The sequence below is a fragment of the Sphingomonas sp. genome, from assembly GCF_030145815.1.
Classification (GTDB): Bacteria; Pseudomonadota; Alphaproteobacteria; order Sphingomonadales; family Sphingomonadaceae; genus Sphingomonas.
Map to the genome: position 1 here is coordinate 113,094 of NZ_JAIXHL010000012.1, position 47,080 is coordinate 160,173.

Sequence of the window (47,080 nt, forward strand, 5' to 3'; positions counted from 1 at the left end):
GTCGCCGCCGAGCGGCATGAAATCCTCGATCAACCGCGCGACATAATGTTTGAAGTGCGGCCGCTCCGGATGGCGCGCGACGAGGGTCTTTTGCCACGGCGTCAGCTTGGCATAGGCATCCTTGAGGAAGCGGTCGGACTTGGCCTGGAGCTTGGCGACTTCGGACTCGATATCCACCTCGCCGCCCGCCGCCGCGTCACGCAATTCGTCGATCCGGGCCTGAAGCTCCGCAATCGGCTTTTCGAATTCAAGAAAACTGGCCATCGCGCGCACCTATGCGCGGTCGCGCTTCGCGTCAACGCGGGGCGTATCGGCGAGCGGGTGGCGTTCGTTGACCAGGGTGACCAGCCGGGCGCTGTCGACATGGGTGTAGATTTCGGTCGTCGCGATGTCGGCATGGCCCAGCATCGTCTGCAATGCGCGCAGATCCGCCCCGCCCTCGAGGAGATGCGTGGCGAAGGCGTGGCGCAGAACGTGCGGGCTGATCCGGTCGGGCGGGATGCCCGCCAGCCCCGCAATCTCGCGGACCATCTGGTACAGGCGGATGCGGCTCAAATGCCCCTTGCCCGAGGGGAACAGCCAGGGCCGCGCCGGATCGACATGCTCGCGCCACGCGGCCACCGCCGCGCGCGCGCGATCGGACAGCGGAACCAGCCGCTCCTTCCCGCCCTTGCCGCGCAGGATCAGATAGGGCTTGTCCGGCTGGACCGCGCCGCGCGGTAGCGACACCAGTTCGCTCGCGCGCAGGCCCGAGCCATAGAGGAGTTCGATCAGCGCGAGCAGGCGCAGGTCGTGCGGGTCGGGGGGAACGCGATCGATCCGAGTCTGGATCGCCGCGAAGATCGCCTCGACATCCGCGTTGGATAGCGTCTTGGGCAGGCCGCGCCCTGTGCCGGGCCGGGGCAGCGCGCTGCCGGGATCGTCGGCGCGGAGCTTTTCGTCGAGGAGGAAGCCATAGAAGCGGCGCAGCGCGGCGGATTTGCGCGCGACGGTGGCGCGGGCGAGGTCGCGCCACTCCTCTGCCAGCCGCTCGATCGCCGCGCGGTCGGCCAGTGCGAGCCCGCCGTCGAGCGCCTGCGACGCCAGCCGCAAATCGGTGCCATAGGCCGCGATGGTGTTGGCCGAAGCCCCCGCCTCAGCCGCCAGCATCTCGAGAAAGCGCTCGATCAGCGCCGGGTCGTCGCCCGGGCGGATCGTCGTCAAAGCCGGGTAATCGCCTCGACGGCGATCATCCGCGCATAGCCGTCGAGCCCGACCTGAGAGAGCGCGCGGGTGATGTGATACAGCGCCTCGGGCGAGATGCCTTCCCATACCCGGCTCTGCATGCCGACCGCAGCGAGCAGGATCACGGTTCCCGGCTGGTTCGCATCCGCCGCCTGCGCGATGGCACGCGTCCAGGCGTTGGCGGCGCCGAATTCGACCCCCGAAGCGCGCATCAGCCGCTCGCCATCGCCAGTCGGGATGCGGCCCATCCCGGCCATCGCGGCGATCAGCATCGCGCCATTGGTCGAGTCGGCGCTGTTCCGATACGCCTCGACATCGCCGACCGCGACCGCGCGGCCGGGTTCGGCGAGGAGCAACATGCCCCAGCCGTCGCTGCCGCGCGGCGCAATCTGCTTCCAGCGCAGCGCGGCGCGGTCGAGGCCGGCACTGAGCATCGATGCGATCAGGCGATCGGCGTCGGCGCTATGTTCGGCCGATGGGGTCAGGCGCGCGGCGGCGCGGGCGGTGAGGATCAACCGGCTATAGGTGGCGCGCGGGCCCTGTGCCTCGTCCCACAGCTGGCGCATCCGCTCGACCCGGTCGGCGGCGGTGGCGGCGGTGAAGGAGGCGCGCAGGTCGCGGGCAACCGCGACTTCGGCGATCGACGGATCTTCCTGCGCCTCGATCTCACCATAGAGGTCGGTCAGCGCCTGACTGGAAAAGATGCCCTGGCTCGCCGCAGCTTCGGCTGCGGCAGCGCGATCGCGCAGGCCCAGCATTGGCGCGGTCGCGCGCCAGTAGCGCAATTGCGGCCCGGCGGTGCCGTAGAGACGCTCGGGAATATCGGTTGCGGACGCCACCGCCAGACCCCAGCGCCACGCGCTGATGCGGTCGACCGGATCCCATTCGATCGTCACCGCGCGGCGGCCCGAAACGCCCATGCCCACCAGCTTTTCGGCAAGCAGCACATCGACCGCATTGCCCATCCGGCGGCGGCTGGCGTCGATCAGCGGTCCTGCCTTGCTGGGATCGCCGTCCAGCCCGGCGCAAATCGCCTCGGCCAGCCGCCAGTTGCGGTCGGGCGCGGCGTCCAGCGCAGGCCTGACCATCGGGCACATGCCACCCGGATCGGCAGTGGCGAGCATCGCCTGCATCGCCACCTGAAACATCTTGGGCGTGTAGTTGGCGATATCGACCGACTGGACCAGCGCGCGGGCGGCGTCCGCCTCACCCATGCGGATCAGCAGCCAGGCTCGCTCGGCCGCGAAATCCGCGCCGTTGAGGCCGCGCGGGGTGTTGACCCGCGACAGCAGCGCGCGGCGCAGCGCGATCGACAGCCAGCGCGATGCGACCGGCGCATCGGTGCGGCGCATCAGCGTCTGGAGGAAACCGCCATCGGCAGTGCCGAATGCAGTGACGGATAGCCCGTCGCTGGCGGGCGAAGATGGGCCGACCTGCGCCAGCGAACGCTTGGCGAAATCGGGAAGTTCGTAGCGCGCGATCGTCGCGTAATCGATCTCGCCCGTCGTTTCGGGCGTAACGCCGCCAGCCGCAGCAGTGGCGTTGCCGATCTCACCCGTTGGCGCGGTCAGCGCATCCGGGCGCGGCGCAGCGGTCGGCCCAGCAGCGGGCGCTCCGGTCGCGGCCGGGGCGGGCGCAGGTGCGGGCGCCGGGGCCGGATCGTCAAACCCCGGGGGCAGCAGCGATTCGGGGCGATCCTGCCCCAGCGCGGGAATTCCCACGCCGGCAGCGACCACCAGAACCGCGGCGAGCGCGGTTTTAGTTCGAGAGATTGTCAAGCGGGACGGCCTTCTCGATGCGCACCGGCTGCTTTTCCGTATCGCGCCCCGCGAGGAAAAACAGCCCTCCGATCAACAGGATAGCGACAATGACGATGATGATGAGCGAACGGGACATCGACCCCCTCAAACCGGTTCTGAACACAGGCGACAGGCCTTTTGCCCGAGCGCGATGCTCGCTGTATAGCCCCCGCGACCATGCTGCAAACCCACCCGGCCAATCCTGAACCGATTACCCGTCCGATCGTGCTGATTGGCCTGATGGGCGTGGGCAAGACCACGGTGGGCCGTCGCCTCGCCCAGCGGCTGAAACTCCCCTTTGTCGACGCGGATGCGGAGATCGAGGCGGCGGCGGGCATGACTGTCGCCGAAATCTTCGAGCGATTCGGCGAACCGCATTTCCGCGATGGCGAACGGCGGGTGATCGCGCGGCTGATCGACGGCGAACCCAAGGTCATCGCGACCGGCGGCGGCGCGTTCCTGAACGACGAGACCCGCGCGCTGATCCTTGACCAGGCGACCGCGATCTGGCTGGACGCCGCCCCCAAGGTCTTGGCCGAACGCGTTGCCAAGCGCGACCATCGCCCGCTGCTGCGCGGAAAGGATCCGTTGAAGGTGCTCACCGAACTGGCCGAAATTCGTAACCCGATCTATGCGCTCGCCCCGATCCATGTGGTGAGCAAGGTCGCGCCGCATGAGGCGACGGTCAGCGCGATCCTGGCGGAGCTGGGCCGTTGAACGTCGTTCCGGTCGCGCTGGGGGCGCGCAGCTATGAGGTACGGATCGCCAGCGGGTTGCTGATGCAGGCGGCGGAGCAGCTGGCGCCGCTGTCGCGCGGGCGGCCGTTTGTGATCGTGACCGACGCCAATGTCGCGCCGCATGCGGCACGGCTGGCAGCGCTGCTCCACAATGGTGGGTTGGCGAGCGACATTATCACGCTGCCGGCGGGCGAGGCGACCAAGAGCTGGGGGCAGCTCGAATCGCTGACCGACGCGCTGCTCGAACGCGGGATCGAGCGCGGCGACCATGTCATCGCGCTGGGTGGCGGGGTGATCGGGGATCTGGTCGGCTTCGCCACCTCAATCCTCAAGCGCGGCTGCAACTTCGTGCAGATCCCGACGACCCTGCTGGCCCAAGTCGACAGCTCGGTCGGCGGCAAGACCGCAATCAACAGCCGCGCCGGCAAGAACCTGATCGGCGCATTCCACCAGCCGTCGCTGGTGCTGATCGACCCGGACCTGCTCGACACCCTCCCGCTGCGCGACCTGCGCGCGGGCTATGCCGAGGTGGTCAAATATGGCCTGATCGACGATTTCGCGTTCTTCGAGTGGTGCGAGGCCAATGGCGCAGCCTTGCTATCGGGCGATCCAGCGGCGCGCGAATATGCCATCGCGCATTCGGTTGCGGCCAAGGCGCGAATCGTGGCTGCGGACGAGCGCGAGACCACGGGCGTGCGCGCGCTGCTCAATCTCGGCCATACCTTTGGCCATGCGCTGGAGGCGGAGACCGGCTTTTCCGACGCGCTGCTGCATGGCGAGGGCGTCGCGGCCGGCATGGCGCTGGCCTTTGCCTATTCGGCGCGGCGCGGCCTGTGCCCGGGGCAGGATGCCGAACGGGTCGCGGCGCATCTGAAGGCGATGGAGATGCCGCACGATCTGGCCAGCGCGGGCATTACCGCGTCAGGCGCGACCCTGGTCGGCCATATGCTGCACGACAAGAAGATGGACGCCGGCACCCTGCCCTTCCTGCTCGCGCGCGGGATCGGGCAAACCTATCTGGACAAGCAGGTCGATCTGGCGGACGTGGCAGCGTTTCTGGACGAACTGCCGCGCTGAAGCTGCTCCGCGCCGGGCACAAAGCTTGGGGTGGAGGGTATGTAGTTCCGGGGGGAATACCCCCCACCCCGGCGTCCCCCCGGAGGGAGACGCAAGCTTCAGGCCTCGAGTTGCCGCATCAGGCTGCGTACTGCGCCGTCAATCTCGCTGTCGGTGCCGCGCAGTTCTTCGATCCGGCGGACCGCGTGGATCACGGTCGAATGGTCGCGATTGCCGAACTTGCGGCCGATTTCCGGCAGCGAGCGCGTGGTCAGGCGCTTGGCGAGGTACATCGCGATCTGGCGCGGGCGGGCGATCGCCACCGCGCGGCGCTGTGACACCAGGTCCAGCTGCTTGACGTCGAAGTGGCTCGACACCGCCTTCTGGATCTCGTCGATCGTCACGCGACGCTGGCTGCCACGCAGCGCTTCGCCGAGCACGCTTTCGGCGAACGCGATCGTCACGATTTCGTTGTTCAGCTGCGCATAAGCGACCAGGCGGTTGAGCGCGCCTTCGAGTTCGCGCACCGACGAGCTGATTCGCCCGGCGAGCAGGTCGAGCACGTCGGACGGCACCGTGGCGCCCGGCATATCCTCCAGCTTGCGGTCGAGAATCGCGCGGCGCAGGCCAAGCTCGGCCGGCTTGATATCGGCGGCAAGACCCGAGCCGAGGCGCGAGGCAAGCCGCGCCTCGATCCCCTCAAGCGCCAGCGGGCTGCGGTCCGCGGCGATGACCAGGCGCTTCCCTTCGCGCATGAATTCATCGACCGTGTGGAAGAACTCTTCCTGGGTCGATTCCTTGCCGGCGATGAACTGCAAATCGTCGATCATGAGCAGATCGACGCCGCGCAGCCGCGCCTTGAACGCATAGGTATCGCGCTCGCGCACCGCCCGGACGAACTCGAACATGAACCGCTCGGCCGGCATGTAGATCGCGGTCGCGTCGGGACAGGCCTCCATGAAAGCATGCCCGATCGCGTGCATCAGGTGGGTCTTGCCCTGGCCGGTGTTGCTGTGGAGGTAGAGCGGGCTGAAGCGCGGCTTGCCCGGCTCGGCCAGCGCCTTGGCGGCGTTGAACGCCAACCGGTTGGACGTGTCGACCACGAACCGGTCAAAGGTAAACCGCGAATCGAGATTGGGACGCTCGCCCGCTCCGGCCAGGGCCGAGGGCGCGGCGGGCGCCGCCGCTGCGACCACAGGGGCCGCAGCAGCAAGCTCACGAGTCGCACGCGCATCGACCGTTTCGATCGACACCGTGCGCACGCCCGGAAGCTGGGCGCGAAATTCCATCATCAGCCGGTCGGCATAGTGATTCTTGACCCAGTTGGTCATGAAGGCCGACGGCAGACCGAGGCGAACCGTCTCCGCGTCCTCGCCCGGGATCAGGACGATCGGCTTCAGCCACTGGTCGAACAGCCGCTGGCCTGCGGAAAGTCGCAGATTGCCCCGCACGCGTGTCCAGGCCTTGGCTTGATCCATATATCCCGTTGCCCCTCGATTGCATCCGCATGTGCCCGACAGGTGCACATGCCACTTCCCCCGAGCGCGCAAGGCTAACCCCGCGCGCATTTCATTCAGGCAAAAGCATCCCGAAGCCGGAATCACATCCGCACTTGGTCGATACCTTCGCTGAGCCCACCGACGCGAACGCCGCGGTGGAAGTCCGTTTTAGGGACGCATTTCTGAGTCGATCAAGAGGGGGGCATGTAAAGAATCTGAAATAAGTAGGGTTGACTCACTCAGAGCCGCGGAAAACCGTTATAAATCATACAAGTGATTGATTTATAAGACTTTAATCAGATCATTACATTCGCGTTACGGTGCGACTCATTGAGATTCCGCGATTCGCCGTGCGAATGCGCAGGCACCGATCCGGGACAAAAGAAAAACCCCGTCGGCACTGGGCCGACAGGGTCATTTTCTTGACGCAGAAGCGCGGATCAGCCGAGTGCGGCGAGACGCTTCGTGAGACGCGAGAACTTGCGCGAAGCGGTGTTCTTGTGAACCACGCCCTTGGCGACGCCGCGTGCCAGCTCCGGCTGCATCGCCTTGAGCGCGGTTTCCGCTGCAGCCTTGTCACCGCTGGTCAGCGCGCTTTCGACCTTCTTGATGAAGGTGCGGATGCGGCCGACGCGGGCGCCGTTGACTTCGGCGCGGCGTTCGTTGCGGCGGATGCGCTTCTTGGCTTGCGGCGTGTTCGCCATGAATCTTCGTTCCTGTTTTCAATGCGAAAAGAGGCGCGGATTTCCATCCCACGCCTCGGGAAAGCGCGCCCCTTAGCGAGGGCGGGCGATTCGGTCAACCTTTTGCGGCGCATTCGATGCGCCGGCGGCACCGCCCTCCGCAGCCTTCCGCCGATGCTTCGCATCGTCGGAGCCTGGGCTGCTCCGCCCGCTCCCCACCCGGCCACCCATCGAAGATACTTTGCAGTGGGTGGCCCGGGTGGGGGAGCGGGCCGGTGCGGGACTCCAGCAAACCCGTTCTACTTCTGGCATTTCGGACACCAGAAGGTCGAGCGCCCGCCCTCCGCATAGCGCGCCACCGTCCCACCGCAATCGCACGGCTCACCCTCGCGGCCATAGACTTTGAACTGCTTCGAGAAATAGCCGAGCTCGCCATCGGGCTGAACATAGTCGCGCAGCGTCGATCCCCCCGCCTCGATCGCCGATTCGAGCACGCCGTGCACCGCCTTCACCAGCCGCTGGAGTTGCGGGCGGGTCAGCGATCCACCGCTGCGCTTGGGCGATATCCGCGATTCGTGCAGCGCCTCGCACACATAGATATTGCCCAAGCCAGCGACGATGCGCTGGTCGAGCAGGAGCAGCTTGATCGACGCGACCCGCCCGGCCAGCACCTGGCGCAGATGATCGGCGGTGAAATGCGGCCCCAGCGGCTCCGGCCCCAGCGCGGCAAAGGGCGGCCAGGCGCCGACATCGACCGTCGGCATCAGATCGACCGAACCGAATCGCCGCGCATCGTTGAGCGCCAGCCGCCGCCCCGCCTCGGTCTCGATCACCAGATGATCGTGCGTCAGCAATTCGGACGGATCGATTCGCCAGCGTCCCGACATGCCCAGGTGAAAGATCATCGTGTCGCCGCGATCGGTGTCGATCAGGCCATATTTGGCGCGCCGTCCGAGCGCCGTGACGGTCGCACCGGTCAGCCGCTGCACCAGATCGACCGGCATTGCGCGGCGCAGATCGGGGCGGCGCAGCTGGACGCGCGCGATGCGCTGGCCGTGCAGTGCCGGGGTCAGGCCCCGGACGGTGGTTTCGACTTCGGGAAGCTCGGGCATTTTGTCCAGCTAAGCGGGCTTTGCCGCGCCCACAAGGGCGGCTAAGGGCTTGGCCATGACCGACACCGTCTCCTTTGGCTATGAAGAGGTTGCCCCCGACGAAAAGACCCGTCGCGTCGGCGGCGTCTTTTCCAGTGTGGCCTCGCGCTATGATCTCATGAACGACGCGATGTCGGGCGGCCTGCACCGCGTGTGGAAGGACGTGTTCGTCCGCCGCGTGAAGCCGCGCGAGGGCGAGGCGATTCTCGACATGGCCGGCGGCACCGGCGACATCGCGTTCCGCATGGCCGAACATGGCGCAGCGGTTACGGTCGCCGACATCAACCCCGACATGCTGGCAGTCGGCATCGAGCGCGCGGCCAAGCGCGGGATCGACGGGCTGGTGTGGAGCGAGGCGAACGCCGAGACGCTGCAATGGCCGGACCGCTTCTTCGACGCCTATACGATCGCGTTCGGCATCCGAAACGTCACCGACATCCCGGCGGCATTGCGGGAGGCGCATCGCGTGCTGCGCCGTGGCGGGCGGTTCTTCGTGCTGGAGTTTTCGACCACCTTGTGGCCCGGATTCGCGGACGTCTACGACGCCTATTCGCACCGGCTGGTGCCGAAGCTCGGCGAACTGCTGGCGGGCGATGCCGAGAGCTATCGCTATCTGGTCGAATCGATCCGGCGCTTCCCGGACATGCCGACGTTCGAGTCGATGATCAAAGACGCTGGCTTCGTGCAGACGCGGGTCGAACCGATGCTGGGCGGACTGGTCGCCATTCATAGCGGCTGGAAGATTTGACCGCTCCTGTCGTTCATCTGTGGCGCCTCCTGAAATGGGGCCGCACGCTGGCGCGTCATGGCGCGCTGCGCGGGATCGAGCGTGATCGCAACACGCCCGCCCCGGTCCGCCGCCTTGCCCGCATCGCGCGGTTCGGTGCGCGCGTGCCGGAAGTACCGGGCTATGCCGATGCACTGCAGGCGATCGGCCCGGCGGCGATCAAGCTGGGCCAGACGCTCGCCACGCGGCCCGACCTGATCGGCGAAGCGGCGGCGCATGACCTGTTGCGCCTGCAGGACGCCCTGCCCCCGGTCCCCTTCTCCGTGATCCGTACGGCGATGGAGAGCAGCTTCGGACGACCGATCGAGGAGCTGTTCCAGTCGGTCGAGGAAACGCCAATCGGCGCCGCGTCGATCGCGCAGGTGCATCGCGCGATCACCACCGATGGTCGGCAGGTCGCGGTCAAGGTGCTGCGCCCGGGCATCGAGGCCGAGTTCGCCCGCGCCATTGATACCTATGAATGGGCGGCGGCACAGGTCGAGGGGATGGGCGGCGAAGCATCGCGCCTGCGCCCGCGCCTGGTGATAGAAACCTTCAAACGCTGGACCGCGCGCGAACTCGACCTGCGGCGCGAGGCAGCGTCGGCGTCCGAACTGTCCGAATCGATGGAGGCGGAGCCCGACTTCACCGTCCCCACCATCGACTGGCAGCGCACCACCGGCAAGGTGATGACGCTGGAATGGATCGACGGCATCAAGCTGTCGGACCGCGACGGCCTGATCGCCGCAGGGCATGACACCGAAAAGCTGGCGCATACCCTGGTCCGCGCGTTCCTGCGTCAGGCGATTTCGGAAGGCTTTTTCCACGCCGACATGCACCAGGGCAATCTGTTCGCTTTGCCCGGCGACCGGATTGCGGCGATCGATTTCGGCATCATGGGCCGAATCGACCGGCGCGCGCGGGTGTGGCTGGCGGAGATCCTCTACGGCCTGATCACCGGCAACTACCGCCGCGTCGCCGAGATTCACTTCGAGGCGGGCTATGTCCCGCCACATCACAATGTCGCCGAGTTCGCGACGGCGCTGCGCGCGGTGGGCGAGCCGATGCGCGGGTTGGCGGTCAAGGACATGAGCGTCGGCATGATGCTCGACAGCCTGTTCAACATCACCCGCGATTTCGACATGCAGACCCAGCCGCATCTGCTGCTGCTGCAAAAGACGATGGTGATGGTCGAGGGCGTGGCGACGCGGCTGCACCCCGACATCAATTTGTGGGACAGCGCCGCGCCGTTCGTGCGCGAATGGATCCGCACCGAGCTGGGGCCGGAGGCCTTCCTGGCCGACCGGATTTCGGAGGACCTCAAGACACTCGCCCGGCTGCCCAAGCTTATCCGCAACATCGAACGCCACTTCCCCGACCCCGGCGGCGCGCCCCCCGCCCCGCCGCTGCGCGAGATCGAGGTGGTGCGCGTCGGGGGTGGCTGGCGGTATGGCGTCGTTGCACTGCTCGCGGCAGGCGCTGGCGTGGCGGCGACGTTGTTGCTTGCCTGACAAGCTTCATCCGGCAGGCTAGGGACAGGTCATGACCCGCGCACCGCTCTGGCTTTCTGCCCCCAGCCGCTTCGCCGCGCTGACGGTGAACCGCGCCCGCTGGGTGCTGGTAGGGGTGGCGTTGCTGATCCTCGGCGCGCTGACCGTGCTGTTCGTGCCCCTGCCCGCGCCCGACGCGACCGGCGCGGGGGCGGATCGGCAGGGCGACATCGCGCTGTATGAAGGCATTGTCGCGGCAGTGGCGCATGGCGAGAACTACTACCGCGCCGCCGCCGATGCGCTGCGCGCAGGCAGCTATCCGTTGCGACCGTTCCTTACCTTCCGGATGCCGGGGCTGGCCGTTGTGCAGGCGGCATTGCCCGCGCTGGCTGTGATTGCATTGCTCTTTGCACTCGCCGGAGCGACCGCATGGTGCTGGTATCGCCGCATTGCCGAGGCATTGCCGCGCTGGCCCCCGCGGGTCGTGGCGCTGGTGCTGCTCGCTGCAGGCATGCTCGCTTTCGTCCAGAGCGGGCTTGTCGCGTTTCACGAGATCTGGGCCGGGCTGCTCGTCGCGCTTAGCCTGGCGCTGCGCCGTCCCGGCCGCTGGGTCGAGGCGGCGGCGATCGGTGCGCTGGCGATGCTGATCCGCGAGACAGCTGCGCTATATGTCATGGTGATGGCAGTTCTGGCCTTGGCCGAGGGGCATAGGCGCGAGGCGGCGGGATGGGCGGCGGCGCTGGCACTGTTCGCAGTCGCGCTCGCCGCGCATGCGGTCGCCGTGCATGGCGTGACCGGACCGCTCGACGCGATGTCGCCGGGCTGGGCGGGGATGAACGGGTTCGGGCTGTTCGTGCGCGCGATGACACTGGCGACGGGCGCGCAGCTGCTTCCGCCGGCGCTCGCCGCCATCCTGGTTGCACTGGCGCTGTTCGGCTGGGCGAGCTGGCGCGACCCGCTGGCGCTGCGCGCGCTTGCGACCTTTTGCGGCTATGCACTGGTGATCAGCCTGTTTGCGCGGCTCGACACCTTTTACTGGGGACTGATCATCGCACCGGCCTTTCTGGTCGGGCTTGCGTTCGTGCCCGATGCCCTGCGCGACCTGTGGGTGCGGGCGCGCGACAAGCGGCGGGTGGTGGTGACGCAGGTTGCGCGCTAGGGAGTGGCGGATGAAGCGCATTCTCCTCATCGTCGGTGGCGGCATCGCGGCGTACAAGGCGTGCGAGCTGGTCCGGCTGATCCGCAAGGCGGGCCATTCGGTCACCTGCGTCGTGACGGCGGGCGGGCAGCATTTCGTGACCCCGATGACGCTCGCCGCGCTGTCCGAGAATCAGGTTTATACCACCCTGTGGGACCTCAAGGACGAGGCCGAGATGGGACATATCCAGCTCAGCCGCGCCGCCGATCTGGTCGTCGTCGCCCCCGCAACCGCCGATTTGCTGGCGAAGATGGCGGCGGGCATTGCCGATGACCTCGCCACAACGCTGTTGCTCGCCACCGACAAGCCGGTGTTGGCGGCGCCCGCGATGAATGTGCGGATGTGGCAGCATGCCGCGACCCAGCGCAATGTCGCGACGCTGCGCGGCGATGGCGTGACCGTGCTGGAGCCCGATGAAGGACCGATGGCGTGTGGCGAGTTCGGCCCCGGCCGGTTGCCCGAGCCCGAGGCGATCCTGCGCGCGATCGAGGCTGCGCTGGCGCCTGCTTCGGGTCGGCTGAAGGGCAAGCACATCCTCGTCACCGCCGGGCCGACGCATGAGCCGATCGACCCGGTCCGCTACATCGCCAACCGTTCGTCGGGAAAGCAGGGCTTCGCAATTGCGGGCGCGCTCGCGGCGCTGGGCGCGCGGGTGACGCTCGTCGCCGGACCTGTCGCGCTGCCGACGCCTGCGGGTGTGGACCGGGTGGATGTCGAGACCGCGCGGGAGATGGCCGCAGCGGTCGATGCTGCGCTGCCCGCCGATGCCGCAGTGATGGTCGCTGCCGTCGCCGACTGGCGCGCGGGCGATGCGGCGGGGCAGAAGATCAAGAAGGGTGACAACGCCGCGCCCGCGCTGACGCTGGTCGAGAACCCCGATATCCTGGCCGGCCTCGCCCGGAATGCGCAGCGGCCGCGCCTCGTCATCGGTTTCGCCGCCGAAACCGAACGGGTGGTCGAACATGCGGTCGCTAAACGCACGCGCAAGGGTGCAGACTGGATTGTCGCCAATGATGTGTCCGGCGATGTGATGGGGGGCGAATCCAATCTTGTTCAACTGGTTACGGAGTCGGGTGTCGAAAGCTGGGAGCGGCTGGCCAAGGGCGATGTCGCACGCCGCCTCGCCGAACGGATCGCCGATGCGCTTTAAGCTCCCCCTGTTCCTGCTTCCGTTGCTGATCGCCGGGTGCGCCGCCGGGGAGCGCCCGGCAACGCCCGTTGCGCCGAAGCTGTTCACGCAAGGCTATGGCGCCGCGCCGCGCAGTGCGCCGACGCTGTACGTCGTCCTCCACGGCAATGGCCGCCGTTCCAAGATCGACACGAGCGATTTTGCCAAGGCGCTCGCGGCGGTCGAGCCGGGCAGCGCGGTCGTGCGCCTGCTGCGCCCGGGCTATGCCGATGGCGCCGGTGGTCAATCGCCGGGCACGCGCGGAGCCAGCCCATCCGACGATTTCAGCGCAGAGCGAATCGCCGCCGTCGGCGACGCCGTCACAGCACTGCGCCAGCGATATCGCCGTGCGCGCGTGGTCTTGATCGGAGAAGCCGGAGGCGCGGTCGTCGCGGCCAACCTTGCCGGGCTGCGTCCAGGCCTGATCGATGGTGTGGTGCTGGTGTCCTGCCCCTGCGCACTGCCCGAATGGCGTGCCTATCGCGCCAAGCGCGAGCCCGGTGTATCGCACTGGCGCGAGAAGCTGGTCAGCCTCGATCCATTGCAGACCGCCGGCGGCATCCAGCCAGGGTTGCGCGCGGCGATCCTGGTCGGCGGGGCCGACGCAGATGTCCCGGCACGCTTTTCGCGCAGCTATGCCGAGGCGCTGAGCCTGCGCGGCATCGCCACCGATTTCCGCATCATTCCGGGCCGCAGCGACCCGGTGCTGGACGACCCCCAGGTGATCGAGGCCGCCCGCCGCCTCGCTGCAGCTTTGCCGGGACGCAAGTGATGGGCGCGCCGATCACCATCCGGATGATGCGCCTGCCCCATGGCGAAGGCCTGCCGCCGCCCGCTTACGCGACCGCCGGGGCCGCTGGCATGGATGTCGTCGCGGCGGAGGATCTGGTCCTCGCCCCCGGCGCGCGCCATGCGGTCGCGACCGGCTTCGCCATCGCCATCCCGCCCGGGTACGAGGTACAGGTACGCCCGCGCTCGGGCCTTGCGCTCAAGTACGGCATTACCTGTCTCAACACGCCGGGCACGATCGATGAGGATTATCGCGGCGAGGTTAAGGTGATCCTCGCCAATCTTGGCGACCAGCCCTTCACCATCGTGCGCGGAGAACGGATCGCGCAGCTCGTGCCGGCACCGGTGCAGCGCGCGCTGTTCGAGGAGGTCGCGGTGCTGGATGAGACCGACCGTGGCAGCGGCGGCTTTGGGTCGACCGGGCGGTGATGCTCCCCGCGCTCCTCGCGCTCGCCAGCATACAGGGCGATCCCGTGCACGCGCAGGACGCGCCGGAGCCGGCGGCGATCCACTGGGAAAGCCTGCCGACATTGCCCTATCGCGAGGCGCCGAGCATGACCCCGGCGATGCACGAATGGGCGCGCCGACAGGTGAGCGCGCGCAAATGCCGCGCGCGGCGGCTGGTCGATGGACGCCCGGCGGTGCGGGTCGAGGTGGCGGTACTGGTCGATGAGGACGGCGTGCGCACGACCATCCCGCGCGCCATCGGCTGCCCGACGATCGAGCAATATGCGGCCGGGCTGGTCGCGGGCTTTTCCCGCAACAACCTGACCCAGCGGACCGGCGCGCCGGGCAATGTCTGGTACCGCGCGACCGTGACCTTTGCCTGGCGGCAATGAGCTTTTCCGACGCCGAACTCGAACGCTACGCCCGCCACATCGTGCTGCCCGAGATTGGCGGGGTGGGACAGGCGGCGCTGAAGGCGGCACGGGTGCTGGTGGTGGGCGCTGGGGGGATCGGGAGCCCGGCGCTGCAGTATCTGGCGGCGGCGGGGGTTGGTGAAATCGACATTATCGACGGGGACCAAGTCGATCTGTCGAACCTGCAACGCCAAACCCTGTTTCCAACCGATAGCGTCGGCACCCCTAAAGTCGATGCTGCGATGGCCGCAGCAAAACGGATAAATCCCCACTGCGAGGTATTCGCGTGGCCGTTTCGCATCGACGCAGACAACGCGCCCGATTTCATCAAGGGTCAATCTGTCATCCTCGACGGCACCGACAATTTCGAGACCCGCCTGCTCGTCGCCGACGCAGCCCTTCGCCACCGCATTCCGCTCGTCAGCGCAGCCGTGGGGCGGTTCGAGGGACAGCTTGGCGTGTTTCGCGGGTGGGAGGCGGACAAGCCCTGTTACCGTTGCTTCGTCGGCAATGACCCGGAAACGACGGGGATCAACTGTTCCGAACAGGGCGTGCTCGGCGCGCTGACCGGGATCATGGGCAGCCTCGCCGCGCTGGAAGTGATCCGCGCGATCCACCCGTTCGGGGAGGACAGCGCGGGTAAGCTGCTGCTCGCCGACACGCTGGCACTGCGCTTCCGCACGTTGACCCTGCCCAAGGACCCCGGCTGCCCGGCCTGCTCGGGCTGAGACCTACTCCGCCGGAAACGCCTGGCGCTTGCCGCCGGCCTTGTGGACGACGCCGTGACGCATCACGAACTCGACCTGCTCCATCCGCTTGATGTCGTCGAGCGGGCTGCCCGCGACGGCGATGATGTCGGCATCCTTGCCCGGCGCGATCGACCCGATGTTCGAGCGTCCCAGGGCCTCGGCAGCGTTGCGCGTCGCGGCCTTGAGCGCCATGGCCGGGCTCATCCCCGCCTTCACCATCAGCGAGAATTCCTGCGCATTGTCGCCATGGCGGGACACGCCGCTGTCGGTGCCGAACGCGACCTTCACCCCCGCCGCATAGGCTTTGCTGTGGCTGGCAAAGGCGGCCGCTGCGGCTTCCTCGGCCTTGGGGATGACTGCGGGCGGGAGCAGGCCCTTGCGCGCCTGTTCCAGCGCGGCGGCGGGCGCCATCATCGTAGGCACGAGCCACGTGCCGTTCTTCTTCATCAGCGCGATCGCTTCGTCGTCGAGGAACGACCCGTGATCGACCGTGTCCACCCCGGTCGCGACCGCCGCCTTGGTCCCCGCCGCTGCATGGCTGTGCGTCGCGACCTTTCGCCCCAGCCCGTGCGCGGTGTCGATGATCGCCTTCATCTCGGCATCGGTCATGGCGCGACCGAGACCGCCCGACACGTTCGAGAGCACGCCGCCGGTTGACATGTACTTGATGACCTGCGCGCCCAGCGCGATCTGTTGCCGCACCGCGCGCGTGCAGTCCTCAGGGCCGTCACAGGTGTTGATCTGATGCTTGTGGATCGCGTCGGCGAACACTTCCGCGACGCCGTTGGTCCCGTCGGCATGGCCGCCCGAGACCGAGATCGAATTGCCCGCATTGACGATGGTCGGCCCGGCAATGTCGCCGCGCTCGACCCCCTCGCGCAGCGCGCGCATGCCACGCGCACTCCCGCCCAGATCGCGCACCGTGGTGAAGCCGGCCTCCAGCGTGACGCGGGCATTGGCGACCGCGTGCATCATGTCATCTTCATCGTCGCGGTTGAGCGCGGTCAGCCGGTCGCGCAGCGGATCGCCGCCGATCCCCCACAGATGGACATGCATGTCGACCAGTCCCGGCATTACGAACCGGTCCTTGAGATCGATCAGCTCTGCTCCGCCCTCCGGCGCAACAAAGCCGTCGCGGATTTCGACCACCTTGCCATCGCGGATGATGATCGTGCTCGGCCCGCGCGGCGCCTCACCCGGATTAGCGAGCAGCGTGCCGACGTGGATGAACTTCACCTTGGCCGGTACGCTGGTCTGCGCAGCGAGCGGGGTCGCCGCGGCGAGCAACGCGATCGTGATGGCGGCGATTCGACGCATGGCACTCTCCCCTGTTTGCAACAACCTAGGCCGCAAACCGGGCCGGTGACTAGCCCCCGGGCTGGGTGATCGAGGGCGGGTCGCTGGCGGGGAAGCTGTCGTCCAGCTCCGCGTCGAGCTCGGCGTCCTGCTTGTTGCGCGCGATGCTCGCCTCCATCCGCGCAATCTGCTCGGGCGTGGCTTCACCCTGGTGCTGTGTCTTCCAAGTCGCATAGGGCATGCCGTAAATCGCCGTGCGCGCGGCATCACGGTCCAGTTCGCCGCCGCTCGCCTCGCTCACCCAATCGGCGAGGCAGTTGCGGCAAAAGCCCGCAAGCCCCATCAGTTCGATATTCTCGGCATCGGACCGGTGGCGCAAATGGCGGACGAGGCGGCGGAAGGCCTGAGCGGCAGTCCGGTCGTCAATACTGTCCAGCGTTGTCATATTCGCGCCTCCACGGTTGAATAGTGAGCATTTGGCGTTAGGGACCGGCAGAGACAAGACATGGAGAATTCGGCGATGACGAAGGCAATGGCACCGCGGTCGCGCAAGGTGCGCGTTCTGGCGACGCTCGGCCCCGCCAGCAACACGCCGGAGATGATCGCCGCGCTGCACGCCGCGGGTGCCGACGCCTTTCGCATCAACATGAGCCATGGCGACCAGGAATCGAAGATCCCGGTAATCGCTGCGATCCGCGCGCTGGAGAAAATCACCGGCCGCCCGACCACGATTCTGGCCGATCTTCAGGGCCCGAAGCTGCGCGTCGGCAAATTTGCCGAGGGCAAGGTGACGCTGGCGACCGGCGCGACCTTTCGCCTCGACCGCGACACGACGCCGGGCGACGCAACCCGCGTCGAGCTGCCCCATCGCGAGATTTTCGAGGCCGTGACCGAGGGCGCGCGCCTGTTGCTCGACGATGGCAAGATGGTGCTGCGCGTCACCGGCTATGGCGATGGCTGGATCGACACGCGGGTCGAGGTCGGTGGGGTATTGTCGAACTCCAAGGGGTTGAACGTCCCTGACATGGTCCTGCCGCTCGCCGCGCTGACCGAGAAGGACCGCAGCGACCTGGCCTTTGCGGTGGCGCAGAAGGTCGACTGGATCGCGCTGTCGTTCGTGCAGCGGCCCGAGGATCTCGCGGAAGCACGCCGCCTGATCGGACCGGGTGGCCCGGCGCTGCTCGCCAAGATCGAAAAGCCGAGCGCGGTTGCGCGGCTCGACGAGATTGTCGAGGCGTGCGACGGCGTGATGGTCGCGCGCGGCGATCTGGGCGTCGAGCTGCCGCCACAGAATTTGCCGCCGATGCAGAAGCGCATCGTCGAAACCTCGCGCCGCATGGGGCGCCCGGTGATCGTTGCGACGCAAATGCTGGAATCAATGATCACCTCGCCCTCCCCCACCCGCGCCGAGGTGTCGGACGTCGCGACCGCGGTCTATGACGGCGCCGACGCGATCATGCTGTCGGCGGAGAGCGCGGCGGGCCAGTGGCCGATTGAATCGGTGACGATGATGGACGCGATCGCCGATTCGGTCGAGCGCGACCCGGCACATGGCGACCGCGTGCACTTCACGGTGATGCGGCCTGATCCCACCACCGCCGACGCGCTGGCCGAAGCGGCCAAGTCGATCGCAGCGAATGTGTCAGCTAGCGCGATCCTCTGCTTCACCATGTCGGGCTCCACCGCCCGCCGCATCGCGCGCGAGCGTCCGTCGGTGCCGATTCTGGTGCTGACCCCCAAGGCGGAGACGGCACGGCGCATGGGCCTGCTGTGGGGCACGCATGCGGTGCACACCAAGGACGTCGATTCGTTCGAGGAAATGGTGGCGAAGGCCAAGCGCATGGCGCTGCGCCAGGGAATCGCAAAGGGCGGCGACCGCGTCGTGGTCTGCGCCGGCGTCCCGTTCGGCACGCCCGGATCGACCAACGTGCTGCACGTCGTGACGCTGGTTGGGGATGAGCTGAAGGGGCGGAGTTAAGCGCGCAGCAGCCCGGCGGCGACCAGTTCGCGCCGGGCGTCTGCTTCCTCGGTAAACAGCACCGAGCGGATCCCCAGCGCGCGGGCACCCGAAACGTTGGCCGCATTGTCGTCGATGAACACCGCCTCGTGCGGCTCCAGTCCGAAGCGGGCGAGCGCGAGGCGGTAGATGGCGGGGTCGGGCTTGACCAGTTTCTCGTCGCCCGAGACGACGACATCGCGGAAACGGTCGAACAGCTGCGACCATTCTGCGCGGAAGGGCGGCCAGAATTCGTGGCTGAAATTGGTGATCGCGAACAGCGGGACGCCTGCTGCATCCAGCTCCGCAACCAGCTCGTGCATGCCGGGTACCGGTCCGCCGACGCTTTCGTTGAAGCGCGGGCCCCAGGCGGCGATCAGATCGGCATGCTCGGGAAAGCGCGCGGTCAGCTCGGCCGAGGTGTCGGCGAAGTCGCGCCCGGCATCATGCTGAAAATGCCACTCCTGCGTAACAACGTCGCGCACAAACGCGTCGAGCGCCCGATCGTCACCGATCAGGCGCTCGTACAGAAACCGCGGATGCCAGGTGAAGAGGACGTTGCCGATATCGAAGATAACGGCGCGCACGGCCCTCTCGCCCTGCGCCGGAATCAGCCCTGGCGGGCCTTGAAGCGACGCTGCGTCTTGTTGATGACATAGACGCGACCGCGACGACGGATCACGCGGTTGTCGCGATGGCGATCCTTGAGCGACTTCAGGCTGTTCACGATCTTCATGACCGATTCTCTACTATCTTGAATTATGGCGGGTGCCGGAAAAGAGGCGCTCGCCTAGTCGGGACAGGCCGACAAGTCAAGGAAAGCTTGGCAACGGAACCCACATCCCCGTAACGATGTTGAACCGTTGAGCCGTGGCGTGTGCACGGCAGGAGGATGTGTCCGATGAAGACCCGTGCAATGCTTGCCCTCGCTTTCTCCGCCGCTGCCCTGGCCGGCTGTTCGACCACCATGGGTGGCCGGTCTGCCCCGGTCGATGTGACCCGCTATCATCTGTCGCAGCCGATTCCCGCCGGCACGCTCGCAGTGCAGCCGGTGAGCGGCACGACCGCCGGACCCGAGGCGCAGCTCTATCTCGACGCGGTCGCGGCGACGATGGGCGGCATGGGCTTCGCCACGGCCACGGATTCGGCCAAGGCCGACTATCTCGCCACGGTCGATTTTCGCCGCACTGATCGCGGCCAGGTCCGCACGCGCCCGCCGATCACGATCGGTATCGGTGGCGGAAGCTATGGCGGTGGTGTCGGGGTTGGTGCGGGCGGCAGCGTCGGCATCGGGAGCAAGACCAAGACGGTCTATGCCTCAGAACTCGCCGTCCAGTTGCGCCGTCGCGGAGACAATACGGTGATCTGGGAGGGCAAGGCGATCACCGAGACGCTGGGAGCCGCCGACGGCACCCAGCCGACCGATACCGCGACCAAGCTCTCGAATGCCCTGTTCAAGGGCTTTCCCGGCCAGTCGGGGATCACTATCACGGTGAAATGACCATTCATCTCAATGCCGCGTTCGACAGCGGCAACATTCGCCTGATCGACATCGACGGGGACACCGTCGATGTCGAGATCGTCGCCGACCACCAGTCCGACTTTTTCCAGTGGTTCCACTTTCGCGTCGCGGGCGCGAAGGGGCGGACGCTGACCTTCCGCATCGTCAATGCGGGCAAGGCGGCCTATGCGTTCGGCTGGCCGGGCTATCGCGCGCGGGTCAGCACCGATCGTGTCGCGTGGCGGCTCACCGATGGCAGCTATGAAGCGGGCGTGTTCAGCTTCACCCACAGCTTCGACAGCGACGTCGCGTGGTTCGCCTATTTCGCGCCCTACAGCATGGAGCGCCATGCCGACCTGATCGCGCGCATGGCCGCCCAGCCGGGCGTGACGCACCGCGAGCTGGGCCAGACGCTCGACGGGCGCGCGATGGACCTGCTCACGCTGGGAACCGGGCCGAAGCAGGTGTGGCTCTATGCCCGCCAGCATCCCGGCGAATCGATGGCCGAATGGTGGGCCGAGGGTGCGCTGGAAAAGCTGACCGATCCCGATGACGCGACCGCGCAGGCGCTGCGGGCCAAGGCGACCTTCCACATCGTCCCCAACATGAACCCGGACGGCAGCTTTCGTGGCCATCTGCGCACCAATGCCGCGGGGGTGAACCTCAACCGCGAATGGCATGCCCCGACGCGGGAGCAGAGCCCCGAAGTATTCCTCGTCCGCGCGGCGATGGACGAAACCGGGGTCGATTTCGCGATGGATGTGCATGGCGATGAGGCGATCCCGGCGAACTTCCTCGCGGGGTTCGAGGGGATTCCCAGCTGGACCGACGCCTTGGGCGAAAAATATTATGAATTCGGCCGCCGCCTTGCAGCCACGACGCCGCTGTTCCAGCTCGAAAAGGGCTATGACAAGTCCGCACCGGGCCAGGCGAACCTGTCGATGTCGACCAACCAGCTCGCCGAGCGCTTTGGCGCGGTGTCGATGACACTGGAAATGCCGTTCAAGGATCACGACCCGAGCCCTGATGCCGAATATGGCTGGTCGCCGGAACGCTGCAAGGCGCTGGCGCATGCCTGCCTCGACACGCTGGCCGGGATGATCGACGAGATTTAGACCGATTACCGGGGGGAACGATGATCGCACTGGCCTTGACCGCAGCTGCCTTGGCTCAGGCAGCACTTCCCCCCAAGCTCGGCGAGCCGTGGATCGGCGCTGACCGCAATCAGCGTGAAGCATCGATCGGCTTGCAGATCGACCGGAGCACCGAGCCGGACCCGGAACTGGTGCGCGGGCTGGAAATCAACTGGGACGACTTCCCCTATCAGCAGGGGCGGTTCCCGGTCCCCGTTACGGACGCGGATGACTATAATGTCGCGGTCGGGATCATGCTCGATGTTGCTGCGACCGGCGTGCCGCAGTCGTGCCGGATTGTCACGCCTAGCCGAACCGCAGCGTTCGATGCGCACGCCTGTCCGCACCTCATACGCTATCTGCGCTTTTACCCGGCGCTGAACCGGTCGGGCACGCGGCTTGGCGGGACGCTGGCGATCCGGGTGCGCTACACCGCCGGGCGTATCCGCATGGAGACTGCAGCTGGCGGCGTGGTGCCGATGGCATGGCGCCCGACGCCCAAGCCGCTCACGCCGATCACCGCCGCTACGGTCGGGTTCGGCCCGGGCGATGGCCTGCCGGCAAGCGTCGGCGGCACCAGCGGATGGCTGAAGGTCGAGGCGGATGGCAGTGTCAGCGGCTGCATGCTGGCCGCACCGACCCAGGTCGACGCGTTCGACATCAAGATGTGCGAGCGGCTGCGCGCGGTGAAGTTCGAACCCGCGCGGGAACGCGACGGGCGCGCCGTTCCGTCCCGCTACCGCTTTGGCATGAGCCGCCCACGATGATGATCCGCGCCGGTCAGCTCGACGATCCGCAGGTGGTCGCGTTGCTTGCGGTGCATGCGCGCGGGATGCTCGACAACTCGCCGCCGGATGCCTGCCATTTCCTTGACCTGTCGGGCCTCAAGACGCCGGACATCACGTTCCTGAGCGCTTGGGATGGCGACACGTTGCTCGGCATCGGCGCGGTCAAGGCGCTGGGCGACGGGACGGGTGAGGTGAAGTCGATGCGTACCGCCGCCAGCGCGACCGGGCGCGGGGCCGGCACGGCGATCCTGCGGCACATCATCACGCTGGCACGGGAACGCGGCTATTCCGCGCTCAAGCTGGAGACCGGCACCGGGCCGTCCTTCGACGCCGCGCACCGGCTGTACACGCGGCACGGCTTCGCCCCCTGCCCGCCCTTCGCCGACTATGAAGCGAGCGATTTCAACCGCTTCTACGCAATCGAACTGACCTAACCTCAGTTCCAGTAATCGAGCATGTCGGCGGTGATCCAGCCGTTGACGTAATTGAGGTAAAAGGCCGCGAACAGCACGGTGCCGACGATCGTCGTCCACTTCGCGATCGCGCCGGCGTCAAAGCGCTGCGGCGCGCTTTCGGCCTGGCCCTTGATCAGCGCCTCCCCCGCCTCGACCCCGGTGCGCGCGAAGAACGGCAGCACCAGGAACAGGGCAAGGAACCAGAACAGGAAATAGATTGCGAGCGCACTGAACCAGTTCATGGCGGCACTTTAAACCTCGATCAGCATCACGTCCATCACCGGCTTCTTGCCGGTATAGCGCACCGCGACGCGCCGGGCCGCGAGCCGGATCGCTTCGCGCAGCTTGTCGCGGTCGCCGCCGCGTGCCTCGCCGACCACCTTGGCCACCGCCGCGCTGGCATCGGCGATCAACCCATCGCGATCCTCTTCGGCCGGGACGCCCTGAATGGTCACTTCCGGCTGGCCGGCGAGCTTGCCGTTCGCCTTGATTGCCACCGCGACCGACATCTGGCCATAGAGGCCGAGCTTGCGCCGCTCGTTGATCGTGCTGCCGTCGGCGGGGAGGATGACGTCGCCGTCGAGCACCAGCCGCCCGGCCGGCGCGTTCCCGACCTTCTTCGGCTTGCCCGGCGCCAAGCGGATGATCTCGCCATTATTCTGCACCACCGCATTGGGGATGCCATGCGCGCGGCCGAAGCGGGCCTGCTCGGCGATGTGGCGCATCTCGCCATGCACCGGGACGAGGATGTCGGGCCGGATCCAGTCATACATCGCCGCCAGTTCGGGGCGGCCCGGATGGCCAGAGACGTGGACGAACGCCTGACGGTCGGTGATCATCTCGACCCCCTTGCCCGCCAGCGTATTCATGATCCGCCCGATCGCCATTTCGTTGCCGGGGATCTGCTTGGACGAGAAGACGACGGTATCGCCGGATTCGAGCTTTAGCTGATGCGTCTCGTCGGCGATGCGCGCGAGTGCGGCGCGCGGTTCGCCCTGCCCGCCGGTGGCGATGATCATTACCTTGTCGCGCGGCAGTTTCATCGCGGTTTCGAAATCGACCGTTTCGGGGAAGTCCCGCAGATAGCCGGTTGCCTTGGCAACGCGCAGGATGCGGTCGAGCGAGCGGCCCGCGACGCACATTGCGCGGCCAGTGTCCTTCGCGACCTCGCCCAGCGTCTGCAGCCGTGCGGCGTTGGACGCGAAGGTGGTGACCAGCACCCGCCCCTTGATGCCCGCGACAACCTCGTCGAGCCCCTCGCGCACGGAGGATTCGGAGCCGGAGGCTTCGGGATTGAACACGTTGGTCGAATCGCACACCAGCGCCAGCACGCCTTCGTCGCCGATCGCGGTCAGTTCCTCGGCGGTCGATGCGCCGCCCATCACCGGGGTCTCGTCGATCTTCCAGTCGCCGGTGTGGAACACGCGGCCATGCGGCGTGTCGATCAGCACCGCATTCCCCTCGGGGATCGAGTGCGCGAGCGGGAGGTAACGGATGCCGAACGGGCCGATCTGGAACGGCTCTTCCTCGCGCACCACGTTCAGCTCGACGCGGTCGGCGATGCCCTCCTCGTCCAGCTTGCCGTGGATCAAGCCGGCGGTGAACGGTGTCGCATAGAGCGGCACGCCCAGCTCGCCCGCGAGATAGGGCAGCGCGCCGATATGATCCTCATGCCCATGCGTCAGCACGATGCCGAGCAGGTCGTCCAGCCGCTCCTCGATGAACTGCAGGTCGGGCAGGATCAGGTCGATGCCGGGATAGTCGGGCGTGCCAAAGATCACGCCGCAATCGACCATGATCCACTTGCCCTGACAGCCGTAGAGATTGACGTTCATGCCGATCTCGCCCGAGCCACCGAGCGCGAGGAAGAGGAGTTCGTTACCGGGGGTCACATGTTTCCAGTCTGATAAACGGCCGATTGCCCTGAGCCTGTCGAAGGGCTGCGCCGCGAAGGTGATGGCGGGAACAGGCCTTCGACAGGCTCAGGCCAAACGGCGTTAGTGGGATATGCGCCAGCGATCAAACGATCATGCCCGCGACCGCTCCCACAGCATCGCAAGCCCCTGAATCGTCAAGTCGGGTTCGATCACGTCGAACACATCGGTCTGCTTTTCGAACAGCACGGCAAGGCCACCGGTGGCGATCACCTTCACCGGGCGGCCGATCTCGGCCTTCATCCGAGCGACCAGCCCCTCGATCATCGCGATATAGCCCCAATAAATGCCGATATGCATCTGATCGACCGTGTTGCGGCCGATGACCGAGGTATTGGCGGGCGCCTCGATCGCGATGCGCGGCAGCTTGGCGGCGGCGGTGACCAGCGCGTCGAGCGACAGGTTGATGCCCGGCGCGATGATGCCGCCCTTGTACGCGCCGGTATAGTCGGCGACGTCGAAGGTCGCGGCGGTGCCGAAGTCGACGACGATCAGGTCGCCGGGGTGGTTTTCATGCGCGGCGATGATGTTGAGCGCGCGGTCGGCGCCGACGCTCTGCGGTTCCTCCACATCCAGCGCGATCGGCCAGCCGTCGCGGCCGGCGACCAGCGGGGTGCAGCCGAAATATTTCTGCGACAGCACCTCAAGGTTATGGAGCGCGCGCGGGACGACGGTGCCGATGATGACGCCGCTGACGACGCTGCGTTCATAGCCTTCGAGATTGAGCAACTGGCTCAGCCACACGGCATATTCGTCGGCGGTGCGGCGCGGATCGGTCGCGATGCGCCAGCGCGCTTTGACCTCCCGGCCCTCTACCAGCGCAAAGACGATGTTGGTGTTGCCGGCGTCGATCGCGAGCAGCATGAAATGGTCCTTCAGATCAGGAAGACGTCGCCGGCATGAATGACATGCCGCGATCCATCGGCCAAGCGGAGGATCAGCGCGCCATCGCCGGTCAGGCCGTCGAAAAGGCCGTCATGCGCGGTCCCGTCGGGCAGGCGCGCGGTGAGTGCGGCTCCGCTCGCGTGCGCGCGGTCGAGCCAGCGTTGGCGCACCGGCTCTAGGCCCTCGCTGCGCCACCGCGATAGCCAGCGGGCGAAGCTCTCCGCCAGCACCTCGGCAAAGGTCGTGACATCGACCGTGACGCCCTGCGCGGCGAGGCTGGTCGTGGGGCGATCGGGCAGGTCGGGGTGATGCGCCAGGTTGACGCCGATCCCGACCACGACCGCGTCTCCGCCTCGCTCCAGCAGGATCCCAGAGAGCTTCGCGCCGTCGATCAGCAGATCGTTGGGCCATTTCAACACCACGTCGCCCCGGCGCAGGCCGGGGCCGCTAGAGGGATTCGCAACGCGGCGGCCCCGGCCTGCGCCGGGGCGACGGAATGTGCTCACCGCCTCCTCCAGCGCGACTGCCGTAACCAGCGCCAGCGTCGGCGCGGGTGGGTCTGTGGGACGCAGGCGCACCAGCGTGCTGCCATAGAAATTACCGACCGGCGACTCCCACGCCCGGCCCTGCCGCCCCTTGCCTGCCGTCTGGCGTTCGGCGCGCAGCCAAGTCCCCTCGGCGGCGCCCGCCGCAGCGAGCGCCAGCATGTCGGCGTTGGTGGAACCGGTCTCGGCTACGACGCGGATCAGAACAGCGTCCGCGCCGCCGCCATCGACCATGCGCCGAGCACCGGGATCAGCAGATAGCCGAGCGGCGAAACGAACACCGCCGCCGCCGCGATCAACCCGCCCTCAAGCGCGCTGTCGCTCTTGGCATAGGCGGGAGCCGGCTCGTCGAAATACATCGTCTTGACGATCTTGAGGTAATAGAATGCCCCGATCACCGACGCCGCGATACCGATCGCCGCGAGCCAGAAGAGGTTGGCGCGCACCGCTGCCTCGAACACCGCGAACTTCGCCCAGAAGCCGAACAGCGGCGGAATGCCCGCGAGGCTGAACATGAAGATTGCGAGGGCCGCCGCCAGCGCCGGCCGCGTGCGCGACAGGCCCGACAGGCTGGCGATCGTCTCGACCGGCTGGCCCTCTGCGTCGCGCATCTGCAGCACGACGAGGAAGCTGCCCAGCGTCATCACCACATAGATGGTGAGGTAGGTCAGCACGCCGGCCACGCCCTCGGCAGTCCCGGCGGCAAGGCCGATCAGCGCAAAGCCGACATTGTTGATCGACGAGTAAGCGAGGAGGCGCTTGATGTTCTGCTGCCCGATCGCCGCGACCGCGCCGAGCACGATCGATGCGAGCGCGGCGAAGATCACGATCTGGCGCCAGTCGCTGGTCACCGGCCCCATCGCCTCGATCGCGACGCGCACCGACAGCGCCATCGCCGCGACCTTGGGTGCGCTGGCGAAGAAGGTGGTCACCGGCGTCGGCGCGCCTTCATAGACGTCCGGGGTCCACATATGGAACGGGACCGCCGACATCTTGAACGCGAGGCCCGCGAAGACGAACACCAGGCCGAACAGCAGCCCCATGTTCTCACCCGCCGCATAGGCCGACGCGATATCGCCGAACACGGTGGTGCCGCTGAACCCGTAAACCAGGCTGATGCCATAGAGCAGGATGCCGCTCGCGAGCGAGCCGAGGATGAAATACTTCAGACCCGCCTCGGCCGAGCGCACGTCGCGGCGCATGAAGCTGGCGAGGACATAGGAGGCAAGGCTGTTGAGCTCGAGCCCGACATAGAGCGTCAGCAGGTCGTTCGCCGAGACCATGATGCCCATGCCCGCCGTCGCGAACAGAATCAGGATCGGATATTCGGGGCGCAGATCCTCACCCGAGGTGCGGGCAAAGAAGCGCGGCGCGATGATGATCGAGATCGCCGCGGCGAAGAAGATCAGCGCCTTGGCGTAGGCCGAGAACAGGTCGGCGCGGTACAGCCCGTCAAACGCGGTGCCGCCCGACGATGCCGGGCCGGTCAGCGCGATGCCGCCACCGATCAGGACCGCGACCGCGACCCAGCTCACCGCGCGCGACACGGCCGGGCCACCCCAGGCGGCGACCATCAGCAGCGCCAGACCGCCCAGCGACAGGACGATCTCGGGCAGGACCATCGAAAGTTGTGCGGCGTAATCCATCAGTGTGCCGCTCCATGTTCGGCAGATTTGTGCTCGGGCGCGTGCGCGGCCTTGGCCGCAGCCGGATTTCCGGGGGTCGGCAGGCTGTCACCCGCCGGCTTCGCGCGCTCGATCCGCGCCAGCAACGTCGCAACGTCAGCGCGCATCGGGGCGAGGAAGCTCTCCGGGTACACGCCCATCCACAGCACCGCCGCCGCGATCGGGGCGAGCAGCGCCATTTCGCGCTTGTTGAGGTCCGGCATCGCCTTGACGTCGTCCTTGGTCAGGTCACCGAACACGACGCGGCGGTAGAGGTAGAGCATATAGCCCGCGCCGAGGATGATGCCGGTGGTCGCGATCAGCGTCGCCAGCGTCGACACCTGGTACGTGCCCATCAGCGCCAGCAATTCGCCGACGAAGTTGCTCGTCCCCGGCAGGCCGACCGACGCCATCGTGAACAGCATGAACAGGATCGCATATTTCGGCATGTTGATCGCAAGGCCGCCATAACGGTCGATCTCACGCGTATGCAGGCGGTCGTAAATGACGCCGACACACAGGAACAGCGCCCCGGACACCAGGCCATGGCCCAGCATCACCATCATCGCGCCCTCAATCCCCTGCCGGTTGAAGGTGAACAGGCCCAGCGTCACGATCGCCATATGCGCGACCGACGAATAGGCGATCAGCTTCTTCATGTCGCTCTGCACCAGCGCGATCAGCGACGTGACCACGACCGCGATGCACGACAGGCCGAACACCAGCCAGATCAGCTGCGCCGAAGCCTCCGGGAACATCGGCAGGCTGAAGCGCAGGAAGCCATAGCCGCCAAGCTTCAGCAGCACGCCAGCCAGGATCACCGACCCGGCGGTCGGTGCCTGCACGTGCGCGTCGGGAAGCCAGGTGTGGACCGGCCACATCGGCATCTTCACCGCGAACGATGCGAAGAAGGCCAGCCACAGCCATGTCTGGACATGCGGCGGGAAGTCATACGCCATCAGCTCGGGGATCGACGTCGTGCCCGCGGTGATGCTCATGTACATCATCGCGATCAGCATCAGCAGCGAGCCGAGCAGCGTGTAGAGGAAGAATTTATACGACGCGTAGATGCGGTTCGCGCCGCCCCAGATGCCGATGATCAGGAACATCGGGATCAGGCCGGCTTCGAAGAACATGTAGAACAGGAAGATGTCCTGTGCCGCGAAGGTGCCGATCATCAACACTTCGGTGATCAGGAACGCCGCCATATATTCCGGCACGCGCTTTTCGATCGCGGTCCAGCTGGCGCCGATGCAGATCGGCATCAGGAACACCGACAGCATGATCAGCAGCAGCGCGAACCCGTCGATGCCCAGCGCCCAGGCGAAGCGCCCGAAGATCGGCGTATATTCGACGAACTGCCACTGCGGCCCGCCAATCTCGAAATTGGCCCACAGCACGCCGCCCAGCACCAGGTCAATCAGCGTCGCGATCAGCGCGATCCAGCGCGCATTGTTCGCGGTGGTGAACAGGCATGCGACCGCCGCAACCAGCGGCACGATCAGCATGATGGAGAGAATGCCGCTCATCGCGTGATCACCCAGGTAACGGCTGCGGTCAGGCCGATCAGCATGACGAACGCATAGCTATAGACATATCCGGACTGGAGGCGCCCGCTCCACACGCCCGCAAAGCGGACCAGGGCGGCGGACCCGTTCGGACCGAAGCGGTCGATCGTCCCCTCGTCACCCCGCTTCCAGAACAGACGGCCGAACCAGAAGGCGGGCTTCACGAACAGCACATTGTACAGCTCGTCGAAATACCACTTGTTCAGCAGGAACTTGTAGAGAAGCCCGAAGGTCGCGGTGAAGCGCGCGGGGATGGTCGGCGACTTGATGTACGCGACCCACGCCCCGAACAGGCCGAGCAGCATGACGATGCTGGCCGACAGCTTCACCCACAGCGGCACTTCATGCATCGCGTGCGCCAGGTGGGTGTCGAACGCGACCGCGCCCTTCCAGAAGATCTCACCGGCCTCGGGCTGGATGAAGAACTTGTTGAAGACGAACCCTGCGAACACCGCGCCCAGGCTGAGCACCAGCAACGGGATCATCATCGGCAGCGGGCTTTCGTGCGGATGGTATCCGCCGGTGCCGTCCGCAGTCTCATGCGCGCTCGGACCATGGGCGTGCGGTTCATGGCCGGCATCTTCCTGCGCCGGCGGGTTCTCCGCATGCGCGACCGCGTGGCCATGCGCCTCGTCATGTGCGTGGTCATGGCCGTGCGCGTCATGCAGCGCGTGCTGAATATGCTCCGACTGGGTCCAGCGCGGCTTGCCGAAGAAGGTCAGGAACATCAGGCGCCAGCTGTAGAAGCTGGTCAACAGTGCGGCGAACACGCCGGTCCAGAAGGCAGCAATGCCCCCACCGCCGGCAGCGTAAGCCGCCTCGAGGATAGCGTCCTTCGAGTGGAAGCCAGCAAAGCCCGCATGGAACCAGTAAACACCAACGCCGGTGATCGCGAGCGTGCCCGCCATCATCGTCCAATAGGTGACCGGGATGTGCTTCCGCAGGCCGCCATAGTAGCGCATGTCCTGCTCATGGTGCATCGCGTGGATCACCGAGCCGGCACCCAGGAACAGCAGCGCCTTGAAGAAGGCGTGGGTGAACAGGTGGAACATCGCCGCGCCATACATGCCGACGCCCGCGGCGAAGAACATGTAGCCGAGCTGCGAACAGGTCGAATAGGCGATGACGCGCTTGATGTCGGTCTGCGTCGTGCCGACCGTCGCGGCGAACAGGCAGGTCGCGGCACCGATGAAGGTGACGAAGCCGAGCGCGATCGGCGCCTGTTCGAACAGCGGCGACAGGCGGCACACCATGAACACGCCCGCAGTGACCATCGTCGCCGCATGGATCAGCGCCGACACCGGGGTCGGACCCTCCATCGCATCGGGCAACCAGGTGTGCAGGCCCAGCTGCGCCGACTTGCCCATCGCACCGACGAACAGCAGCAGGCACAGCACGGTCAGCGTGTCGACACGATAGCCGAGGAAACCGATCGTGCTGCCGGCCATACCGGGCGCGGCTTCGAGGATTTCGGGGATCGAGATCGTGCCGAACACGAGGAACACGCCGAAAATGCCGAGCATGAAGCCAAGGTCGCCGACGCGGTTGACCACGAACGCCTTGATCGCGGCGGCATTGGCGGACGGCTTCTTGAACCAGAAGCCGATGAGCAGGTAGCTCGCGAGCCCCACGCCTTCCCAGCCGAAGAACATCTGCAGCAGGTTATCGGCGGTCACCAGCATCAGCATCGCGAAGGTGAACAGCGACAGATACGCGAAGAAGCGCGGCTGATCCGGGTCCTCTTCCATGTACGACCAGCTGTAGAGGTGAACCAGCGCCGACACGCTCGTCACCACCACCAGCATCACCGCGGTCAGGCTGTCGACGCGCAGCGCCCAGTCGACCATCAGGTCGCCCGAGTTCATCCAGGTCAGCACCTTGATGACCTGCGGTTCCGCCGTGCCGTTCAGGAACGGAATGAAGGTCATCCAGCTGAGGATCGCCGCGACGAACAGGCCGCCGGTGGTGACGATCTTCGGGAATGCCGTGCCGAACGCGCGGTTGCTAAAGCCCGCGACAATCGCTGCCAGCAGCGGCAGGAATACGATGAAATGGATCGAAGACATCAGCCCTTCATCCGATTGACGTCGTCGACCGAGATCGTGCCGCGGCCGCGGAAATAGATGACAAGGATGGCAAGGCCGATCGCGGCCTCACCCGCCGCAACGGTCAGCACGAACATCGCGAACACCTGCCCCACCAGATCGCCGAGATACGACGAGAAGGCGACGAGGTTGAGGTTCACGCTCAGCAGGATCAGCTCGATCGCCATCAGGATGACGATGAGGTTCTTGCGGTTCATGAAGATGCCGAGCACGCCCATGGTGAACAGGATCGCGCTGACGACGAGGTAATGCGTGAGGCCGATCACAGCGCAACACTCCGAACAAGTTCGTCACCCCAGCGAACGCTGGGGTCTAGTGCGGCAGGCGCAGCCTTCGACATCTGGAGACCCCAGCTTTCGCTGGGGTGACGGCTGTTGTGGATCACAGCTCCACCCCCTGCCCGACGGGCTGATTGACGTTGCGGATGGCGTCCTTCTGACGCCGGTTGATCTGGCGCCAGACATTCTGCTTCATCACCCCGCCGCGCTGGCGGTGGGTCAGCACGATCGCGCCGACCATGGCGACGAGCAGGATGAAGCCGGCGGCCTCGAACAGATAGAGATAGCGGCTGTAGAGCAGCAGCCCGATCGCTTCGACATTGGGCACTTGGCCCAGCGCGGCGTCGGTCGGCGCGATCCGCTTGGCAAGGTCGATCTTGCCCGCGCTCCACGCCATCGTGCCGATCACGATCTCCGCCGCCAGCGCCACCGCGATGGCCAGGCCGAACACGGCATAGCGCACGAACCCGGCGCGCAGCTCGGCAAAGTCGATGTCGAGCATCATCACGACGAACAGGAACAGCACCGCGACCGCGCCGACATAGACGATGACCAGCAGCATCGCGATGAACTCCGCCCCCGCCAGCACCATCAGGCCGGCGGCGTTGAAGAAGGCGAGGATCAGCCACAGCACCGAATGAACGGGATTGCGGGCGGTAATCGTCATCGCGGCGGAGAGGATCACCACCCCGGCGAAGAGATAAAAGGCGATTGCCTGGATCATGCGAACAACTCCGTCGCCCCGGCGAAGGCCGGGGCCGCCAGTGGCCCGCGCACGCCCCCAAACTTGGCGATCCCGGCCTGCGCCGGGATGACGGGTGAATGGTGAATCATCGTCTGCCCCACTGTTGCCGCGCGCTTAACGGTACGGTGCATCGGCGGCAAGGTTCGCGGCGATTGCGCGTTCCCAGCGGTCGCCGTTCGCGAGCAGCTTGTCCTTGTGATAGATCAGCTCCTCACGGGTTTCGGTCGCGAATTCGAAGTTCGGCCCCTCGACGATGGCGTCCACCGGGCATGCCTCCTGGCACAGGCCGCAATAGATGCACTTGGTCATGTCGATGTCGTAGCGCGTGGTGCGGCGGCTGCCGTCGTCACGCGGTTCGGCCTCGATCGTGATCGCCAGCGCCGGACACACCGCCTCGCACAGCTTGCACGCGATGCAGCGCTCTTCGCCATTGGGATAACGGCGCAGCGCATGCTCGCCGCGGAAACGGGGCGAGATCGGGTTCTTCTCGTACGGATAGTTGATCGTCGCCTTGGGCTTGAAGAAATACTTCAGCGTGAGGGCGTGGGCCTTCACGAACTCCCACAGAGTGAACGAACGGACGAGTGGGGCGACGCTCATACTGGCTCCGACGACTTGCAGGACCATTGGGCCCATTCGATGCGTTCTCTGTCTGACTTCACCACGACGCCAAAACTCTCGGCGTAAGGTGACGTATCAGTCCCGACGGTCCGGCCCTCCAAAGCGCGGCCGTCCTTCGTTGTCCAACGAAGAACGTGGCCAGAGGGCTCGCTCGGCGGAAGTTGTGCCTCAACGGGAACGGCCCAAGTGGCCGGTTCTGAGAACCCGACGAACGAAGCGTCCCCGTCCAAGGCAAATCTCACTCTTCCGAAAGACTGCGCCGAAGTATTTACCGGCTCACAGGCGTGATCATAGCGCGAGGCTACCACGGCTACCTGCTGATCAACTCGCTGAGAGGAAAAGCCCACCCGCTGGATCATCAGCCAGCCCGACACCGCGAACACGAAGAACAGCGCCAGCGGGAGGAAGATCTTCCAGCCCAGGCGCATCAGCTGGTCATAGCGGTAGCGCGGGACGGTCGCCTTGATCCACGAGAAGATGAAGAAGAAGACGAGGATCTTGATGAACAGCCAGATGATGCCCGGCACCGCATAGAGCGGCGCCCAGTCGATCGGGGGCAGATAGCCACCCCAGAACAGCACCGCGTTGAGCGTGCACATCAGGATGACGTTGGCATATTCGCCCAGCCAGTAGAGCGCGAACGCCATCGACGAATATTCGGTCTGATAGCCCGCGACCAGCTCGCTCTCCGCCTCGGTCAAGTCGAACGGCGCGCGTGCGGTCTCGGCCAGCGCCGAGATCAGGAACACCACCGCCATCGGGAACAGCAGCGGGTTGAACCCGAAGCCGTTGAAGATGCCCAGCACATGCCCCTGCTGCGCATTGACGATGCCCGACAGGTTGAACGTCCCCGCCCACAGCACCACCGCGATCAGCACGAAACCGATCGACACTTCATAGCTGACCATCTGCGCCGCAGCGCGGATCGCCGAGTAGAAGGGGTATTTGGAGTTCGACGCCCAGCCGGCGAGGATCACGCCATACACGCCCAACGACGACGCCGCGAGGATGTAGAGCAGGCCGACATTGATGTTCGCCAGCACCACGCCCGCCTGGAACGGGATTACCGCCCATACGATCAGCGCGACGGTGAAGGTGATGATCGGCGCGAGCAGGAACAGCCCCTTGTTCGCGCTCGACGGGATGATGGTTTCCTGAAGGAAGACCTTCAGGCCGTCCGCGAACGACTGGAGCAGGCCGAGCGGGCCGACGACGTTCGGGCCACGCCGCAGCGCCATCGCCGCCCAGATCTTGCGATCGGCATAGATGATCATCGCGACCGCCAGCATCAGCGGCAGCGCGATCAGCAGGATACCCGCGATGGTCGCGACGAACCACGCCCATTCGAAGGACATGCCGAGGGATTGGAAGAAAGCGGTCACTCTGCAGCCCCCTGCGATTTCACTCCGCGCCACTGGTCAATCCGCCAGAGCAGCGCAGCGCCGAACAATGGCCATGCCATTGCGAGGCATGCGTTGCCGAACCCCACCAACAGCGAGAGCGGCTTCATTTCAGGATAGGTTCCCATCTCACCTGCTGCACCGAACAGCGGCAAGGCAGCGGCCAACGTCGCCACGAATGCGATCAGCGCGACGACGAACAAGATTACCGATGCAGAGCGCATCGACCAGAGGTAGGGGCTCATTCCGCCGCCTCCGCGAAATCCTGGCCGTGGATCAGTTCGGCCGAGCAGCGCTGCATCGTCGGCGATGCGCGGCAGATGGCGTTGGTCAGGTAGAAGTCGGCGATCGGGTACGCGACCTCCCCCTCCCCCTTGGCGTCGAGCGCGGGCGGGTTCCAGTCGAAGCTGGCGAGCCCTTCGCTGCCCAGCGCCGACACTTCGGCGGCCATCGCCGCGCGCAGCTCGCCAAAGCTGTCGAACGGCAGCGTCTTGCCCATCACTTCGGACAGCGCGCGCAGGATTGTCCAGTCCTCACGCGCGTCGCCGGGGGCCGAAACCGCCTTCTCACTGCGCTGGACCCGGCCCTCCAGATTGACATAGGTGCCATGCTTTTCGGCATAGCTCGCGCCCGGCAGGATCACGTCCGCCGCATGCGCGCCCTTGTCGCCATGATGGCCGATATAGACGTTGAAGCTGTTGGCGAAGGCCGAGAAATCGACCTCGTCCGCGCCGAGGAAGAAGGTCAGCTTCGGCTGTGCCGCGACGATGTCGGCGATGCCGCCCTTCGATGCGAAGCCCAGCATCAGGCCGCCCATGCGGCTCGCCGCCATGTGCAGCACGTTGAAGCCGTTCCAGCCCTCACGCACCAGATCGAGCTGCTTGGCGAGCGCCAGCGCCGCGCCATGCCCGTTCTTGAGCGCCGCGCCGCCGACGATCACCATCGGGCGCTTGGCATCCTTGAACGCATCCGCCGCCGCCTGCGGCAGCTTGCCGAGCAGGCCAAGGTCGTTGCCCAGCCACGTCGTCTTGTAGGTCAGGTCGGTTTCCGGCCCGATCGCGAACACCTTCGCGCCGCGCTTGATCGCCTTGCGCACGCGGGTGTTCACCAGCGGCGCTTCCCAGCGCAGATTGGTGCCGACCAGCAGGATCACGTCCGCCGTCTCGACGCCCGCGATGGTGGTGTTGAAATTCACCGCCGCCAGCGACGACGTGTCATACGCCATGCCGGTCTGACGCCCTTCGAGCATGGTCGAGCCGAACGACTGGACCAGCTTCTTCGCGGCAAAGATCGTCTCGCAGTCCAAAAGGTCGCCATGGATCGCGGCGACCTTGTCCCCCGCGCCCTTCGCCGCGACGGCGATGGCGGCGAACGCCTCGTCCCAGGTCGCTTCGACCAGCTTGCCGTCCTTGCGGACATAGGGCTTGTCGAGGCGGCGGAAGCTGAGGCCGTCGACATGGTGGCGCGTCTTGTCGTGCGCCCATTCCTCGTTCACATCTTCGTTGATGCGCGGCAGCACGCGCAGCACGCCGCGCCCGCGGCTGTCGATGCGGATATTGGTGCCGACCGCGTCCATCACGTCGATCGCCAGCGTCTTGCGCAGCTCCCACGGGCGCGCTTCGAACGCATAGGGCTTCGACGTCAGCGCACCGACCGGGCACAGGTCGACGACATTGCCCGACAGTTCGGACGTCACCGCCTGTTCCAGATAGCTGGTGATCTGCATATTCTCGCCGCGATAGATCGCGCCGATTTCCTCGACCCCCGCTACCTCTTCGGCAAAGCGGACGCAGCGGGTGCACTGGATGCAGCGGGTCATCACCGTCTTGACGATGGGACCCATATACTTCTCGGTCACCGCGCGCTTGTTTTCGGTGTAGCGCGAATGGCCGCGACCATAGGCGACCGACTGGTCCTGCAGGTCGCACTCGCCGCCCTGATCGCAGATCGGGCAATCGAGCGGGTGGTTGATCAGCAGGAACTCCATCACGCCTTCGCGCGCGGCCTTGACCATCGCGCTGTCGGTGCGGACGTCCTGATTGTCGGCTGCGGGCAGCGCGCACGACGCCTGCGGCTTGGGCGGCCCCGGCTTCACCTCGACCAGGCACATGCGGCAATTGCCGGCGATGCTGAGGCGCTCATGATAGCAGAAACGCGGGATTTCCTTGCCCGCAGCCTCGCACGCCTGGAGCACGGTGGCGCCGGCGGGGACTTCGACTTCGATCCCGTCTACGGTGAGTTTAGGCATTACTCGCTATCCTCGACCCGGACAGGCCGGGCATCCTTCATTCTCTTGGCACAGACGGTCAGGGTGGCGCCAGCGAAGCGCCGGTCGGCCCAAGTCATCCGCTCGATATGCATCGGTCCTGTCACTTCGCAGCTCCCGGCCCTGCAATTCGGATCATCGCCACGGCAATAGCGCCACGCAGCCGGCCAACATCAACCTTCAACTCCGTATCTTCGGGGACACATGCCTCAAGCGCACCCATCAGCCCGTTGATCGCCGCCGGTCGAAGCTTCGGATCGCCGCCGTCCCGGACCAGCCGATGCGCGCCGCTAGCATCCAGTCGAAGCACGCATTCACCCATGCGCGCGAAAAGAATAGAGCGCACCACATCCTCTCGCACTATGCGGTCCCCCGGACTGGCAACCGCCGCCGACGCTTTCGGCAGCGGTTCCACCGGCAATTGAGGCGCTGCGCGATAATCGACCGCCTCATACACCCGCGGATTTACCAGCACATAAGCCACGGCAAATGCTTCGCGGACCATCCCGGGAGCGAAGTAAAGCGCCTTACCGTCGTTGGCGGCGGCAAAGGCACCGCTGAACTCGATCCGGGCCGAGGAAGGCGGCGTGCGCTGCTGCATGCCCGCCAGCAAAGCCTTGACGAACGTGGCTCGGGCCAGGACCACTTGGTTGCCAGTCGTGCGCCCCATCACGGCGAAAGCGAACGACGGAGAGTGGCATTGATGCAGCTGAGAATCCAAGCCCTCGCTGATCAAAAGAGACTCATCCGCACCAGCGGCGACACGGTAGATCAGTTGACGTGACCGCCACTTTGCGAGGCAGGTCGCCACACCTTCATCCATCGACGTAACACGCAATGCAGCCGCCGACGCGAGGTCGTCAGCGGCAAGCGCCGGGCCCGCAGGCGCGACGCATGCTAGCGCGATCGAAAGAAGGGTGGCGGCGGCTTTCACTCCGCCGCCTCTTGCATTGGCGAGAGTCCCCCGCCCTGCTTTTCGATGATCCGGCGCTCCATTTCGGGCCGGAAATGCTTGATCAAGCCCTGGATCGGCCACGCCGCCGCATCGCCGAGCGCGCAGATGGTGTGGCCTTCGACCTGCTTGGTGACGTTGAACAGCGTGTCGATTTCGCTGATGTCAGCATCGCCGGTGCGCATCCGCTCCATCACACGCCACATCCAGCCGGTGCCTTCGCGGCACGGGGTGCACTGGCCGCAGCTTTCATGCTTGTAGAAGTAGGAAATGCGGCTGATCGCGGCGACGATGTCGGTGGACTTGTCCATCACGATCACAGCAGCGGTGCCAAGGCCGGAACCGAGCGCGCGCAGGCCGTCGAAATCCATCGGCGCGTCCATGATCTCCGCCGCCGGCACCAGCGGCACCGACGAACCGCCGGGGATCACTGCGAGCAGATTGTCCCAGCCGCCACGGATGCCGCCGCAATGCTTTTCGATCAGCTCGCGGAACGGGATCGACATGCTTTCCTCGACCACGCACGGCTTTTCGACGTGCCCGCTGATCTGGAACAGCTTGGTGCCCTTGTTGTTCTCACGGCCGAAGCTGGCGAACCATTCGGGCGAGCGGCGCAGGATAGTCGGGGCAACCGCGATCGATTCCACATTGTTGACCGTGGTCGGGCAGCCATAGAGGCCCGCACCCGCCGGGAAGGGCGGCTTGAGGCGCGGCTGGCCCTTCTTGCCCTCCAGGCTTTCGATCATCGCGGTCTCTTCGCCGCAGATATAGGCGCCCGCGCCGCGATGGCAGAAGACATCGAAATCATAGCCCGAACCGCAGGCATTCTTGCCCAGCAGGCCCTTGGCGTACGCTTCCTCGATCGCCTTGAACAGCGTCTCGGCCTCACGGATATATTCGCCGCGAATGTAGATATAGGCCGCGCGCGCACGCATCGCGAAGCCCGCGACCAGCGCGCCTTCGAGCAGCAGATGCGGGTCGTGGCGGATGATCTCGCGGTCCTTGCACGACCCCGGTTCGGATTCATCGGCATTGATGACCAGGAAGCTCGGTCGCTCCGGCGTCGGGTTCTTGGGCATGAACGACCATTTCATGCCGGTCGGGAAGCCCGCCCCGCCGCGCCCGCGCAGGCCCGACGCCTTGATCTTTTCGATGATCGTGTCGGGGCCGAGTTCGAGCAGCTTCTTGGTATTGTCCCACGCGCCGCGCTTGATCGCAGCGTCGAGGGTCCACGGCTGATAGCCGTAGAGGTTGGTAAAAATGCGATCCTTGTCAGCGAGCATGACGGACTCCGAAACACACCGTCGCCCCGGCGCAGGCCGGGGCCGCCATAGGCTGGCGCATCGCGTTCAACAGGGCGGCCCCGGCCTCCGCCGGGGCGACGAAGATGGCGCTCACTTTGGCCCTCCGATACGCTTGTTATCCTTGACCGCCAGATAGACGGCGACGCCGATGCCGATCAGCAGCAGCGGCACGAACAATTTGACCGCGAGTTTGAGCGCCCAGCCAAGCACGACGATGCCGCCGATGATGGCGAGGATCGTGACGATCGTGTTCTTGTTCATGCCTTATGCTCCGGATCGGGGGCGGTGGTCTGGCTGGACGGAATGAGGCGCAGCGCGCCGAAAGCGATCGCGAGGATGAACCACACGACCCAGCTTTCCCCCTGCAAGAACTTCATGATCGCGAGCAGGAGGAAGATGATGCCGATGACCGGCACGCTTTTGCGGACGGGTTCAGGCATTACCATTCCCCCCGGTAATCATGGTTCTCGCTCACCATCGCGGTCAGCGTGGTCGGGCCGCCCAGCGGTTCGACGGTGTGGCGGCCGGGCTCCTGCGTCCCCGCCTTGGGGCTCTTGCCCTGCGCCAGCGCGTCGAGGATCGCGACGGTGCGGTCGTAATCCAGATCCTCGAAATTATCGTCGTTGATCTGGACCATCGGCGCCGACGCGCAATTGCCCATGCACTCGACCTCGGTCAGCGTGAACAGGCCGTCGGGCGTAGTCTTGCCCTTGGCCATGCCGCGGTTCTTGCACGCGGCGAACACTTCGTCAGACCCGCGCAGCCAGCACGGCGTCGTGCCACACACCTGCACGTGATATTTGCCGACCGGGTGCAGGTTGAACATGGTGTAGAAGGTCGCGACCTCCAGCACGCGGATCACCGCCAGGTCGAGCTCGCGCGCGACGAACTCGATCACCGGGATCGGCAGCCACCCCTGCGTATCCGTCTCCGCCCCGACCTGACGTTGCGCGAGGTCGAGATAGGGAATGGTGCAGCTCATCTGCCGCCCCTCGGGATAGCGCGCCCGGATGGTCGCGGCTTTGGCGGCATTCTCCGCCGTCCAGGCGAAATTGCCCCAACGTGCGCGGAGTTCCGGCGTGTCTTCGATTGCGTTTGCGTCAGCCATTCAAACCAGCCTTGCGCGGTGCAAGCAGCACCCACGCGATAAGATAGATTGCCGATGAGATCGCCGCTGTCACAGCTCCCACCGCCGGGATCAGAAAAACGTCCGCGCCAAGCACACCGAACAGGGCGAATGTGAATAACACCCATGCCGCATATGACGCAGCCATCCAGCAAATCTTGGCAACAAGTCCCGCACCGCCGAAGAACTCGGAAAGAACCTTGGCTGTCAGGAAGATTGCTCCACCTTGCGCGGCGACAAAGAAGAGACCGAAAACGGTGCTCATCGGATAAACTCCACGCGGCTCACCTTGTCACCGCTGAAGGTGTAGATGGACATGACCTCGAACTGCTCGCCATCGGGCGCGCGCGAGACCGTTTCGTGGAGCAGCACCGTCTCACCCAGCTCATAGCTGGCGAGGATGTCGGCACGGTTGTGCGGGAACTGGGCGAACATCGCCTTGAGGCCTGCGCGGACGCCTTCCTTGCCCTCACGCAGCACCGCGCCGCGATAGCCCGCTTCACAGGCATCGTCGGTCATCAGCGCGACATAGGCGTCGGCATCCTGCGCGTTGTAGTGCGCGATCATTTCGTGCGCGGTCGCGATGCGGGTGCTCACGGGGGCGCCTTGGAGCGTGGTTGCGTCAGCCATGATCTAACGCCTTAAGACTCGACAGAAATTCCTCGCGCGCTTGGCTGCGCTTCATTCTGCGGGCACGATGCGCAAATAGCGCACCGAGGAAAACTGCGATGTAAGGAAGGGCCACTCCGATCATAAGCAGCTGACCGGTTGTGACCGCACCAACAATCGCCAGCACAGCCATAACGAGCGTCGCTCCCAGGAGGACATGTTCCCACGCCTTTGTGGGAACGGATTCGTCAGAAGGATACTGGCTTCCGATACTCACCGGTCACACTCCCCGAACACGATATCCATCGCGCCCAGAATCGCGGTGATGTCGGCCAGCATGTGCCCGCGCGACATGAAGTCCATCGCCTGCAAATGGCTGAACGCGGTCGGGCGGATCTTGCAGCGATAGGGTTTGTTCGACCCGTCGCTGACCATGTAGATGCCGAACTCGCCCTTGGGGCTTTCGGTCGCGACGTACACTTCGCCCGCGGGGACGTGGAAGCCCTCGGTATACAGCTTGAAGTGGTGGATCAGCGCTTCCATCGACTGCTTCATCTCGGCGCGCTTGGGCGGCACTACCTTGCGGTCGAGCGACGCGATCGGCCCGGACGGCATCTCATTGAGGCACTGTTTCATGATGCGCGCGGACTGGTACACTTCCTCGACGCGGACCATGAAGCGGTCATAGCAGTCGCCGCGCGTGCCGACCGGGATTTCGAAATCCATGCGGTCATAGACGTCATAGGGCTGCGACTTGCGCAGGTCCCACGGGATGCCGGCGGCGCGGATCATCGGGCCGGAAAAGCCCCATTTCACCGCATCGTCGCGGTTGACGATCGCGATGTCGACATTGCGCTGCTTGAAGATGCGGTTTTCCGCGACCAGGCTGATCGCGTCGCCGAACAGCTGCGGCAGGCGGGTATCGAGCCAGTCGCCGATATCGGTCAGCAGCTTGAGCGGCACGTCCTGATGCACGCCGCCCGGACGCAGATAATTGTGGTGCATGCGCGCGCCGGACATGCGCTCAAAGAAGTTGAGGCAATCCTCGCGCAGCTCGAACATCCACAGGTTCGGCGTCATCGCGCCGACGTCCATGACGTGCGCGCCGAGGTTGAGCATGTGGTTGCAGATGCGGGTCAGCTCGGCGAAGAACACGCGCAGATATTGCGCGCGCACCGGCACTTCGAGGTCGAGCAGCTTTTCAACCGCGAGCACGAAGCTGTGCTCCATCGCCAGCGGCGAGCAATAGTCGAGGCGGTCCATGTAGGGGAGCGCCTGGGTATAGGTCTTGTACTCGATCAGCTTTTCGGTGCCGCGATGCAGGAGGCCCACATGCGGGTCTATCCGCTCGATGATCTCGCCGTCCAGCTCGGTGACGAGGCGCAACACGCCGTGCGCCGCCGGGTGCTGCGGTCCGAAGTTGATCGTGTAATTGGCGATCGCGGTATCGCCCACGCTGGGATCAGCGGCGTCGGTGCGACCGGCGATTTCGTCGAGATAGTCAGACATCGATACCTCCCAACCCGTTCAGGCTGAGCTTGTCGAAGCCCCGTCCTTCACTTCGGACGGCGCAAAAGAAAGAACGGCCCTTCGACAAGCTCAGGGCGAGCGGGGAAGTAAAGCGCATCATTCCTCCCCCTTCTTCGCACGCGGCTTGGCGGGCTTGCGGGGCTTTTTCACAACGTCGGACTCGGCCGGAGCCGCACCCGCATGGGGCGAGGCCTTGCCGATGCCGGTATCCTCGGGACCGTCGCTGGTCTTGGGCTTGCGCACGCGTGCCTTGACCGGCTTCACCGAGTCATCGGCCTGCTTGACCTGATCGGCGGTCGCCGGGGTCGGCGCGCCCTTTGCCTCGGGGGCAGCGGCGGGCTTGTCCTCGACCTTGGCCGCAGGCGGCGGGGCCGGAGGCGCGGGGGGCGGCGGCGGCGCGACGTATTTCTCGTCGCCCGGCAGCACATATTGCGCGCCTTCCCACGGGCTCATGAAATCGAAATTGCGGAAGTCCTGCGCCAGCTGCACCGGCTCATAGACCACGCGCTTGTCGGCTTCGGAATAACGCAGCTCGACGAACCCGGAGAGCGGGAAGTCCTTGCGCTGCGGATGCCCGCGGAAACCATAATCGGTCAGAATGCGGCGGAGGTCCGAGTTGCCCTCGAACAGCACGCCGTACATGTCGTACACTTCACGCTCGAGCCAGCCGGCGACCGGCCAGATCGACGTCACCGACGGCACCGGCTGCACCTCGTCCGTCGTCACGCGGACGCGGATGCGGTGGTTGCGGGTGTAGCTGAGCAGCATGTAGCAGACATCGAACCGCTCGGCGCGCTCGGGGTAATCCACCCCGGCGATCTCCATCAGCGCCTGATACTGCAGGCCCGCGCCGTCACGCAGCGCGATCATCGCCTCGACCAGCCGCGCGCGATCGACAGTCAGATTGACCTCACCGACCAGGTCGGTCGCCTCGATCAGCATATCGCCCAGCGCAGCCTGCGCCGCCGCGATCACGCCATCATTGGCGGCATATTTGGGAGCCGGGGCCTTCATCGCGTCACCGTGCCGATGCGGCGGATCTTCCGCTGAAGCTGCATCACGCCATAGAGCAGCGCCTCGGCAGTCGGGGGACAGCCGGGGACATAGATGTCGACCGGCACGATCCTGTCGCACCCGCGCACGACGCTGTAGCTATAATGGTAATAGCCGCCGCCATTGGCGCAGCTGCCCATCGAGATGACGTATTTCGGCTCCGACATCTGGTCGTAGACGCGGCGCAGCGCCGGGGCCATCTTGTTGCACAAGGTGCCGGCGACGATCATCACGTCCGACTGACGCGGGGACGCGCGCGGGGCGGCGCCGAACCGCTCCATGTCGTAGCGCGGCATGTTGACGTGGATCATCTCGACCGCGCAGCAGGCAAGGCCGAACGTCATCCACCACAGCGAACCGGTGCGCGCCCATTGGAACAGCTCCTCGGTCGAGGTGACGAGGAAGCCCTTGTCATTGAGCTCGCCATTCAGGTCGTTGAAGAACGACTGATCGGGCTGCACCACCGCGCCACCAGCCATCGGCTGACCCTGGGCATTGAGGATCGGAGAGGTCGTATTCATCTGGCTCATTCCCAATCCAGCGCGCCGACCTTCCACGCATAGGCAAGGCCCAGCGCGAGTTCGGCGATGAAGATCATCATGCTGATCCACGCGGCCCAGCCCAGGTCGAACACCGTGACCGCCCAGGGGAACAGGAACGCCGCTTCCAGATCGAAGATGATGAAGAGGATCGCGACGAGGTAGAAGCGCACGTCGAACTGGCTGCGCGAATCCTCGAACGCGGGGAAACCGCATTCATATTCGGTGAGCTTTTCCGGCGTCGGCTGATGCGCTCCGGTGAAGCGGGCCGCGATCATGGGCAGGAAGACAAAGGCGCTCGACAGCACCAGCGCCACACCCAGGAACAGCAGGATCGGCAGATATTCGATTAGGTCGACCAAGACGGCCCCTCGCGGTTGCGGAATCTTCGGGTCGCTTTAGGCCGATGGCAGGGGGGCATCAAGGGCGGAAACCGGTGAGAATCACTCGCAATATGCGGACCTAGTCCCGCGCCGCGCTCAACCGCGAACGGGCGTCAAATCCGCAGCGGCAGAGATGCGCGGCTCGCGCGTTCCCGTCGGGATGACATCGTGAAACATGTGCGAGGGGATCAGCGTCAGCCAGCCTGCGCGCGGCTTCAGCCAGACCCGATCCCAGCACGGCTCGAAACCGGGCAAAATCTGGTCGCATCCACCCAGTTCGAGCGCCCCGGCACGACCCGCGCCTGCTCGGACACTGTCGGGGACGGCAACGTGGTAGATTGCGGTCAGATACCCGGCCTGATGGACGTGCTGGCGATTGGACGCGTCGGCGAGGAGGACGGTGGAAATGCTGTCGAGCGTCGCCGCCGTCGGTGACCGCTCGCCCTCCAGACCGAACCGCGCGGGATCTTCGGCGGCGCGCTCCAGCTCGGCGCGAAAAAAGGCGAGCAATGCGTTCCAGGCAGGTTTTCCCGCCGCGCGTGGCGTGGTGTTGAGGTGGAACTCGGCGCTATGAGGGCTGGCGGGGGGATCGGCGACGATCTCCGCCGCCAGCATCTGGTTGAACGATTCGATCCCACCGAACTCCGCTGGCGGCTCAAACGGGATGCGCAGCGGCTGCGCATGCGGGTTCATCACCGCCAGAGCAGCGTCACGTTGACCCGCAGCGCTCAGCGCGGCGGCGCGCCACGCGCGGCCGATTGCGGTGTCGCGATAGGCGGGCGGTAAATCCTGCCAATCGGCCAGCCAGCGATCGGCAGGACGCTCGACGCGCAATGCGAACAGCCGCTCCATCGCGCCCAGATCGAATCCGGGCAGGTCGAGCGCCCGGCGATAGGCGGCGATCGCGGCCTCGGGTTGATCCTGGATGGTGAGCAGATTGCCCCAGATCCGGGCAAGATTGGCGCGGGGAGATCGATCAAGGCCGGTGCGGCACGCGGTGATGGCCGCCGCCACATCGCCCAGTCGCGCGCGCACCTTGGCCAGCTCGGCCCAGGGCTCGAACCCGTCCGGGTCGGCCGCGAGACTGGCTTCGAGCGCAGCGCGCGCCTTGCGGGGCCGGCGCAATCGCTCCTGCAGCACGCCGATCCGGGCGAGGAGCTGCGGCGATCCGGGTTGCCGCGCGAGGGCAGCCTCAGCCAATTCGAGCTGAAGCGCATGGGGAACACGGCGTTCCCGACGATCTCGCCACTCGATCACATGCCGCCCTCATTGTTCGTGCAATGGCTTATGCGCGGATGCGGAAGCTCACAAGCACGTACAGCGCGCGGTCGGCCATGCACGAAGGCATCAGCGCGTGGGTCAGGGAAACGGAAATGCCACCAGCGTGTCAGCGCCGCGCGGCGGCTGGTCCGGCTTGCTCGCGCCCGGCCAGCCGGCATCGGCGACGATGAGCAATCGGTTGCCGTCGCGGACGAGCTGAGTCGGGTCCGCCAGCGGCGCACCGCGCTGCACCACCGCGACATCGATCTGCGCCCCGTTGATGCGAAACCGGACCAGCGATCCCGGGCTGCTGCCATTGTGAATCGCGTAATACTCCTCGCCGACGCGGACCAGGCCGTCGAGCCCGCGCAAAGGCTTGTCCCCCGCCATGGGCAACAGCGTGCGCGCCTTGGTCTTGAGGTCGACGGTGGCAATCCCCCGGCCATAATCGGCGACCACCAGGTGCCGGCCGTCAGCGGTCAACGCCGTCCCCTGCGCCGAACGGGCCACGCCGGGGGCGATCAGCGGGTCAAGCTTGCCGCCGCGCAGCCGATACACCGCGCCGTTCAGGCCATCCGACACGAATACCTCGCCATTCGCGGCCGAAACATCGCCGGGATGGAAGCCAGGTCCGGGCGAGACTTTCGCCGTGAGCCGCCCCTTGCGGTCCACCGCGACCAGCGCGCCGGACTCGCATTTCGCGACGTCGGGAAGATCGGGGCAATCGGTCGCGATCCACAGCCAGTTGCGCCGCGCGTCCCAGGCCAGCCCCATCGGGTGCAGCGTACCCGCCGGCATCGCCATGCTGGCATCGGCACCCGCGCGGCGGATCAGGATGGTACGATCGAGCACGCTCGACAGCCAGATGGTCTGGCCGTCAGTCGCGACCCCCTCGACCAACCGGTGCTGGGGCGGCGCGGAATAGATCGTCGTGGGGGCGTCGGTCGCTGCGCTCAACGCCAACAGCAATGCCCCCGCCCGGATCACCGCAGCGACGAGGCGAGCAGCTTGTGCAGCTTGGAGTGGATCGCGTCGTTGGCGGCCAGGATTTCGCCCTTGGCATGGGCATTGTCGGTGCCGCGGAAATCGGTGACGAACCCGCCCGCTTCCTTGACCAGCAGGATGCCCGCCGCCGTATCCCACGGTTTGAGGCCGCTCTCCCAAAAGCCGTCATAGCGACCGGCGGCGACCCAGGCGAGGTCGAGCGCGGCCGATCCGAAGCGGCGGATGCCGGCGACTTCGGGCGCGACTGCGCCGAAAATGCGGCTCCATTCGGCAAAATTGCCGTGACCCAGGAACGGGATGCCGGTGGCAATCAGCGTGTCGGCGAGGTCGCGGCGCGACGAGACGCGCAGCCGCTGGTCCTGAACCCAGGCGCCCCGGCCCTTTTCGGCCCAGAAGCTTTCATCGGTGATCGGCTGATAGACATAGCCGTGCGTGATCTCGGGCTTGCCCTGGCTGCCGAAGGGATCCTCAACCGCGATCGACATGCAGAAGTGCGGGATGCCGTGGAGGAAGTTGGTGGTGCCGTCGAGCGGATCGATGATCCAGCGCGGCTTGTCGGGATCGCCCGCGATCTGCCCGCGCTCCTCGACCAGAAAGCCCCAGTCGGGCCGCGCCTTGCGCAGTTCCTCGATCAGCGTGTCTTCGGCGCGCTTGTCGGCCATCGACACGAAATCCGCCGGCCCCTTGCGGCTGACCTGCAGCTGCTGGACTTCGTTGAAGTCGCGCCGCAACCGCGGCCCCGCCTTGCGCGCGGCACGCTCGATGACGGTGATGAGGCCGGAATGGGAAACCATAAAGCACCTATAGCCCTCTCCCCTTCAGGGGAGAGGGTTGGGAGAGGGGAATGAAGGGAGACAGCCCTGGAATGCAGGGCCCCCCCACCCCCCCAAAAACCCCCAGGGGGGAGGGGGATAGTTATATGTGGAGTATAAAAAAAAAGCGAGGGCCGCCCCCAAGAGAGTAGTGTGTT

General features: G+C 66.1%; 55 protein-coding genes and 1 pseudogene (1 of these 56 running past the window's edge). 15 read left to right on the forward strand and 41 right to left on the reverse strand.

The window, feature by feature from the left end; all coding sequences use genetic code 11:
- The 4 genes in view from KYX69_RS12425 to KYX69_RS12440 are tightly spaced (at most 9 nt apart) and all read right to left on the reverse strand, a layout consistent with a single transcriptional unit that may run on beyond the window.
- Window positions 1-264, reverse strand: the 5' end (the start) of a protein-coding gene (locus KYX69_RS12425) for an acetyl-CoA carboxylase carboxyltransferase subunit alpha (protein ID WP_300497761.1). Its footprint begins 684 nt before the window's first position; only the first 264 of its 948 coding nucleotides appear in the window; it begins with the start codon at window positions 262-264; the stop codon falls past the left edge of the window.
- A gap of 9 nt (window positions 265-273) precedes the next feature.
- Complete coding sequence (locus KYX69_RS12430) at window positions 274-1,203, reverse strand: tyrosine recombinase (protein WP_300497763.1); 930 nt, start codon at window positions 1,201-1,203, stop codon at window positions 274-276.
- Window positions 1,200-3,002 carry a hypothetical protein gene (locus tag KYX69_RS12435; RefSeq protein ID WP_300497765.1) on the reverse strand — a complete coding sequence of 601 codons (1,803 nt, stop codon included), beginning with the start codon at window positions 3,000-3,002 and terminating at the stop codon, window positions 1,200-1,202. The genes KYX69_RS12430 and KYX69_RS12435 overlap by 4 nt, the downstream gene beginning before the upstream one ends.
- Entirely contained in the window at window positions 2,983-3,120 is a 138-nt protein-coding gene (locus KYX69_RS12440; RefSeq protein WP_300497768.1) for a hypothetical protein, read from the reverse strand. Before KYX69_RS12440 ends, KYX69_RS12435 begins: the two co-directional genes overlap by 20 nt.
- Window positions 3,121-3,200: 80 nt before the next feature.
- On the opposite strand from KYX69_RS12440, the gene KYX69_RS12445 reads away from it, so the two are divergent.
- Together KYX69_RS12445 and aroB are read left to right on the forward strand one after the other, a co-directional pair.
- On the forward strand, window positions 3,201-3,740 hold the full coding sequence (locus KYX69_RS12445; protein ID WP_300497771.1) for a shikimate kinase: 540 nt from the start codon (window positions 3,201-3,203) through the stop codon (window positions 3,738-3,740).
- On the forward strand, window positions 3,737-4,837 hold the full coding sequence (gene aroB / locus KYX69_RS12450) for a 3-dehydroquinate synthase (protein ID WP_300497774.1): 1,101 nt from the start codon (window positions 3,737-3,739) through the stop codon (window positions 4,835-4,837). Before KYX69_RS12445 ends, aroB begins: the two co-directional genes overlap by 4 nt.
- A gap of 98 nt (window positions 4,838-4,935) precedes the next feature.
- Here the strand turns inward: aroB and dnaA are convergent, their stop codons facing one another.
- The 3 genes from dnaA to mutM form a co-directional block, all read right to left on the reverse strand.
- Window positions 4,936-6,294: a chromosomal replication initiator protein DnaA gene (gene dnaA, locus KYX69_RS12455; protein ID WP_300497776.1), complete on the reverse strand. Its 1,359-nt coding sequence runs from the start codon at window positions 6,292-6,294 to the stop codon at window positions 4,936-4,938.
- Window positions 6,295-6,755: 461 nt separating this feature from the next.
- Window positions 6,756-7,019, reverse strand: coding sequence for a 30S ribosomal protein S20 (rpsT, locus tag KYX69_RS12460; RefSeq protein ID WP_300497779.1), 264 nt, complete (start codon window positions 7,017-7,019; stop codon window positions 6,756-6,758).
- A 278-nt stretch (window positions 7,020-7,297) separates the two neighbouring features.
- Entirely contained in the window at window positions 7,298-8,110 is an 813-nt protein-coding gene (gene mutM / locus KYX69_RS12465) for a bifunctional DNA-formamidopyrimidine glycosylase/DNA-(apurinic or apyrimidinic site) lyase (protein ID WP_300497782.1), read from the reverse strand.
- 55 nt (window positions 8,111-8,165) lie between these two features.
- Between mutM and KYX69_RS12470 the strand changes: the two genes are divergently transcribed.
- From KYX69_RS12470 to KYX69_RS12505, 8 genes are read left to right on the forward strand one after another with little or no spacing between them, the layout of a single operon-like run.
- A complete protein-coding gene (locus KYX69_RS12470; RefSeq protein WP_300497784.1) occupies window positions 8,166-8,897 on the forward strand; it encodes a class I SAM-dependent methyltransferase in 732 nt (243 codons plus the stop codon).
- Window positions 8,894-10,426, forward strand: a complete 1,533-nt coding sequence (ubiB, locus tag KYX69_RS12475) for a 2-polyprenylphenol 6-hydroxylase (RefSeq protein WP_300497786.1) — start codon at window positions 8,894-8,896, stop codon at window positions 10,424-10,426. Before KYX69_RS12470 ends, ubiB begins: the two co-directional genes overlap by 4 nt.
- A 31-nt stretch (window positions 10,427-10,457) precedes the next feature.
- Window positions 10,458-11,564, forward strand: coding sequence for a hypothetical protein (locus tag KYX69_RS12480; RefSeq protein WP_300497788.1), 1,107 nt, complete (start codon window positions 10,458-10,460; stop codon window positions 11,562-11,564).
- Window positions 11,565-11,574: 10 nt separating this feature from the next.
- A complete protein-coding gene (coaBC, locus tag KYX69_RS12485) occupies window positions 11,575-12,753 on the forward strand; it encodes a bifunctional phosphopantothenoylcysteine decarboxylase/phosphopantothenate--cysteine ligase CoaBC (RefSeq protein WP_300497790.1) in 1,179 nt (392 codons plus the stop codon).
- Window positions 12,743-13,543 carry a hypothetical protein gene (locus tag KYX69_RS12490; RefSeq protein WP_300497793.1) on the forward strand — a complete coding sequence of 267 codons (801 nt, stop codon included), beginning with the start codon at window positions 12,743-12,745 and terminating at the stop codon, window positions 13,541-13,543. Before coaBC ends, KYX69_RS12490 begins: the two co-directional genes overlap by 11 nt.
- A complete protein-coding gene (dut, locus tag KYX69_RS12495; protein ID WP_300497795.1) occupies window positions 13,543-13,989 on the forward strand; it encodes a dUTP diphosphatase in 447 nt (148 codons plus the stop codon). Before KYX69_RS12490 ends, dut begins: the two co-directional genes overlap by 1 nt.
- Window positions 13,989-14,399, forward strand: coding sequence for a hypothetical protein (locus KYX69_RS12500; RefSeq protein ID WP_300497797.1), 411 nt, complete (start codon window positions 13,989-13,991; stop codon window positions 14,397-14,399). Before dut ends, KYX69_RS12500 begins: the two co-directional genes overlap by 1 nt.
- Window positions 14,396-15,148: a molybdopterin-synthase adenylyltransferase MoeB gene (locus KYX69_RS12505; RefSeq protein WP_300497800.1), complete on the forward strand. Its 753-nt coding sequence runs from the start codon at window positions 14,396-14,398 to the stop codon at window positions 15,146-15,148. The genes KYX69_RS12500 and KYX69_RS12505 overlap by 4 nt, the downstream gene beginning before the upstream one ends.
- A 3-nt stretch (window positions 15,149-15,151) precedes the next feature.
- On the opposite strand, the gene KYX69_RS12510 is transcribed toward KYX69_RS12505, so the two are convergent.
- Together KYX69_RS12510 and KYX69_RS12515 are read right to left on the reverse strand one after the other, a co-directional pair.
- Window positions 15,152-16,486 (reverse strand): amidohydrolase family protein, encoded by a 1,335-nt coding sequence (locus KYX69_RS12510; protein WP_300497803.1) that lies wholly within the window; start codon window positions 16,484-16,486, stop codon window positions 15,152-15,154.
- A 49-nt stretch (window positions 16,487-16,535) separates the two neighbouring features.
- Complete coding sequence (locus KYX69_RS12515) at window positions 16,536-16,910, reverse strand: DUF1244 domain-containing protein (RefSeq protein WP_300497806.1); 375 nt, start codon at window positions 16,908-16,910, stop codon at window positions 16,536-16,538.
- A gap of 75 nt (window positions 16,911-16,985) precedes the next feature.
- Between KYX69_RS12515 and pyk the strand changes: the two genes are divergently transcribed.
- A complete protein-coding gene (gene pyk, locus KYX69_RS12520; RefSeq protein ID WP_300497808.1) occupies window positions 16,986-18,443 on the forward strand; it encodes a pyruvate kinase in 1,458 nt (485 codons plus the stop codon).
- Here pyk and KYX69_RS12525 read toward each other — a convergent pair.
- Window positions 18,440-19,048, reverse strand: a complete 609-nt coding sequence (locus KYX69_RS12525) for an HAD family phosphatase (protein WP_300497811.1) — start codon at window positions 19,046-19,048, stop codon at window positions 18,440-18,442. The genes pyk and KYX69_RS12525 overlap by 4 nt on opposite strands.
- A gap of 23 nt (window positions 19,049-19,071) precedes the next feature.
- Window positions 19,072-19,197: a type B 50S ribosomal protein L36 gene (ykgO, locus tag KYX69_RS12530; protein WP_066663252.1), complete on the reverse strand. Its 126-nt coding sequence runs from the start codon at window positions 19,195-19,197 to the stop codon at window positions 19,072-19,074.
- A 165-nt stretch (window positions 19,198-19,362) separates the two neighbouring features.
- Between ykgO and KYX69_RS12535 the strand changes: the two genes are divergently transcribed.
- The 4 genes from KYX69_RS12535 to KYX69_RS12550 are packed head-to-tail and all read left to right on the forward strand — an operon-like array spanning window position 19,363 to window position 22,317.
- Window positions 19,363-19,962 carry a DUF4136 domain-containing protein gene (locus KYX69_RS12535; RefSeq protein WP_300497814.1) on the forward strand — a complete coding sequence of 200 codons (600 nt, stop codon included), beginning with the start codon at window positions 19,363-19,365 and terminating at the stop codon, window positions 19,960-19,962.
- On the forward strand, window positions 19,959-21,077 hold the full coding sequence (locus KYX69_RS12540) for a M14-type cytosolic carboxypeptidase (RefSeq protein WP_300497817.1): 1,119 nt from the start codon (window positions 19,959-19,961) through the stop codon (window positions 21,075-21,077). Before KYX69_RS12535 ends, KYX69_RS12540 begins: the two co-directional genes overlap by 4 nt.
- Window positions 21,078-21,097: 20 nt before the next feature.
- Entirely contained in the window at window positions 21,098-21,862 is a 765-nt protein-coding gene (locus KYX69_RS12545; RefSeq protein ID WP_300497819.1) for a hypothetical protein, read from the forward strand.
- The gene (locus tag KYX69_RS12550) at window positions 21,859-22,317 is read left to right on the forward strand and encodes a GNAT family N-acetyltransferase (protein ID WP_300497822.1); all 459 of its coding nucleotides are present in this window, start codon (window positions 21,859-21,861) and stop codon (window positions 22,315-22,317) included. The genes KYX69_RS12545 and KYX69_RS12550 overlap by 4 nt, the downstream gene beginning before the upstream one ends.
- 2 nt (window positions 22,318-22,319) lie before the next feature.
- On the opposite strand, the gene KYX69_RS12555 is transcribed toward KYX69_RS12550, so the two are convergent.
- From KYX69_RS12555 to KYX69_RS12700, 30 genes and pseudogenes are all read right to left on the reverse strand, one after another.
- A complete protein-coding gene (locus KYX69_RS12555) occupies window positions 22,320-22,580 on the reverse strand; it encodes a DUF1467 family protein (RefSeq protein ID WP_066663239.1) in 261 nt (86 codons plus the stop codon).
- A 9-nt stretch (window positions 22,581-22,589) separates the two neighbouring features.
- Window positions 22,590-24,230, reverse strand: coding sequence for a ribonuclease J (locus tag KYX69_RS12560; RefSeq protein ID WP_300497825.1), 1,641 nt, complete (start codon window positions 24,228-24,230; stop codon window positions 22,590-22,592).
- Between the two features lie 135 nt (window positions 24,231-24,365).
- Entirely contained in the window at window positions 24,366-25,136 is a 771-nt protein-coding gene (locus KYX69_RS12565) for a type III pantothenate kinase (protein ID WP_300497828.1), read from the reverse strand.
- Between the two features lie 11 nt (window positions 25,137-25,147).
- Window positions 25,148-25,864 carry a biotin--[acetyl-CoA-carboxylase] ligase gene (locus tag KYX69_RS12570; protein ID WP_300497918.1) on the reverse strand — a complete coding sequence of 239 codons (717 nt, stop codon included), beginning with the start codon at window positions 25,862-25,864 and terminating at the stop codon, window positions 25,148-25,150.
- Between the two features lie 38 nt (window positions 25,865-25,902).
- Window positions 25,903-27,348 (reverse strand): NADH-quinone oxidoreductase subunit NuoN, encoded by a 1,446-nt coding sequence (gene nuoN / locus KYX69_RS12575; RefSeq protein WP_300497831.1) that lies wholly within the window; start codon window positions 27,346-27,348, stop codon window positions 25,903-25,905.
- On the reverse strand, window positions 27,348-28,895 hold the full coding sequence (locus tag KYX69_RS12580) for an NADH-quinone oxidoreductase subunit M (RefSeq protein ID WP_300497834.1): 1,548 nt from the start codon (window positions 28,893-28,895) through the stop codon (window positions 27,348-27,350). Before KYX69_RS12580 ends, nuoN begins: the two co-directional genes overlap by 1 nt.
- Entirely contained in the window at window positions 28,892-31,000 is a 2,109-nt protein-coding gene (gene nuoL / locus KYX69_RS12585) for an NADH-quinone oxidoreductase subunit L (protein WP_300497837.1), read from the reverse strand. The genes KYX69_RS12580 and nuoL overlap by 4 nt, the downstream gene beginning before the upstream one ends.
- On the reverse strand, window positions 31,000-31,305 hold the full coding sequence (gene nuoK / locus KYX69_RS12590; RefSeq protein ID WP_066663206.1) for an NADH-quinone oxidoreductase subunit NuoK: 306 nt from the start codon (window positions 31,303-31,305) through the stop codon (window positions 31,000-31,002). The genes nuoL and nuoK overlap by 1 nt, the downstream gene beginning before the upstream one ends.
- Window positions 31,306-31,420: 115 nt before the next feature.
- Window positions 31,421-32,041: an NADH-quinone oxidoreductase subunit J gene (locus KYX69_RS12595; protein ID WP_300497840.1), complete on the reverse strand. Its 621-nt coding sequence runs from the start codon at window positions 32,039-32,041 to the stop codon at window positions 31,421-31,423.
- Window positions 32,038-32,193, reverse strand: a complete 156-nt coding sequence (locus KYX69_RS12600) for a hypothetical protein (protein ID WP_300497924.1) — start codon at window positions 32,191-32,193, stop codon at window positions 32,038-32,040. Before KYX69_RS12600 ends, KYX69_RS12595 begins: the two co-directional genes overlap by 4 nt.
- Entirely contained in the window at window positions 32,177-32,662 is a 486-nt protein-coding gene (gene nuoI, locus KYX69_RS12605) for an NADH-quinone oxidoreductase subunit NuoI (RefSeq protein WP_300497843.1), read from the reverse strand. Before nuoI ends, KYX69_RS12600 begins: the two co-directional genes overlap by 17 nt.
- 374 nt (window positions 32,663-33,036) lie before the next feature.
- Window positions 33,037-34,065: pseudogene (nuoH, locus tag KYX69_RS12610) on the reverse strand (NADH-quinone oxidoreductase subunit NuoH); the annotation flags it as partial.
- Window positions 34,062-34,328, reverse strand: coding sequence for a hypothetical protein (locus tag KYX69_RS12615; protein ID WP_300497844.1), 267 nt, complete (start codon window positions 34,326-34,328; stop codon window positions 34,062-34,064). The pseudogene nuoH and the gene KYX69_RS12615, both read right to left, overlap by 4 nt.
- Window positions 34,325-36,331 (reverse strand): NADH-quinone oxidoreductase subunit NuoG, encoded by a 2,007-nt coding sequence (gene nuoG, locus KYX69_RS12620; RefSeq protein ID WP_300497847.1) that lies wholly within the window; start codon window positions 36,329-36,331, stop codon window positions 34,325-34,327. The genes KYX69_RS12615 and nuoG overlap by 4 nt, the downstream gene beginning before the upstream one ends.
- Window positions 36,331-36,456 carry a hypothetical protein gene (locus KYX69_RS12625; RefSeq protein ID WP_300497849.1) on the reverse strand — a complete coding sequence of 42 codons (126 nt, stop codon included), beginning with the start codon at window positions 36,454-36,456 and terminating at the stop codon, window positions 36,331-36,333. Before KYX69_RS12625 ends, nuoG begins: the two co-directional genes overlap by 1 nt.
- Window positions 36,453-37,283, reverse strand: coding sequence for a hypothetical protein (locus KYX69_RS12630; protein ID WP_300497851.1), 831 nt, complete (start codon window positions 37,281-37,283; stop codon window positions 36,453-36,455). The genes KYX69_RS12625 and KYX69_RS12630 overlap by 4 nt, the downstream gene beginning before the upstream one ends.
- Entirely contained in the window at window positions 37,280-38,584 is a 1,305-nt protein-coding gene (nuoF, locus tag KYX69_RS12635) for an NADH-quinone oxidoreductase subunit NuoF (protein WP_300497852.1), read from the reverse strand. The genes KYX69_RS12630 and nuoF overlap by 4 nt, the downstream gene beginning before the upstream one ends.
- A 111-nt stretch (window positions 38,585-38,695) precedes the next feature.
- Window positions 38,696-38,866, reverse strand: a complete 171-nt coding sequence (locus tag KYX69_RS12640; protein ID WP_300497853.1) for a hypothetical protein — start codon at window positions 38,864-38,866, stop codon at window positions 38,696-38,698.
- Window positions 38,863-39,045 carry a hypothetical protein gene (locus tag KYX69_RS12645; protein WP_300497856.1) on the reverse strand — a complete coding sequence of 61 codons (183 nt, stop codon included), beginning with the start codon at window positions 39,043-39,045 and terminating at the stop codon, window positions 38,863-38,865. Before KYX69_RS12645 ends, KYX69_RS12640 begins: the two co-directional genes overlap by 4 nt.
- Entirely contained in the window at window positions 39,045-39,713 is a 669-nt protein-coding gene (locus tag KYX69_RS12650; protein ID WP_300497859.1) for an NAD(P)H-dependent oxidoreductase subunit E, read from the reverse strand. The genes KYX69_RS12645 and KYX69_RS12650 overlap by 1 nt, the downstream gene beginning before the upstream one ends.
- On the reverse strand, window positions 39,706-39,996 hold the full coding sequence (locus KYX69_RS12655) for a hypothetical protein (RefSeq protein ID WP_300497862.1): 291 nt from the start codon (window positions 39,994-39,996) through the stop codon (window positions 39,706-39,708). The genes KYX69_RS12650 and KYX69_RS12655 overlap by 8 nt, the downstream gene beginning before the upstream one ends.
- On the reverse strand, window positions 39,993-40,361 hold the full coding sequence (locus tag KYX69_RS12660) for a nuclear transport factor 2 family protein (protein ID WP_300497865.1): 369 nt from the start codon (window positions 40,359-40,361) through the stop codon (window positions 39,993-39,995). The genes KYX69_RS12655 and KYX69_RS12660 overlap by 4 nt, the downstream gene beginning before the upstream one ends.
- Window positions 40,354-40,617: a hypothetical protein gene (locus KYX69_RS12665; protein ID WP_300497868.1), complete on the reverse strand. Its 264-nt coding sequence runs from the start codon at window positions 40,615-40,617 to the stop codon at window positions 40,354-40,356. Before KYX69_RS12665 ends, KYX69_RS12660 begins: the two co-directional genes overlap by 8 nt.
- Window positions 40,614-41,849, reverse strand: a complete 1,236-nt coding sequence (locus KYX69_RS12670) for an NADH-quinone oxidoreductase subunit D (RefSeq protein WP_300497871.1) — start codon at window positions 41,847-41,849, stop codon at window positions 40,614-40,616. The genes KYX69_RS12665 and KYX69_RS12670 overlap by 4 nt, the downstream gene beginning before the upstream one ends.
- A 117-nt stretch (window positions 41,850-41,966) precedes the next feature.
- A complete protein-coding gene (locus KYX69_RS12675) occupies window positions 41,967-42,884 on the reverse strand; it encodes an NADH-quinone oxidoreductase subunit C (RefSeq protein WP_300497873.1) in 918 nt (305 codons plus the stop codon).
- Window positions 42,881-43,444 (reverse strand): NADH-quinone oxidoreductase subunit B family protein, encoded by a 564-nt coding sequence (locus KYX69_RS12680; RefSeq protein WP_300497921.1) that lies wholly within the window; start codon window positions 43,442-43,444, stop codon window positions 42,881-42,883. The genes KYX69_RS12675 and KYX69_RS12680 overlap by 4 nt, the downstream gene beginning before the upstream one ends.
- A 5-nt stretch (window positions 43,445-43,449) precedes the next feature.
- Entirely contained in the window at window positions 43,450-43,824 is a 375-nt protein-coding gene (gene ndhC, locus KYX69_RS12685; RefSeq protein WP_066663173.1) for an NADH-quinone oxidoreductase subunit A, read from the reverse strand.
- Between the two features lie 117 nt (window positions 43,825-43,941).
- On the reverse strand, window positions 43,942-45,045 hold the full coding sequence (locus KYX69_RS12690) for a putative 2OG-Fe(II) oxygenase (RefSeq protein WP_300497876.1): 1,104 nt from the start codon (window positions 45,043-45,045) through the stop codon (window positions 43,942-43,944).
- Between the two features lie 159 nt (window positions 45,046-45,204).
- Complete coding sequence (locus KYX69_RS12695; protein ID WP_300497878.1) at window positions 45,205-46,062, reverse strand: hypothetical protein; 858 nt, start codon at window positions 46,060-46,062, stop codon at window positions 45,205-45,207.
- Window positions 46,063-46,088: 26 nt separating this feature from the next.
- Window positions 46,089-46,904, reverse strand: coding sequence for an inositol monophosphatase family protein (locus KYX69_RS12700; RefSeq protein ID WP_300497881.1), 816 nt, complete (start codon window positions 46,902-46,904; stop codon window positions 46,089-46,091).
- Window positions 46,905-47,080: the final 176 nt, after the last annotated feature.

Coding starts and splice junctions, on each gene's coding strand:
- KYX69_RS12440 (WP_300497768.1), bottom strand. CDS start 3,120: ATGTCCCGTTCGCTCATCATCATCGTCATTGTCGCTATCCTGTTGATC.
- KYX69_RS12445 (WP_300497771.1), top strand. CDS start 3,201: ATGCTGCAAACCCACCCGGCCAATCCTGAACCGATTACCCGTCCGATC.
- dnaA (WP_300497776.1), bottom strand. CDS start 6,294: ATGGATCAAGCCAAGGCCTGGACACGCGTGCGGGGCAATCTGCGACTT.
- rpsT (WP_300497779.1), bottom strand. CDS start 7,019: ATGGCGAACACGCCGCAAGCCAAGAAGCGCATCCGCCGCAACGAACGC.
- mutM (WP_300497782.1), bottom strand. CDS start 8,110: ATGCCCGAGCTTCCCGAAGTCGAAACCACCGTCCGGGGCCTGACCCCG.
- KYX69_RS12470 (WP_300497784.1), top strand. CDS start 8,166: ATGACCGACACCGTCTCCTTTGGCTATGAAGAGGTTGCCCCCGACGAA.
- KYX69_RS12480 (WP_300497788.1), top strand. CDS start 10,458: ATGACCCGCGCACCGCTCTGGCTTTCTGCCCCCAGCCGCTTCGCCGCG.
- coaBC (WP_300497790.1), top strand. CDS start 11,575: ATGAAGCGCATTCTCCTCATCGTCGGTGGCGGCATCGCGGCGTACAAG.
- KYX69_RS12490 (WP_300497793.1), top strand. CDS start 12,743: ATGCGCTTTAAGCTCCCCCTGTTCCTGCTTCCGTTGCTGATCGCCGGG.
- dut (WP_300497795.1), top strand. CDS start 13,543: ATGGGCGCGCCGATCACCATCCGGATGATGCGCCTGCCCCATGGCGAA.
- KYX69_RS12500 (WP_300497797.1), top strand. CDS start 13,989: ATGCTCCCCGCGCTCCTCGCGCTCGCCAGCATACAGGGCGATCCCGTG.
- KYX69_RS12505 (WP_300497800.1), top strand. CDS start 14,396: ATGAGCTTTTCCGACGCCGAACTCGAACGCTACGCCCGCCACATCGTG.
- KYX69_RS12510 (WP_300497803.1), bottom strand. CDS start 16,486: ATGCGTCGAATCGCCGCCATCACGATCGCGTTGCTCGCCGCGGCGACC.
- KYX69_RS12515 (WP_300497806.1), bottom strand. CDS start 16,910: ATGACAACGCTGGACAGTATTGACGACCGGACTGCCGCTCAGGCCTTC.
- pyk (WP_300497808.1), top strand. CDS start 16,986: ATGACGAAGGCAATGGCACCGCGGTCGCGCAAGGTGCGCGTTCTGGCG.
- ykgO (WP_066663252.1), bottom strand. CDS start 19,197: ATGAAGATCGTGAACAGCCTGAAGTCGCTCAAGGATCGCCATCGCGAC.
- KYX69_RS12535 (WP_300497814.1), top strand. CDS start 19,363: ATGAAGACCCGTGCAATGCTTGCCCTCGCTTTCTCCGCCGCTGCCCTG.
- KYX69_RS12540 (WP_300497817.1), top strand. CDS start 19,959: ATGACCATTCATCTCAATGCCGCGTTCGACAGCGGCAACATTCGCCTG.
- KYX69_RS12545 (WP_300497819.1), top strand. CDS start 21,098: ATGATCGCACTGGCCTTGACCGCAGCTGCCTTGGCTCAGGCAGCACTT.
- KYX69_RS12550 (WP_300497822.1), top strand. CDS start 21,859: ATGATGATCCGCGCCGGTCAGCTCGACGATCCGCAGGTGGTCGCGTTG.
- KYX69_RS12555 (WP_066663239.1), bottom strand. CDS start 22,580: ATGAACTGGTTCAGTGCGCTCGCAATCTATTTCCTGTTCTGGTTCCTT.
- KYX69_RS12565 (WP_300497828.1), bottom strand. CDS start 25,136: ATGCTGCTCGCGATCGACGCCGGCAACACCAACATCGTCTTTGCGCTG.
- KYX69_RS12570 (WP_300497918.1), bottom strand. CDS start 25,864: ATGCTGGCGCTCGCTGCGGCGGGCGCCGCCGAGGGGACTTGGCTGCGC.
- nuoN (WP_300497831.1), bottom strand. CDS start 27,348: ATGGATTACGCCGCACAACTTTCGATGGTCCTGCCCGAGATCGTCCTG.
- KYX69_RS12580 (WP_300497834.1), bottom strand. CDS start 28,895: ATGAGCGGCATTCTCTCCATCATGCTGATCGTGCCGCTGGTTGCGGCG.
- nuoL (WP_300497837.1), bottom strand. CDS start 31,000: ATGTCTTCGATCCATTTCATCGTATTCCTGCCGCTGCTGGCAGCGATT.
- KYX69_RS12595 (WP_300497840.1), bottom strand. CDS start 32,041: ATGATCCAGGCAATCGCCTTTTATCTCTTCGCCGGGGTGGTGATCCTC.
- KYX69_RS12600 (WP_300497924.1), bottom strand. CDS start 32,193: ATGCACCGTACCGTTAAGCGCGCGGCAACAGTGGGGCAGACGATGATT.
- nuoI (WP_300497843.1), bottom strand. CDS start 32,662: ATGAGCGTCGCCCCACTCGTCCGTTCGTTCACTCTGTGGGAGTTCGTG.
- KYX69_RS12615 (WP_300497844.1), bottom strand. CDS start 34,328: ATGAGCCCCTACCTCTGGTCGATGCGCTCTGCATCGGTAATCTTGTTC.
- nuoG (WP_300497847.1), bottom strand. CDS start 36,331: ATGCCTAAACTCACCGTAGACGGGATCGAAGTCGAAGTCCCCGCCGGC.
- nuoF (WP_300497852.1), bottom strand. CDS start 38,584: ATGCTCGCTGACAAGGATCGCATTTTTACCAACCTCTACGGCTATCAG.
- KYX69_RS12640 (WP_300497853.1), bottom strand. CDS start 38,866: ATGAACAAGAACACGATCGTCACGATCCTCGCCATCATCGGCGGCATC.
- KYX69_RS12645 (WP_300497856.1), bottom strand. CDS start 39,045: ATGCCTGAACCCGTCCGCAAAAGCGTGCCGGTCATCGGCATCATCTTC.
- KYX69_RS12650 (WP_300497859.1), bottom strand. CDS start 39,713: ATGGCTGACGCAAACGCAATCGAAGACACGCCGGAACTCCGCGCACGT.
- KYX69_RS12655 (WP_300497862.1), bottom strand. CDS start 39,996: ATGAGCACCGTTTTCGGTCTCTTCTTTGTCGCCGCGCAAGGTGGAGCA.
- KYX69_RS12660 (WP_300497865.1), bottom strand. CDS start 40,361: ATGGCTGACGCAACCACGCTCCAAGGCGCCCCCGTGAGCACCCGCATC.
- KYX69_RS12670 (WP_300497871.1), bottom strand. CDS start 41,849: ATGTCTGACTATCTCGACGAAATCGCCGGTCGCACCGACGCCGCTGAT.
- KYX69_RS12675 (WP_300497873.1), bottom strand. CDS start 42,884: ATGAAGGCCCCGGCTCCCAAATATGCCGCCAATGATGGCGTGATCGCG.
- KYX69_RS12680 (WP_300497921.1), bottom strand. CDS start 43,444: ATGAATACGACCTCTCCGATCCTCAATGCCCAGGGTCAGCCGATGGCT.
- KYX69_RS12700 (WP_300497881.1), bottom strand. CDS start 46,904: ATGGTTTCCCATTCCGGCCTCATCACCGTCATCGAGCGTGCCGCGCGC.